General features: G+C 66.8%; 57 protein-coding genes (2 of these 57 running past the window's edge). 27 read left to right on the top strand and 30 right to left on the bottom strand.

Going from position 1 to position 53,657, the window contains the following annotated elements; translation table 11 throughout:
- Both leuA and AUL32_RS04150 read left to right on the top strand, forming a co-directional pair.
- Positions 1–546 carry the 3' portion of a 2-isopropylmalate synthase gene (leuA, locus tag AUL32_RS04145; protein ID WP_062111990.1) on the top strand. Its footprint begins 1,140 nt before the window's first position, so only the last 546 of its 1,686 coding nucleotides appear in the window; its start codon lies off the left edge, out of view; it ends in the stop codon at positions 544–546.
- A 97-nt stretch (positions 547–643) separates the two neighbouring features.
- The gene (locus AUL32_RS04150; RefSeq protein WP_244497636.1) at positions 644–1,312 is read left to right on the top strand and encodes a hypothetical protein; all 669 of its coding nucleotides are present in this window, start codon (positions 644–646) and stop codon (positions 1,310–1,312) included.
- 44 nt (positions 1,313–1,356) lie between these two features.
- Here the strand turns inward: AUL32_RS04150 and AUL32_RS04155 are convergent, their stop codons facing one another.
- Together AUL32_RS04155 and AUL32_RS04160 are read right to left on the bottom strand one after the other, a co-directional pair.
- Positions 1,357–2,508 carry a benzoate/H(+) symporter BenE family transporter gene (locus AUL32_RS04155; RefSeq protein WP_062111995.1) on the bottom strand — a complete coding sequence of 384 codons (1,152 nt, stop codon included), beginning with the start codon at positions 2,506–2,508 and terminating at the stop codon, positions 1,357–1,359.
- A gap of 155 nt (positions 2,509–2,663) precedes the next feature.
- Positions 2,664–3,653 (bottom strand): metallophosphoesterase family protein, encoded by a 990-nt coding sequence (locus AUL32_RS04160; RefSeq protein WP_062111996.1) that lies wholly within the window; start codon positions 3,651–3,653, stop codon positions 2,664–2,666.
- A gap of 45 nt (positions 3,654–3,698) precedes the next feature.
- On the opposite strand from AUL32_RS04160, the gene AUL32_RS04165 reads away from it, so the two are divergent.
- On the top strand, positions 3,699–4,166 hold the full coding sequence (locus AUL32_RS04165; RefSeq protein WP_062111998.1) for an NUDIX domain-containing protein: 468 nt from the start codon (positions 3,699–3,701) through the stop codon (positions 4,164–4,166).
- A gap of 3 nt (positions 4,167–4,169) precedes the next feature.
- Here the strand turns inward: AUL32_RS04165 and AUL32_RS04170 are convergent, their stop codons facing one another.
- Positions 4,170–5,156 carry a glutathione S-transferase family protein gene (locus AUL32_RS04170; RefSeq protein WP_062112000.1) on the bottom strand — a complete coding sequence of 329 codons (987 nt, stop codon included), beginning with the start codon at positions 5,154–5,156 and terminating at the stop codon, positions 4,170–4,172.
- 307 nt (positions 5,157–5,463) lie between these two features.
- Between AUL32_RS04170 and AUL32_RS04175 the strand changes: the two genes are divergently transcribed.
- Positions 5,464–5,976, top strand: coding sequence for a GNAT family N-acetyltransferase (locus AUL32_RS04175; RefSeq protein ID WP_062112116.1), 513 nt, complete (start codon positions 5,464–5,466; stop codon positions 5,974–5,976).
- Between the two features lie 33 nt (positions 5,977–6,009).
- Here the strand turns inward: AUL32_RS04175 and AUL32_RS04180 are convergent, their stop codons facing one another.
- From AUL32_RS04180 to AUL32_RS04200, 5 genes are all read right to left on the bottom strand, one after another.
- Complete coding sequence (locus AUL32_RS04180; protein WP_082659257.1) at positions 6,010–7,026, bottom strand: patatin-like phospholipase family protein; 1,017 nt, start codon at positions 7,024–7,026, stop codon at positions 6,010–6,012.
- A gap of 95 nt (positions 7,027–7,121) precedes the next feature.
- Positions 7,122–9,197, bottom strand: a complete 2,076-nt coding sequence (locus AUL32_RS04185; RefSeq protein ID WP_062112005.1) for a hypothetical protein — start codon at positions 9,195–9,197, stop codon at positions 7,122–7,124.
- 3 nt (positions 9,198–9,200) lie between these two features.
- Positions 9,201–12,065, bottom strand: a complete 2,865-nt coding sequence (locus AUL32_RS04190; RefSeq protein ID WP_062112007.1) for a DUF4159 domain-containing protein — start codon at positions 12,063–12,065, stop codon at positions 9,201–9,203.
- Complete coding sequence (locus AUL32_RS04195) at positions 12,065–12,982, bottom strand: DUF58 domain-containing protein (RefSeq protein WP_062112008.1); 918 nt, start codon at positions 12,980–12,982, stop codon at positions 12,065–12,067. The genes AUL32_RS04190 and AUL32_RS04195 overlap by 1 nt, the downstream gene beginning before the upstream one ends.
- 4 nt (positions 12,983–12,986) lie before the next feature.
- Positions 12,987–13,997: an AAA family ATPase gene (locus tag AUL32_RS04200; protein WP_062112010.1), complete on the bottom strand. Its 1,011-nt coding sequence runs from the start codon at positions 13,995–13,997 to the stop codon at positions 12,987–12,989.
- A gap of 202 nt (positions 13,998–14,199) precedes the next feature.
- Here AUL32_RS04200 and AUL32_RS04205 point away from each other — a divergent pair, with 202 nt between their 5' ends.
- The 3 genes from AUL32_RS04205 to AUL32_RS04215 are packed head-to-tail and all read left to right on the top strand — an operon-like array spanning position 14,200 to position 16,629.
- Positions 14,200–14,763, top strand: coding sequence for a DUF1285 domain-containing protein (locus tag AUL32_RS04205; RefSeq protein WP_062112012.1), 564 nt, complete (start codon positions 14,200–14,202; stop codon positions 14,761–14,763).
- Complete coding sequence (locus tag AUL32_RS04210) at positions 14,756–15,388, top strand: CoA pyrophosphatase (RefSeq protein ID WP_062112014.1); 633 nt, start codon at positions 14,756–14,758, stop codon at positions 15,386–15,388. Before AUL32_RS04205 ends, AUL32_RS04210 begins: the two co-directional genes overlap by 8 nt.
- Complete coding sequence (locus AUL32_RS04215; protein WP_062112016.1) at positions 15,385–16,629, top strand: CCA tRNA nucleotidyltransferase; 1,245 nt, start codon at positions 15,385–15,387, stop codon at positions 16,627–16,629. Before AUL32_RS04210 ends, AUL32_RS04215 begins: the two co-directional genes overlap by 4 nt.
- A gap of 71 nt (positions 16,630–16,700) precedes the next feature.
- Here the strand turns inward: AUL32_RS04215 and AUL32_RS24425 are convergent, their stop codons facing one another.
- Together AUL32_RS24425 and hemF are read right to left on the bottom strand one after the other, a co-directional pair.
- Positions 16,701–16,877 (bottom strand): DUF1059 domain-containing protein, encoded by a 177-nt coding sequence (locus AUL32_RS24425; protein ID WP_082639238.1) that lies wholly within the window; start codon positions 16,875–16,877, stop codon positions 16,701–16,703.
- A gap of 309 nt (positions 16,878–17,186) precedes the next feature.
- A complete protein-coding gene (hemF, locus tag AUL32_RS04220; RefSeq protein WP_061975210.1) occupies positions 17,187–18,095 on the bottom strand; it encodes an oxygen-dependent coproporphyrinogen oxidase in 909 nt (302 codons plus the stop codon).
- Positions 18,096–18,358: 263 nt separating this feature from the next.
- Between hemF and AUL32_RS04225 the strand changes: the two genes are divergently transcribed.
- Entirely contained in the window at positions 18,359–18,622 is a 264-nt protein-coding gene (locus AUL32_RS04225; RefSeq protein WP_061975212.1) for a hypothetical protein, read from the top strand.
- A 6-nt stretch (positions 18,623–18,628) separates the two neighbouring features.
- On the opposite strand, the gene AUL32_RS04230 is transcribed toward AUL32_RS04225, so the two are convergent.
- Entirely contained in the window at positions 18,629–19,084 is a 456-nt protein-coding gene (locus AUL32_RS04230; RefSeq protein WP_062112019.1) for a tRNA (cytidine(34)-2'-O)-methyltransferase, read from the bottom strand.
- Between the two features lie 161 nt (positions 19,085–19,245).
- On the opposite strand from AUL32_RS04230, the gene AUL32_RS04235 reads away from it, so the two are divergent.
- The 6 genes from AUL32_RS04235 (at position 19,246) to AUL32_RS04260 (ending at position 28,074) form a co-directional block, all read left to right on the top strand.
- Positions 19,246–21,129: an ABC transporter ATP-binding protein gene (locus tag AUL32_RS04235; RefSeq protein WP_062112118.1), complete on the top strand. Its 1,884-nt coding sequence runs from the start codon at positions 19,246–19,248 to the stop codon at positions 21,127–21,129.
- Positions 21,126–23,009, top strand: coding sequence for an ABC transporter ATP-binding protein (locus AUL32_RS04240; protein WP_062112021.1), 1,884 nt, complete (start codon positions 21,126–21,128; stop codon positions 23,007–23,009). The genes AUL32_RS04235 and AUL32_RS04240 overlap by 4 nt, the downstream gene beginning before the upstream one ends.
- A gap of 253 nt (positions 23,010–23,262) precedes the next feature.
- Complete coding sequence (gene petA / locus AUL32_RS04245; protein ID WP_061975218.1) at positions 23,263–23,823, top strand: ubiquinol-cytochrome c reductase iron-sulfur subunit; 561 nt, start codon at positions 23,263–23,265, stop codon at positions 23,821–23,823.
- Positions 23,824–23,840: 17 nt separating this feature from the next.
- A complete protein-coding gene (locus tag AUL32_RS04250) occupies positions 23,841–25,139 on the top strand; it encodes a cytochrome b (protein WP_062112023.1) in 1,299 nt (432 codons plus the stop codon).
- Between the two features lie 23 nt (positions 25,140–25,162).
- A complete protein-coding gene (locus AUL32_RS04255; protein ID WP_062112024.1) occupies positions 25,163–26,116 on the top strand; it encodes a cytochrome c1 in 954 nt (317 codons plus the stop codon).
- A gap of 143 nt (positions 26,117–26,259) precedes the next feature.
- Positions 26,260–28,074: a GGDEF domain-containing protein gene (locus AUL32_RS04260; protein WP_062112025.1), complete on the top strand. Its 1,815-nt coding sequence runs from the start codon at positions 26,260–26,262 to the stop codon at positions 28,072–28,074.
- Here the strand turns inward: AUL32_RS04260 and AUL32_RS04265 are convergent.
- The 5 genes from AUL32_RS04265 to AUL32_RS04285 all read right to left on the bottom strand — a co-directional run bounded on the left by AUL32_RS04265 (position 28,061) and on the right by AUL32_RS04285 (position 31,657).
- Positions 28,061–28,477: a hypothetical protein gene (locus AUL32_RS04265; RefSeq protein WP_062112026.1), complete on the bottom strand. Its 417-nt coding sequence runs from the start codon at positions 28,475–28,477 to the stop codon at positions 28,061–28,063. The genes AUL32_RS04260 and AUL32_RS04265 overlap by 14 nt on opposite strands.
- Positions 28,474–28,929 carry a MaoC family dehydratase gene (locus AUL32_RS04270; protein ID WP_062112027.1) on the bottom strand — a complete coding sequence of 152 codons (456 nt, stop codon included), beginning with the start codon at positions 28,927–28,929 and terminating at the stop codon, positions 28,474–28,476. Before AUL32_RS04270 ends, AUL32_RS04265 begins: the two co-directional genes overlap by 4 nt.
- Before the next feature lie 99 nt (positions 28,930–29,028).
- On the bottom strand, positions 29,029–30,132 hold the full coding sequence (gene ychF, locus AUL32_RS04275) for a redox-regulated ATPase YchF (protein WP_062112028.1): 1,104 nt from the start codon (positions 30,130–30,132) through the stop codon (positions 29,029–29,031).
- Positions 30,133–30,207: 75 nt separating this feature from the next.
- Positions 30,208–30,936 carry an aminoacyl-tRNA hydrolase gene (gene pth / locus AUL32_RS04280; RefSeq protein ID WP_062112029.1) on the bottom strand — a complete coding sequence of 243 codons (729 nt, stop codon included), beginning with the start codon at positions 30,934–30,936 and terminating at the stop codon, positions 30,208–30,210.
- Positions 30,937–31,027: 91 nt separating this feature from the next.
- Positions 31,028–31,657: a 50S ribosomal protein L25/general stress protein Ctc gene (locus AUL32_RS04285; protein WP_062112120.1), complete on the bottom strand. Its 630-nt coding sequence runs from the start codon at positions 31,655–31,657 to the stop codon at positions 31,028–31,030.
- A gap of 232 nt (positions 31,658–31,889) precedes the next feature.
- On the opposite strand from AUL32_RS04285, the gene AUL32_RS04290 reads away from it, so the two are divergent.
- A complete protein-coding gene (locus tag AUL32_RS04290; protein WP_062112031.1) occupies positions 31,890–32,591 on the top strand; it encodes an HAD family hydrolase in 702 nt (233 codons plus the stop codon).
- Between the two features lie 8 nt (positions 32,592–32,599).
- Here AUL32_RS04290 and AUL32_RS04295 read toward each other — a convergent pair whose 3' ends face one another.
- The 5 genes from AUL32_RS04295 to lgt form a co-directional block, all read right to left on the bottom strand.
- The gene (locus AUL32_RS04295; protein WP_061975236.1) at positions 32,600–33,532 is read right to left on the bottom strand and encodes a ribose-phosphate pyrophosphokinase; all 933 of its coding nucleotides are present in this window, start codon (positions 33,530–33,532) and stop codon (positions 32,600–32,602) included.
- A 172-nt stretch (positions 33,533–33,704) separates the two neighbouring features.
- Entirely contained in the window at positions 33,705–34,856 is a 1,152-nt protein-coding gene (locus AUL32_RS04300) for a M24 family metallopeptidase (RefSeq protein ID WP_062112033.1), read from the bottom strand.
- Positions 34,857–34,883: 27 nt separating this feature from the next.
- The gene (gene pgeF / locus AUL32_RS04305; RefSeq protein WP_244497638.1) at positions 34,884–35,726 is read right to left on the bottom strand and encodes a peptidoglycan editing factor PgeF; all 843 of its coding nucleotides are present in this window, start codon (positions 35,724–35,726) and stop codon (positions 34,884–34,886) included.
- Positions 35,723–36,844, bottom strand: coding sequence for a class I SAM-dependent methyltransferase (locus AUL32_RS04310; protein WP_062112035.1), 1,122 nt, complete (start codon positions 36,842–36,844; stop codon positions 35,723–35,725). Before AUL32_RS04310 ends, pgeF begins: the two co-directional genes overlap by 4 nt.
- On the bottom strand, positions 36,841–37,710 hold the full coding sequence (gene lgt / locus AUL32_RS04315) for a prolipoprotein diacylglyceryl transferase (RefSeq protein ID WP_062112037.1): 870 nt from the start codon (positions 37,708–37,710) through the stop codon (positions 36,841–36,843). Before lgt ends, AUL32_RS04310 begins: the two co-directional genes overlap by 4 nt.
- A 150-nt stretch (positions 37,711–37,860) precedes the next feature.
- On the opposite strand from lgt, the gene AUL32_RS04320 reads away from it, so the two are divergent.
- The 4 genes from AUL32_RS04320 to AUL32_RS04335 all read left to right on the top strand — a co-directional run bounded on the left by AUL32_RS04320 (position 37,861) and on the right by AUL32_RS04335 (position 40,265).
- A complete protein-coding gene (locus AUL32_RS04320) occupies positions 37,861–38,148 on the top strand; it encodes an accessory factor UbiK family protein (protein WP_062112039.1) in 288 nt (95 codons plus the stop codon).
- A gap of 431 nt (positions 38,149–38,579) precedes the next feature.
- Entirely contained in the window at positions 38,580–39,080 is a 501-nt protein-coding gene (locus AUL32_RS04325) for a YbjN domain-containing protein (RefSeq protein WP_061975246.1), read from the top strand.
- Position 39,081: 1 nt separating this feature from the next.
- A complete protein-coding gene (proC, locus tag AUL32_RS04330) occupies positions 39,082–39,909 on the top strand; it encodes a pyrroline-5-carboxylate reductase (protein ID WP_062112041.1) in 828 nt (275 codons plus the stop codon).
- The gene (locus tag AUL32_RS04335; RefSeq protein ID WP_062112043.1) at positions 39,906–40,265 is read left to right on the top strand and encodes a tRNA-binding protein; all 360 of its coding nucleotides are present in this window, start codon (positions 39,906–39,908) and stop codon (positions 40,263–40,265) included. The genes proC and AUL32_RS04335 overlap by 4 nt, the downstream gene beginning before the upstream one ends.
- A gap of 19 nt (positions 40,266–40,284) precedes the next feature.
- On the opposite strand, the gene AUL32_RS04340 is transcribed toward AUL32_RS04335, so the two are convergent.
- Genes AUL32_RS04340 through AUL32_RS04350 form a run of 3 tightly spaced genes read right to left on the bottom strand, consistent with a single transcriptional unit; the run spans position 40,285 to position 42,989 of the window.
- Positions 40,285–41,703, bottom strand: coding sequence for an ATP-binding protein (locus AUL32_RS04340; protein ID WP_082659259.1), 1,419 nt, complete (start codon positions 41,701–41,703; stop codon positions 40,285–40,287).
- 25 nt (positions 41,704–41,728) lie between these two features.
- Complete coding sequence (locus AUL32_RS04345; RefSeq protein WP_082639241.1) at positions 41,729–42,442, bottom strand: response regulator; 714 nt, start codon at positions 42,440–42,442, stop codon at positions 41,729–41,731.
- 10 nt (positions 42,443–42,452) lie between these two features.
- On the bottom strand, positions 42,453–42,989 hold the full coding sequence (locus AUL32_RS04350; protein WP_061975253.1) for a MarR family winged helix-turn-helix transcriptional regulator: 537 nt from the start codon (positions 42,987–42,989) through the stop codon (positions 42,453–42,455).
- A 274-nt stretch (positions 42,990–43,263) separates the two neighbouring features.
- Between AUL32_RS04350 and AUL32_RS04355 the strand changes: the two genes are divergently transcribed.
- Both AUL32_RS04355 and AUL32_RS04360 read left to right on the top strand, forming a co-directional pair.
- Positions 43,264–44,154, top strand: a complete 891-nt coding sequence (locus AUL32_RS04355) for a branched-chain amino acid aminotransferase (RefSeq protein ID WP_062112044.1) — start codon at positions 43,264–43,266, stop codon at positions 44,152–44,154.
- Positions 44,155–44,285: 131 nt separating this feature from the next.
- The gene (locus tag AUL32_RS04360) at positions 44,286–44,927 is read left to right on the top strand and encodes an MBL fold metallo-hydrolase (protein ID WP_062112125.1); all 642 of its coding nucleotides are present in this window, start codon (positions 44,286–44,288) and stop codon (positions 44,925–44,927) included.
- A gap of 37 nt (positions 44,928–44,964) precedes the next feature.
- Here AUL32_RS04360 and AUL32_RS04365 read toward each other — a convergent pair whose 3' ends face one another.
- Both AUL32_RS04365 and AUL32_RS04370 read right to left on the bottom strand, forming a co-directional pair.
- Entirely contained in the window at positions 44,965–45,834 is an 870-nt protein-coding gene (locus tag AUL32_RS04365; RefSeq protein WP_062112046.1) for a BA14K family protein, read from the bottom strand.
- Between the two features lie 313 nt (positions 45,835–46,147).
- Positions 46,148–46,360 (bottom strand): cold-shock protein, encoded by a 213-nt coding sequence (locus tag AUL32_RS04370; RefSeq protein WP_061975258.1) that lies wholly within the window; start codon positions 46,358–46,360, stop codon positions 46,148–46,150.
- A gap of 515 nt (positions 46,361–46,875) precedes the next feature.
- Between AUL32_RS04370 and AUL32_RS04375 the strand changes: the two genes are divergently transcribed.
- The 6 genes from AUL32_RS04375 (at position 46,876) to AUL32_RS04400 (ending at position 51,141) form a co-directional block, all read left to right on the top strand.
- Positions 46,876–47,238 carry a hypothetical protein gene (locus AUL32_RS04375; RefSeq protein WP_061975260.1) on the top strand — a complete coding sequence of 121 codons (363 nt, stop codon included), beginning with the start codon at positions 46,876–46,878 and terminating at the stop codon, positions 47,236–47,238.
- A 127-nt stretch (positions 47,239–47,365) separates the two neighbouring features.
- Positions 47,366–47,731, top strand: a complete 366-nt coding sequence (locus tag AUL32_RS04380) for a hypothetical protein (protein ID WP_062112049.1) — start codon at positions 47,366–47,368, stop codon at positions 47,729–47,731.
- Positions 47,732–47,966: 235 nt separating this feature from the next.
- A complete protein-coding gene (locus tag AUL32_RS04385) occupies positions 47,967–48,278 on the top strand; it encodes a hypothetical protein (RefSeq protein ID WP_061975264.1) in 312 nt (103 codons plus the stop codon).
- Positions 48,279–48,491: 213 nt separating this feature from the next.
- A complete protein-coding gene (locus AUL32_RS04390; RefSeq protein WP_062112127.1) occupies positions 48,492–49,325 on the top strand; it encodes a MetQ/NlpA family ABC transporter substrate-binding protein in 834 nt (277 codons plus the stop codon).
- Positions 49,326–49,427: 102 nt separating this feature from the next.
- Entirely contained in the window at positions 49,428–50,504 is a 1,077-nt protein-coding gene (locus AUL32_RS04395) for a methionine ABC transporter ATP-binding protein (RefSeq protein WP_062112050.1), read from the top strand.
- Positions 50,485–51,141 (top strand): methionine ABC transporter permease, encoded by a 657-nt coding sequence (locus AUL32_RS04400; RefSeq protein ID WP_061975268.1) that lies wholly within the window; start codon positions 50,485–50,487, stop codon positions 51,139–51,141. Before AUL32_RS04395 ends, AUL32_RS04400 begins: the two co-directional genes overlap by 20 nt.
- A 68-nt stretch (positions 51,142–51,209) precedes the next feature.
- Here AUL32_RS04400 and AUL32_RS04405 read toward each other — a convergent pair whose 3' ends face one another.
- The 4 genes in view from AUL32_RS04405 to AUL32_RS04420 are tightly spaced (at most 58 nt apart) and all read right to left on the bottom strand, a layout consistent with a single transcriptional unit that may run on beyond the window.
- Positions 51,210–51,929 carry a Bax inhibitor-1/YccA family protein gene (locus AUL32_RS04405; protein WP_062112051.1) on the bottom strand — a complete coding sequence of 240 codons (720 nt, stop codon included), beginning with the start codon at positions 51,927–51,929 and terminating at the stop codon, positions 51,210–51,212.
- 50 nt (positions 51,930–51,979) lie between these two features.
- Positions 51,980–52,750 (bottom strand): anti-sigma factor family protein, encoded by a 771-nt coding sequence (locus AUL32_RS04410; protein ID WP_082659263.1) that lies wholly within the window; start codon positions 52,748–52,750, stop codon positions 51,980–51,982.
- Entirely contained in the window at positions 52,740–53,291 is a 552-nt protein-coding gene (locus AUL32_RS04415; RefSeq protein ID WP_061975274.1) for a sigma-70 family RNA polymerase sigma factor, read from the bottom strand. The genes AUL32_RS04410 and AUL32_RS04415 overlap by 11 nt, the downstream gene beginning before the upstream one ends.
- 58 nt (positions 53,292–53,349) lie before the next feature.
- Positions 53,350–53,657, bottom strand: the 3' end of a protein-coding gene (locus tag AUL32_RS04420; protein WP_062112056.1) for a hypothetical protein. Its footprint extends 358 nt past the window's final position; only the last 308 of its 666 coding nucleotides appear in the window; its start codon lies off the right edge, out of view; it ends in the stop codon at positions 53,350–53,352.

Here is a 53,657-nt window from a genome sequence, read left to right on the forward strand (position 1 = left end):
ATCATCCGCATCAACTCGCAGTCGGGCAAGGGCGGCATCGCCTATGTCCTGCAGGCCGACTACGGCTTGAACCTGCCGCGCAACCTGCAGATCGAGTTCCGCGAGGACATTCAGCGGATCACCGACGAGGAAGGGCGCGAGCTGCCGGTCAAGCGCATCTACGATCGCTTCATCGAGCGCTATGTCGAGCAGCCGGGCATGCGCCTGCGCTATGTCGATCATTTCACGCGGGTGGAGGGCGAGCGCACGAGCCGTGTGGTGGAGGCGACCATCCTCGACGGCGGCAAGGAGATCCGCATCGAAGGTCGGGGCACCGGCGCCATCGACGGGTTCATCGATGCGTTGAACCGCCATCTCGGTCTCGATCTGAGCGTCGCGGACTATTCCGAACATTCGCTGCAGCGCGGCTCGAACGCGAGCGCGATTGCCTATATGGAGATCGAGCACGAAAACGGCCGGGTCTTCGGCGCCGGGATCGACCAGAACGCCACGACCGCCTCGCTGAAGGCGATCGTATCGGCGGCCAATCGCGTCCTCGCGCCCTGATGCCTGCGGGCCGGGCCTGCCTTCGGGCGGGCCCGGCTCGGGACAGGTTTCACGAAAGCCTGCTCGGCTAGGGGTGGTGGGTCGTGTGAGGCGGACCATGAAGGTCCGTCGCCCGATCAGTCGAGGTGGCAAGATGGCCGAGGCCAAATCCGCTGTGGCGGTGACGAACGGAACGAAGCGACTGGCGGACGCCGTGCGCGCCGCCAAGATCGCCGCCGCTCAGCGCACCGACATCGTGGTGGACATTCGCGAGGCCGATCGCGCTCGCCTGGAAATGTTCGTGGACGAACTCCAGCCCATCGTCGACGCCGTGCCGAGCGACGACGACCTGTTCGACTTCACCTTGAGCAGCGGCAACCAGCCGCGTTTCTGGATCGACGCGACGGCCCATGTGATGATGGGTCGGGACCGGCGCACCTATCGCTTCGTGCGCGAAACCCGCCTCGGCCGGCTAACGCTCGCCGAATCCCCCGAGCTGCGCTTCATCGTCGATCGGGTGACGGACTACATTGCAGAGCGGATCGTGGAGCGGGACAAGGCGCTCGCCGCCTTCGACGGGCTGGGCACACGCCTCGCGCAGCCCGAGCGCCCGCAGCCGACGTTGACCGCGCCGGTGAGCATCTCCTCCGACGATCCGCTGCGACTGCCGGCCCGCCCGCCGTCCACGGATTTCGTGATCGCCTTGTCCTGGCTGATGATCGGTATTGTGGTGGGCGTCGGCCTTCTCATGGCCATCGCCGCATCGCGCGGTTCGCCGCTCTTCTAATCGTTGATTGTCACGGCCTGATCGATGGCCGTGGCATACCCGTGTCAGGCCCGCAGCCGCGTCGCCAGAAGCGCGATGCCTCCGACCGTCAAGCCCCAGAATGGGGCGCTGATGCCGAAGAAGGCGGTGCCCGACGCCGTCACCAGGAAGCAGAGGATGGCGGCTTCGCGATCTCGTGCCTCCGCGATCGTTCCTGCCAGCGCGCCGGTGAAGGCGCCGACCAGCGCCAGCCCTGCCATAGCCTGGATCAGGACGGGCGCCTGTGCTGCGAAGGCCGTGGCCCAGCCCGCCGCCAGTCCGAAGACGATATAGGCGAGCCCCGAGACGATGCCGGCCCACCAGCGCCGGGCGCGATCCGGCCCGGCTTCGTCGCCCGCGCAGATCGCCGCCGTGATCGCCGCCAGATTGACCGCATGCCCGCCGAAGGGCGCGCAGAACAGGCTGAAGACGCCCGTCGCGGTGAAGAGCGGGCCGGGCTCGGGCGCGTATCCGTTGACCTTCAGCACCGCAAGCCCCGGAATGTTTTGCGAGGCCATGGTGATGAGGAACAGCGGCAGACCGAGACCCACGATGGCCGAGAGCGACCAATGGGGCATGACGAGGATCGGATCGGGCACGATCGGCGCACCGCCGCTCGGCCCAGCATGAAGGAGATAGATCAGAAGAAACGTGGCGACTGCCGCCGATGGCACGGCAAGGACACGGTTCCACCGCCCGACCAGGAACCACACGGCGGCGATGGCGAGACCCTCCAGCGGCGCCGCGGCGACGGCCTTCACGGGCGCGAGGCAGAGAGGCAGGAGGATGCCGGCCAGCATGGCGTTGGCGAGCGAGAGGGGAATGGCCGCAATGGTCCGGCCGATCGGCTTGACGAGGCCCGCCAGGATCACCAGCGCCGCCGCGAAAAGAAAGGCGCCGATCGCTGAGGCGAAACCGCCCTCCGGCAACCCGGCGCCGGCCAGAAGCGCCGCGCCCGGCGTCGACCAGGCGATGGAGATCGGCATGCGCGTTCGCAGCGACACCAGCAGCCCGCATACGCCCATGCCCACCGACAGCGCCATGATGCCGGACGCCGCCTGTTCCGCCGTCGCGCCGACGCCGACCAGCCCTTGCAGCACAACGGAGAAGGAACTGGCGAAACCCACGAAGGCGGCGAGAAGGCCGGCCGAAAGAGCGGCAAGAGGAGGCAGGCGCATATCAGGCTTTCGCGAGAGAGGCGGGCAGGGCGCCAGCGCGGCTTACGACCCTTCCGCCGCCCGCTGCAAGGCCATTGTCGCCGAGACGCTTTGACTCCCAGTTTCGCCGACTCGTTCAGATGCGAAGCGACTTCGCCTCAATCCTCCGAGGTGCTTCAGCCCGACAGGTGACCGGTCTCGTCCAGCGACGCCTCGCCGGCAGGTTTGGCGTCCTCGCGCGGATGCGCATTCACCGCCGTGCCGTCGGAAAGGAGCTGGCGCTCGCGAATCCAGTCGATCCCCGATCCGTCGAGTTTCAGGCCGCGCTCGCGCTGCGTCAGCGACCAATGGCCGGGTCCGCCTTCGATCTCGAAGAGATTGTATCGCGAGGGCGGCTTGTCGCTTCCCGCGTTCTGGCTGGCCGACGGCACGCCGACCACCGGCACCTTCTCGCCGTCCGGCCCGGTCAGCCAGTAGATCGTGTCGAGATGCGTGTGCCCGTGCAGAACCAGTTCCGCGCCGGCATCGTGGATGACCTTAGAAAAGAACTGCTTGCCGATGAGGCGTTTCGACCAGGCGGCCGCGCCGGAGATCGGCGGATGGTGGATCATCACGACGCGGAACAGGCCGCGCGCCTTGGCCTCGGCGAGCAGCTTGGCCGTGCGCAGCGCCTGGCCCCGCTTGAACGAGCCGGTGGCGAAGAACGGTGCCGTTGCCTCGGCGCTGGATGTGCCGATGATCGCCACCTGACCGCGAACGCGCAGATAGGGAAAGTGCTTGGCCTCCGCCCCGAGCCCATGGTCGCCCAGCATGTAGGGATGCCATTCGCGATAGGCGCGCTTGAGGGCGCCGGGCACATAGGCGTCGTGATTGCCGGGAACGACCGAAACGAAGTCCGGCTTTCCCAGATCCTCCAGCCAGAGGCGCGCGCCGATGATTTCCTGCTTGGAGGCGAGGTTGACGAGGTCGCCCGTCACCGCGACGTGGTCCGGTCGCTGCGCCTTCATGTCGGCGACGAGACGCAGGAGCGTGTCGCCGAACATCGCCCGTTTCCGGTTGCGCTGCCAATTGATATAGCCCGTGATCCGCTTCGACGCGAGCTCCCGGTAGGAAAGCTCGGGCAGGGGACCCAGGTGGATGTCGGAGAGATGGGCGAGTCGAAACATGGGTCTGGAAGTAGCCGCTCCGGCTGGAATGGAAAGGGGCTCCCCATGAAGGCGCTGGCGCAACGCCTGCTCGGCAGGGGGCTCCGCCGCTGGGCGCTCCTGTCCCGGCCGATGACACTTGGCGTGCGGCTGCACGCGACCGACGAGGCGGGCCGGGTCTTCCTCGTGCGCCATGCCTATCGCGAGGGCTGGTATCTGCCCGGCGGCGCGGTGGACCCCGGCGAGTCCGCGCTGACGGCGGTGTGCCGCGAGGCGGAGGAGGAGGGCCATCTCGTCTGCGAGACCGCGCCCCGGCTCGCCGCCGCCTTCTATAACCGGCGCGAGGGCCGGGACCATGTTCTGCTCTATCGCTGCGACCGTGTCCGCCAGACCAGGCCGCGCTTGCCGGATCGTGAGATCGCCGAGACCGGCTTCTTCGCGCCGGACGCCCTGCCCGAAGGCACGACGCCCGCGACGCGCCGACGCATTGAGGAGGACTTGCAGCCCGGCACCACTCGGCCGGAAGACTGGTAGGCCTTAGGCCGCCGGCAAGCGAGCTCGGTCGTGCGGCTGGTCGAGGTCCTGCTCCGGCCCCAGCGGTACGATGCCGGTCGGATTGATCGTCCCGTGGCTCTCGTAATAGTGATGCTTGATATGGTAAAAGTCGACCGTCTCGGAGACGCCCGGCCACTGGTAAAGTTCCAGCATGTACTGGAACAGATTGGGGTAGTCCGCGATCCGGCGCTTGTTGCACTTGAAATGCCCGACATAGACCGGGTCGAAGCGGATCAGCGTGGTGAAGAGGCGCCAGTCGGCTTCGGTGATGCGGGGGCCGGTCAGATAGCGCTGGCGGCCGAGCCGCGCTTCCAACTCGTCCAGCGTGTCGAACAGCGCATCGAAGGCATCCTCATAGGCGTCCTGCGCGGTTGCGAAACCGCATTTATAGACGCCGTTGTTCACCTTGTCGTAGACGAGGGCATTGATCGCCTCGATCTCGGGCATCAGATCCGCCGGGCAGACATCGACGCTGCGGTCGCCGAACGCGTCGAAGCTCGAATTGAACATGCGAAGGATTTCGGCCGACTCGTTGTTGACGATCGTGCCGTCCCGCTTGTCCCACAAAACCGGAACGGTGACGCGGCCGGTGTAATGCGGGTCGGCCTGGAGATAGACCTCGTAGAGCCGCTTGGCGCCGTTCACGCTGTCGGGGATCGCGCCCCGGCGATCGGAGAAGATCCAGCCTTCTTCCGCCATGTGCCAGTCCACCACGGAAACGGAGATCACGTCCTCCAGCCTCTTCAGCTTGCGAAGGATCAACGTGCGATGCGCCCAAGGGCAGGCGAGCGAGACATAGAGATGGTAACGCCCGGCCTCGGCGGGAACGGCGTCCTGACCGTCCGGCCCCGGCGCGCCATCGGGCGTGACCCAGCGTCGGAAGCTCGTCGTCGTGCGCTGGAAGCGCCCACCGGTCGCCTTGGTGTCGTACCACTTGTCCTGCCACTGGCCGTCCACCAGAAGTCCCATCGTCTCGCTCCGTCTCGTTGTCGCCCGCCAGCATAAACGAAGGAAGTGACGCCCGTTCCCTCGAAAGGCGGCAACAGAGCGTCACGCCCGGCATGGGATGCGACGGAAAAAAGGGGAATGGATTTTCTCTTCGCGCGGTGCTAGGAAGCCCGGCCGAGCGACAGGGCTCGGCCACGAGGAATGGGTTCGATGCAACTGCGACGACGACGAGACGAAGCGGCCTGTGCCGCTGCCTTCGACGCCGCCGCCTGACCTTTCTCCAAGGTCCGGGCGCGGGCGAATTTGCCCCCCATTGTCGGACCTTGCCATGCTGTCCCTTCTTCAGGATCTCGACCTCGCCTTCGAGGCGGAGCAGTTCGCGCACGCGAACACGATCGAAGCCATCAACGCCGAAGCCTTCGGCCCCGGCCGGTTCACCCGGGCGGCAGAGCGGGTGCGCGAGCACAGTTCGCACGATCTCGCGCTGTCGCGCGTCGCCGTCCTGCGAGGCGAGGTTGTTGGGTCGGTGCGGCTGACGCCGGTGCGCATCGGCGAGTGCCCGGTCCTCATGCTGGGGCCGCTCGCAGTGCGGCCCGCCTTCAAGAAGCGGGGCATCGGCCGGATGCTGCTGGCGCTGAGCGTCGATGCGGCGCGCGCGGCCGGGGAGCAGGCGATCTTTCTCGTGGGCGACCGCGCCTATTACATGCCGCTCGGCTATCAGCCGCTGCCGGTCGGCTCGGTGACCATGCCCGGCCCGGTGGACGAGACACGACTTCTGGGTCTGGAACTCGTGTCCGGCGCGCTGGATGGGGTGAGCGGTTTGGTTCTGCCCCGTCGCTGACAGGGCCGTTTTCCCGGCCCCATCGCCAGGCCATCATACCGTCAGAATGCCGAACTCACCCTTGAGGGTCGAGCGCCGACCGACATCGGCTCCGTTCTCGGAGAGCCAGGCGTCGGCGGCTTCGCGGCCGAGGTCGCGCAGGTCCGTGAGTTCGGACCAGCGCGTGTCCATCTTGCCAGCGCTTCCCCGGCGCGACATGGCCTCGCCCGCCTCGATCATGTGAAGGCGCAGGCCCGCGATCCGCTGCATCACCGGGTTTTCGAGATCCGCGCCCTTCACCAGCCGCTGCACCTCGGTGAGCATGCGCAGGTCGCGGATCAGCGAGGTGTTGAAGGTGATTTCCTGCACCCGGCCCATGATGTCGCCCGGCGTTTCCGGAGAGCCGGCGCGGTGGAAGGGCGTCACCTGGATGATGAGAATGTCGCAGGCGCCGCGATCCTCCGCGAAGAAGGGCGTCAGCATCGGATTGCCGACATAGCCGCCGTCCCAATAGGGACGCCCGTCGATCTCCACCGCACGAAAGACGTCCGGCAGGCAGGCCGAGGCCAGAAGCGCGTCGACCGTCAACTCCTCCCCGGAGAAGACCCGCACATTGCCGCTTTCCACATCTGTGGCAGAGACGAAGGTCGGCACGACGCGCTCGCTTTGCAGCAGGGGGAAGTCGATCACCGCTTCCAAGACCGGGCGCAGCGCGTTGTCGGCCGGCAGGCCGAAACTGTAGGGCGAAACGAGCTGCCCGAAGAGCTTCATGCGCTCGATCGCGTCATGCACCATGGAGCGGCTGAACGGAAAGAAGGGGAGGCGGTTTTCGGCCGCGCCCAGTGGTGAGCGGCGCGAAACCTCCTGCCATAGCGCCTCGAGCGTCTGGCGCGCCGCGTCGGGGCCCTCACTCACTCCGGTCGCCAGGGCGGCGGCGTTCAACGCGCCGGCGCTCGTGCCGCTGATCGCCGCCGGCTGAAAGCGGCCGTCCTCCAGAAGCCGGTCGAGCACGCCCCATGTGAAGGCGCCGTGCGCGCCGCCTCCTTGCAGGGCAAGACAAACTGCTGTCATACCGGCATGCTCTCCGCTTCACCGTCGCGTCTATCCGTGGGAAGCGAGACGTTCGCAGATGCGAAATGGTTCCCCATGGGGGTCGCGAGAGCGCCTCAGCGCCCTTCGCGGTACCACGTGGCCGAAAGTGCCAGAAGCAGGACGGCAAGGCCGAGGAAACCGGCGAAGAGTGGCGTGCGATCGACGCCTCGCAGAACCGTCTCCTGCGTGGTGCGAAGGCCAATCCAGTCCCGCCCTTCGGCATCCGCGCGCCCTGCCATGGGCACGATGCGGGGAACGGTGATGCCGCCTTGCGCCTCCGCCAGCCGCCGGACGCTACCGCGCGTTTCGGACGCGATCGGCTGAAGCTTGGCGGTGGTGGAGATCGCCTCGCGATACTCGCGCGGGTTCACCGGACCGAGATTGGCAAGCGCCCGCAAGTCGCCGTTGGCGACCTGATAGAGACCAAGCTCGCCGGTCTGCAACCGCCCCTGCCATTCGCCGTTGCCGCCATCGGTCAGCGCGACCTGAAGCGCCTGACCGGTGGGCGTCACCACCGTCGCCGGGCCTGGATCGCCGCCGATCGTGTGGCGGGTGATGAGAAGATCGGAGCCGGAGCCTTCCGCGTCCAGCGCCTCTTCCTCCAACTCCGGTTCCTTCATTAGCCAGTGCGCTAGCCGCCGGAACAGGGCGACATGCGGGCCGCCGCCCTCGTAGCCGCGCGACCAGAGCCAGCCCTGATCCGACAGAAGCAGCGCGACGCGGCCCTGGCCGGCGCGGTTCAGCACCAGGAGCGGCTTGTTGTCGGGGCCGGTCATGACCGTCTCGCCCTTGGTCTCGCCCACGTCGATCGTGCGGAACCAGGGGCTCCAGTTCGGCGGCGAAACCTCCGAACCCGGCAGGCCACGCGTCACGGGATGCTTGCGGCCAAGCTCCGAAAGAACCGGGCGATAGGCGCGCAGGTCCACCTGACCGGTCGGCAGGGCCGGGAGGATGGAGGCGAGCGGCGAATTGGCGACCGAGTCCGGGCCGGCATATTCCGGGCCGGAGGCGATCAGCATGGCGCCGCCGTTTTCGACATATTGGGCGATGTAGTCGTAGTAGAGCGTCGGCAGCACGCCGCGTCGCTGGTATCGGTCGAAGATGATGAGATCGAAATCCTCGATCTTCTCGACGAAGAGTTCACGGGTCGGGAAGGCGATAAGCGACAATTCGTTGATCGGCGTGCCGTCCTGCTTTTCGGGCGGGCGCAGAATGGTGAAGTGGACGAGATCCACGGCCGCGTCCGACTTAAGAAGGTTGCGCCACGTGCGCTCGCCCGCATGCGGCTCGCCCGAGACGAGGAGAACGCGCAGGTTCTCGCGAATGCCGTCGATGACGGCGATCGCTCGGTTGTTAACGGCGGTGATCTCCTGCGGATCGCGCGCCGCCGAAAGCTCCACGATGTTCTTGCCCGCGCGCGGCAAGGTGATCTGCACCGAGGTCGGCTCGCCCGGCACAGCGCTTTGCCGCTGAACGAGATCGCCGTTCAGGAAGACCTGCACCTCGACCGGATTGCGCGAGGCGCGCGGCCCTTCTTCCACGACGCGATAGGTCAGGGTCTGCGGCTGCTCCACGAGGCCGAAGCGGGGCGCGGTGACGAGATCGATCCGGCGGTCGAACTCGTCGGGACGGCCCGTCACCAGCGCGTGGAGCGGCGCGTCGAAGCCGAGCGCGCCGGCATTGGCGGGTATGTCGTGAACCTGCCCGTCGGTCACCATGATGGCGCCGCCGACCCGGCCGGGCGAAACGTCGCTGAGCGCCGAACGCAGCGCTCCGAAGAGCGCGGTGGTCGCGTCGCCGGTCCCTTCCGAGCGGGCATCGACCGTGCGGACCTCGAATTCCGGGAACGCCTCCAGCCACTGGCGCAACGCGGCCACCGCCTCGTCTGTCTGCGCCGTGCGCTCGCCGATCGACTGGCTCTGCGAGCGGTCCACTATGAGCGCGACGACGCTTTTCAGGGGATCGCGCTGCTCGCGCAGGACCACGGGGTTGAGGAGCGCCAGGAGCAGCGCCGCGATGGCGAGAACGCGCAGCACCGCGCCGCGAAGGCCGGCGAAGACCAGCGCGGCGGCGAGAAACAGCGCGGGCACGCAAAGGAGGGCGAGAACCGTCCAGGAGAAGAAGGGCGCGAAGGTGATCGACCAGCTCATGCGCTACTGCCCCAACCGTTCGAGAAGCGCGGGCACATGAACCTGATCGGCCTTGTAGTTGCCGGTCAGCACATACATCACGATGTTGACCCCCGCCCGGTAGGCATAGTCGCGCTGAGCCGGGTCGGCGGAGTCGGTCGGGCGCACGAAGAGGCCGCTGTCGTCCACCGCCCAGGCGCTGGCGAAATCGTTCGACGTGATCATGATCGAGGACACGCCGTCTCCGGCGCTCGCCGGACGGGCCTGCGCGTCAGGGTTTCGCGTCAGCGACTCCACCCACAGGTCCGAGCCGGTGTGCCGGCCGGGAAAGCTGTCCAGGATGTAGAAGGCCTTGGTCAGCACGTGATCGGCCGGGACGGGCTCGAGCGGCGGCACGTCGAGATCGGCCAGGATGTCGCGCAGGCGGCGCTGACCGGGCGAAACGGCGGCGCCGGACAGATCGCCCGCCGCGTCGCCCTCCACGTCGAACAGAACCGTGCCGCCTTGCTTCATATAGGCATCGACGCGGCTGATCGCGGCCTGCGTCGGCATGGGTGCGTTGGCGTGGACGGGCCAGTAGAGAATGGGAAAGAAGGAAAGCTCGTCCCGTTCGATGTCCACTGCCTCCGGCGCGCCGGGCTCCAGCGCCGTCTTGGACGCCACGAACTGGGACAGGCCCGAGAGGCCCTGACGGGAGATACGGTCGGTCTCGACGTCGCCGGTCTGGACATAGGCGAGATGGGTGGTTTCCGTCGCCTCGATCGCCTTCTGCGCATCGATCCCGTCCAACCCTTGCGTCGCTTCGTTGGGCGCGCGCGTCTGCGCGCGGGCCGGATCGGCCGGCCAGGCGAGAAGCGCGGTACCCAGCAGCAGCAAGGGCAGGGCGGAGGAGGGGCGGCGCGCGCCGGGCAAGCGGCGGCCGAGGCGGGACAGGCCCCCGTTCAGCCAGAGCAGCGCGAAGGCGTCGAGCGCGAAAAGCGCCAGCGCGCCGGCAAAGAGCCAGGGGGTCAAGTCGGTGGCATCCTCCGTGCCATAGGCGCGCGTGGTGAGCGGTGCGCCGAGATCGAGTTCGGGCAAAGCGGCTAGCCGCGCATCGGCCTGCAGAAGGTTGAGCGCGCGGTAGCCTTCCGAGGTGCCGTAGAGGCCAGGCGGATGGTCGGCCGAGGGAACGGGCGCTTCGCCGGCGCGAACGGTGAGCGGCCGAACGTCCGGCCCCGGCTGCACGAGGCGGCCTTCGCCGTTCATGACGCGATAGGGCGGCAGGACCTGCGCCCCGCTTTCGCCGCCCGCGGCGCTGGTGCCGCGCGACAGGGTTACGACGCGGCGAAGCACGTCCACGAAGGCGCCGGAGATCGGCAGATTCGACCAGGTCGCTTCCGCCGTCGTGTGAACGAGGATAATGCTGCCGGCACCGCGCGCGCTGGCGGTGATGATCGGCGTGCCATCGGCAAGACTTGCCCAGGTGCGCCCGGCCAGCTCAGCCGAAGGCTCGGCCAGGATCTGGCGCGACACGGTCACATCATCAGGGATCAAGATGCCGGCAAGCGGGCTCTCGGGCGGAATGGGCGCCAAGCGCTGTGGCTCGGACCAGGACAGGGCGCCGCCGAGCTGCCGCTCGCCACCGCGCAGGCGCACCGGCACGAGATCGTCCTCGGCGGTGGAGGCGGCGAGACGCGGCCCAGCGAAGCGCAGAAGCACGCCGCCCTTGTCGACGAAGCCCGTCAGGGCCTCGCGCGCCGGCTCAGGCAAGACGCCGATGTCGGCGAGCACGATGATCGAGGGGTTCTGGCTCACCAGCGCGGGAACGGCCGTCCCGAGATCGGCGCTTTCGGCGCGCACGAGGTCGGCGAAGGGTTCCAGAGCCCGCGTGATGTAATAGAGCGGGGACAGAAGCGGCTGGGCGAGATCGGCCGCTTCGCCGGTCACGAGCCCGACCTTGCGGCGCTGGAAACTGTCGTCCACCAGGCGAACGGCTGCGGCGTCGCCTGCGCCCTCGCGTTCGATCCTTGCGATGTCGTTGCGCAGTTCCACGGGCACTTCGAAGCGCGCCTCGCCCGTGGCCGAACCGGCGGCGAAGGCAAGCGGGGCACGGCCGATCTCGCGCTCCTGCGCGTCCAGCGCGCGTAAGGTCACCTCGGCGGGCGCCGCGCTTTCGCCATCGGGGCGAAGGCCCGCGACGCGTAGCGCCTCGGTGGCATTGTCGGCCGCCGTCAGGCCGACTAGGCCGGCGAGCGAGGGGCGATAGACCAGGGACTGAACGGGTGCGAGCGCGCGCAAAGCATCGGCCGCCTCGACGGTGCCCGGCGCGTCGAGCCCGTCGGTCAGAAGCGCAAGGCTGATCCCGCCCTGGCCGTTCAGCACGCCAGCAAGCCGCGCGGCGGCCGCCCGGCGATCGACGGGAATGGGGCGGGGCTCGGCGGCCCCGAGACGCTCCAGCGCCGTCGCGGCTTCCACGGGCGCCACGTCGTTGGACGGGCCCTCGGCGGTCAGCGCCAGCGACACCGGCCGCCCCGCTTCGCCCGCCTCGCGGATCAGCGCCTCGGCGGCCGAGCGGCGCGTGTCCCAGTCGCGCGCGCTGGCCCAGCCGTTGTCGAGAAGCACCACGACCGGCCCTTCGCCGGTCAGCGCGCTCTGGCGAGGATTGAGGATGGGCGCGGCGAGTGCCAGGATCACGAAAGCGGCGAGCGCAAGGCGCAGCAGCGTCAGCCACCACGGGCTCTTCGAAGGCGTCTCCTCGCGCTTGGCGACGCGCTCCAGAATGCGCAGCGGCGGAAAGGCTTCGGTCTGCGGCCGGGGCGGGGTGAGGCGCAGCAGCCACCAGATTACGGGAAGTGCGAGAAGCCCGGCCAGCACCAGCGGCGCGCCGAAGGACAGCGACAGACCCCCCATCAGGCGCGCTGCCCGCTCGGCTGCTGGAACTGTCCGCTCAAGCGGCCATGCAGGGCCAGAAGCGGCTCGGAGGCAAGACGGTCGGTCAGGTGGAAGACATGGCTCCAGCCGATATGCCGGCAGTGCTCGGCCAGATGCGTTCTGCGCGCGTCGAACAGGGTGCGATACTCCTCGCGCAGGGTTTCGGCCCGGCCGGCCGTCAGCCTGGCGCCGGTCTCGGGGTCGCGGAACTCGGTGCGCCCGCTATAGGGAAAGGCGACTTCGGCGGGATCGGCGATCTGCACGAGATGCCCGCGCACGCCGCGCCGCGACAAGAGGTCGATCCGCGCCACCAATTCGTCCATCGGGTCGAGAAAATCGCTGACGAGCACGACCTCGCTGAAGCGCTTGAAGCGCTCGCCGGCGGGAAAGCCCGTATCGGGCCGGTGGCTTACGAGAGCGCCGGCGATGCGCTCGGCGGCGTTGCGCGCGGAGATCGGGTCCAGCACGTCGGGAAAGCCGATCCGCTCGCCCGAGCGCGACAGAAGTTCGGCCAAGGCGAGAACCAGCACCAGCGCCCGGCTTTCCTTGGACACGAGGCCGGCCTGCGATTGATAGAGCATGGAGGGCGAGGGGTCGGCCCAAAGCCAGACCGTCTGCGCCGCCTCCCATTCGCGGTCGCGCAGGTAGACATTGTCGTCGCGCGCCGAGCGTCGCCAGTCGATCCGCGACACGGGCTCGCCGTCGACGAAGGGTCGGAACTGCCAGAAGTTCTCGCCCGTGCCGCGCCGCCGGCGCCCATGCCAGCCGCTCGTCACCGTGGCGACGACGCGGCGCGCCTCCACCAGGAGGTCCGGCAGCAGCGCGGCGCGCTGGCGGGCGCGAAGCAACGCCTCGCCGCCCTGTGTCGCCTCGGTGATTCGCCCGATCGACGCCATAAGGTCAGCCGAGCCCGCGCACGAGGACCCTCACCACATCGCGCACGCCCATGCCCTCGGCACGCGCCGCGAAGTTCAGCGCCATGCGGTGCTGCAGGATCGGCTCGGCCAGCGCCCGCACGTCGTCGATCGACGGGGCGAGGCGGCCCTCGTAGAGCGCGCGGGCACGAACGCAGGTCATGAGCGACTGCGAGGCGCGCGGGCCGGGGCCCCAGGCGATATGCGCGTCGGCTTCCGTCGAGCCGTGGCCGGGGCGGGCCGAGCGCACGAGGTTGAGGATCGCGTCCACCACCGTGTCGGGCACCGGCATGCGGCGCACCAGGGCCTGGATCTCGCGCAGCCGCTCGGCGGTCATCACCGCGCTGGCGCGCTCCTCCTCGACGCCGGTCGTCGCCATCAGGATGCGCCGCTCGGCGTCGAGCGAGGGATAATGAACGTCGATCTGGCAGAGGAAGCGGTCGAGCTGCGCTTCGGGCAAGGGATAGGTGCCCTCCTGCTCCAGCGGGTTCTGCGTGGCGAGGACGTGGAACGGGGCGGGCAGGTCGTGCCGCTCGCCGGCCACCGTCACGTGATATTCCTGCATCGCCTGCAGAAGGGCGGACTGGGTGCGCGGGCTGGCGCGGTTGATCTCGTCGGCCATCAGAAGCTGCGCGAAGACAGGGCCGCGCACGAAGCGGAAGGAGCGCCGGCCGGTCTCGTCCTGGTCCATCACCTCCGTGCCGACGATGTCGGAGGGCATGAGGTCGGGCGTGAACTGGACGCGCCGCGCGTCGAGGCCGAGCACGGTGCCGAGCGTTTCCACGAGCTTGGTCTTCGCAAGACCCGGCACGCCGACCAGCAGCGCGTGGCCGCCAGCTAGAATCGCCGTCAGCGTCTGTTCCACCACGCTTTCCTGGCCGAAGATGACGCGCCCCACCGCCTCGCGCGCCCGCGCGATATCGGCCAGCGCGGCTTCGGCTTGGCTAACCATGGCCTTGGGATCGAGAGCGGCGCTCTCCGGTGCAAGGATCGTCATGATGGTGGGGGTCCCTTCTCGCTCGTCGACCGGGGCCGAGGCGCCTTTCCCTCAGACTTAAGGAATGGCGCGATCGTGCGCTGGCAAGCACCTGGCGCGCAACTATTTCGTGACGGGGAAGCCCGACCAAAATAAGACCGGTCCCGCGGATGTGATCCGGGCGCGAACCCGAGACGTCCAGCGGCATAGGACAGGGGACAGCATGTCGCAAGCGAGTGAGATCAGTCTGGAGGCCCTGGCCGCGCGTGCCGAGCGTGCCGGCCTCTCCGAGCCGCCGGTGGAGCAATGGAATCCGCCCGATTGCGGTTCGATGGACCTGCGCATCCGGCAGGACGGAACCTGGGTTCACGAGGGGCAACCCATCCATCGCGACGCGCTGGTGCGCCTTTTCGCCACCATCCTGCGCCGGGAGGCGGACGGGCGCTTCGTGCTCGTCACGCCTGTGGAGAAGCTGACGATCGAGGTCGAGGACGCGCCTTTCCTCGCCGTCGAGATGAGCGCCGAGAGCCGCGACGGCGCGGGGCACCTCGCCTTCCGCACCAATGTCGGGGATCTCGTGGAAGCGGGCGCGGATCACCCGCTTCGCTTCGTGTCGGATGCGGACGGGTTCCGGCCCTATCTTCTCGTGCGTGGCGGCCTCGAAGCGCGGCTGACGCGCTCGCTCGCCTTCGACCTCGCGGGGCTGGCCGAGGAGCGGGGCGGCCAATGGGGCATCGCCTCGGGCGGGGCCTTCTTTCCGCTGCCGGACATGCCGGACCATGTCTGAAACGGCGCAAAACTGGAGCGCAGAGGATGTGCGGCGCCGCGTCCTGGCGCGGGGCACGGCCGATCTTGAACATGACAGCGGCGACCACGTGCTGAACCCGGATCTCGAACAATTGGTGGAGCGCGCTGCGGCGCGCGAGGCGGCTGTTCTGGTTCCCATCGTGGACCGGCCGGAGGGCGCCAGCGTGATCCTGACGACGCGCGCCACCGGGCTTCGCAAGCATTCCGGCCAGATCGCCTTTCCCGGCGGTTCGGTGGACCCGGAGGACGCGAGCGTCGAAGCCGCCGCCTTGCGAGAGGCGCGCGAGGAGATCGCGCTGGAGGAGAGCTTCGTCGAGACGCTCGGCCGCCTGCCGCGCTATCGCACCACGACGGGCTTTCGCATCACGCCGGTTCTGGCCATCGTGCGGCCGGGCTTCGCGCTGCGGCCTGACCCGGCCGAGGTCGCCGACATCTTCGAAGTGCCGCTGCGCTTTCTCATGGACGAGGCCAACCATCGGCGTGACAGCCGGGAATGGGCGGGCCATATGAGGTTTTTCTACTCCATGCCCTTCGGGGACCGGATGATCTGGGGCGTGACGGCGGGCATCCTGCGCACGCTCTACGAAAGGCTCTACAGACCATGACACGCATCGACGCCGAATGGCTCCGCGACGAGACGCTCCAGCGGCTTCTGGCCTGCCTATCGGTCGAGGGGGACGAGGCGCGGGTGGTCGGCGGCGCGGTGCGCAACGAGCTGATGGGCCGCGACATCACCGATATCGACATCGCGACGACCAGCGAGCCGGCCGAGACGGTGCGCCGCATCGAGGCGGCGGGTTTCAAGGCGGTGCCGACCGGCATCGAGCACGGCACGGTGACGGCCGTGGCGCAGGGGCGCCCCTTCGAGGTGACGACGCTTCGCCAGGACGTCGAGACCGATGGGCGGCGCGCCAAGGTCCGCTTCGGAAAGGACTGGCGCAGCGATGCCGAACGGCGCGACTTCACCATCAACGCTCTTTACGCACGGGCGGACGGCGAGGTGGTGGACCTCATCGGCGGGGTCGCCGATCTCGGGTCCGGCACGCTGCGCTTCATCGGCGACGCCGGGCAGCGGATCGAGGAGGATTATCTCCGCATCCTGCGCTTCTACCGCTTCTTCGCCTGGTACGGGCAGGGGCGGCCGGACGCCGACGGCATCCGCGCCTCCACGCGGCTGAAGGACGGGCTCGACCAACTCTCTGCCGAGCGGGTCTGGGCCGAGCTGCGCAAGCTTTTGGGCGCCCCCGACCCCGGTCGCGCGCTGCTCTGGATGCGCCAGTCGGGCGTGCTCAGCCGGGTTTTGCCCGAAAGCGAGAAATGGGGCATCGATGCGCTGCCGGCGCTGGCCGAGACCGAACGTGCGCTCGGCTGGGCGCCAGACGCGCTGCGCCGGCTGCAGGCCATCGTGCCGCCCGACCCTGAGCGCATGGCCGCGCTCGCCAAGCGCCTGCGCCTGTCGAATATCGATCGTGACCGGATGACCGCCTGGGCCATGGCGGAAGAGCCGCGCGCCGACGAGTCCGACGGCGCGTTTCGCGCTCGTCTCCTGTTCGGCAACCGTGCGGTGATCGTGGACCGGCTGCGCCTGCGTCTTGCCAGCGCGCGGGCCAAGGCGGGATCGGACAGTTCGGGGCTGGAGGTCTTGGCGCGCCTGTCGACGCGGCTGGCCGAGGCCGAACGGTTCGATCCGCCGGAATTTCCCGTGTCGGGCCATGATCTGGCGGAGCGCGGCATCCGGCCCGGCCCCGAGCTCGGCCGCCATCTCGACGCGCTGAAGCGGCGTTGGGCGGAAAGCGGCTTCACGCTGAAGCGCGAGGCGCTTCTGGCGTCTGTCTCGCCGGATTAGATATGACACGCGGCAACAAAAAAAGCGGGCCGCTTGCGGCCCGCCGACATGTGGCTAACGAGAGTGTCGCCTCAATGGGCGGTTTCGTGAAGGCCTTGGCGGAACGCGTCCATCATTCGGGGCGTGATGGTGGGAACGCCGAGCTGCTTGGCCTGCTCCACCGCGCGGCGGATGACTTCCGCCTGGGACTCCGCACGAATGACACGATCGCAGCCTGGAATGACACCGGAACAATTGAGTTCGAACATGCGAAGCCTCCCTGGTCGGAATGGTCAGGCAGGACCGATGAAAGGTCGCGCTGACGGTTTGACGAGTCGGCTCGGGATCGGCTCGACGCACGGAATATCCCAGAAGCCGCACGCACTGCCCACAGGTTGTCCTGGGTAAACTGATGTTAACAGGCTTCGACGAATTGTGAACCACCCCATCGAGCAGAAGCGGGCATTGTCCATCAATTTTTTCTTAACTGGCTCTCGGTCCAAACCGGAAAGACTGAATTACTCGTACAATATCTTGGTCGAGAGAGCGTCCGTTATAATCGTTCCAAGACTAGTCGCTTACGGCCATTTCACTAGGGGCGGCAAAGAGGAGAGGATCGAGTTGACGTTTCCGCCCGTGCGCAGGCCGAACAGCGTGCCCCGGTCGTACAGGAGGTTGTACTCGACATAGCGCCCACGGCGCACCAACTGCTCGTCGCGGTCCGCCTCGGTAAAGGGCTTGGTCACGTTCTGCCGCACGAGATGGGGGTAGACCACGAGAAAGGCCTTGCCGACATCCTTGGTGAAGGCGAAGTCCGCTTCCCAGCCGCCCTTTTCCTCCGGCGCATGCAGCCAGTCGTAGAAGATGCCGCCGACGCCGCGCGCTTCGTTGCGATGCGGAAGAAAGAAGTACTCGTCGCACCAGTCCTTGAACCGGCCATAGTCCGCTACGTCGGAATGCCGCTCGCAGACGAAGCGAAGCGCCTTGTGGAAAGCCTGCGTGTCCGGGTCTTCCTGCGTGCGGCGCCGGTCCAGCGTCGGCGTCAGATCGGCCCCGCCGCCGAACCACTGGCTGGTCGTGACCACCATGCGCGTGTTCATGTGCACCGCCGGCACGTTGGGGTTGCGCATATGCGCGATCAGCGAGATGCCCGAGGCCCAGAAGCTACGGTCGCTGGTGGCACCGGGAATCTGCTTGGAAAAATCCTCCGACAATTCGCCGAACACCGTGGACGTGTGCACGCCGACCTTCTCGAAGACGCGGCCATGCATCATCGACATGACACCGCCGCCGCCTTCCTTATCGCGGTTCCAGGGCGTGCGTTCGAAACGGCCGGCGGGCAGGCCCGTCTCCTCGCCGAACTCGTCCTCGAGCTGCTCGAAACTCTGGCAGATCCGGTCCCGAAGGGCCTCGAACCAGACGCGGGCCAGTTCCTTCTTCTGGTCGATTTCGGCGGGAAGGCCTTGGGGCAGTTCGGGGCGATCCATCCTGCGCGTCTTTCCTTTGCCTTCGCGACCCTTTGCCTTCGCGGTTGACCCGCGACGCTTTGGCTCTTTCTCAGATTTTGCCGCGTTATCCTTGGCAAGGCGTGGCCGCTTTGCCTGGAAATGCTCTAACAGCAAGTCCTGACATGGAAAAGCCGGGTTCTTCCGCACTGCCAGACGATCCACGGTTTCAAGGCTGGCCGACTCCTCAAGGCGCGCGCGCTCTCCATGTAAGGAGTGCGGTTAGACTGGGGCCAAGCCTGAACGTGACCTCTGGACGCCATCACAAGCCTCCCCTGGACGGTCTTCGGCGGCAGCTGCGCCGGGGCAGGGCGCCGCGCGCGGGGCAGCCGAGCGATCCGTTCCTGCGCGAGACGTTCACCCTGCCGCGCGAAGAAGCGCGAACCAAGGCGCGCGAATGGTTCGAGCGCTTTCCGAAGGCCGCTTATTGGACGCAGGTCGAGAGCTGGCGGCTCCTACCCGGCGGCGAGGTGGAGTTCACCATGCGCCGGCTGCCGACCGCCGACTAAATTCCCTCACACCCTAAGCTGCCGCAGCGCCTCGCCCGCCACCATGGCGGCGCTGACCGCCAAATTCAGCGAACGGGCGCCGGGCTGCATGGGGATTGTCGCGCGAATGTCGGCCAGGGCATGCACGGTCTCGGGCACGCCCGCGCTTTCCCGCCCGAAGAGCAGGATATCGTCGCTGGTGAAGGCCACGTCGCGATAGTCCGTCGCGCCGCGCGTCGTGGAGAGCACGAGCCGGCGGCCGGATTGCTGCCGCGCTTCCTCGAACGCCTCGAAATCCACATGCCGCACCAGCCGCGCCATTTCGAGATAGTCCATGCCCGCGCGTTTCAGATTGCGGTCCGACAGGTCGAACCCCGCCGGCTCGATAATCTCGATGTCGAGCCCGAGGCAGGCGCCGAGACGCAGCAGCGTGCCCGTGTTGCCGGCGATGTCGGGCTGATAAAGGGCGATCGAAAGGGGCATGGCGGCATCGTCTCATGGAGAAATCGGCGGGAAGTCGGCGCCCGGGCACGTGTCATTGTCATGAAAGCGCGGCGGGACTGCCTATATGAGCGTCGTGATCCTGTTTCGGAACCGCTCAGGCTCCGGCGTGGGCGCGTGCCTTGCTGTATCGGACCGGCCTCATGTTTTCCTATTTCGAACGCCTCGTCGACGCCTTTCCGCAGGAGCGGGCGAGCCCGCCTTCGACCCTCTTCGGCTTCATCTGGCACTATGCGCGTCCGATCTGGCCGCTGCTTCTGCTGTATGCCATCGGCACCGCGCTCGTCTCCGCGATCGAAGTCTCGCTTTTCGGCTTTCTCGGGCAGATCGTCGACTGGCTGTCTTCGACCCCGCGCGAGACCTTCCTGCAGACCGAGGGCTGGCGTCTGGCGCTGATCGGTGGCGTGGTGCTTCTCGCTCTGCCGCTTCTCACCTTCGCCTCATCGCTCATCTCGTTCCAGGCGATCTTCGCCAATTTCCCGATGCGCTTTCGCTGGAGCGTCCACAACTGGCTCCTCAACCAGTCGCTCGGCTTCTTCCAAGACGAGTTCGCCGGACGCATCTCCACCAAGCTGATGCAGACCGCGCTCGCCGTGCGCGAAACGGTGATGAAGTCGATCGGCGTGATGCTCTACGTCTTCGTCTACTTCACCGGCATTCTGGTGATGATCGCCTCGGCGGACTGGCGCCTCGTTCTGCCCTTCGTGGTCTGGCTCGGCTTCTATATCCTGCTCCTGCGCTTCTTCATTCCGCGTCTGATGCGCGTCGCCTCCGAACAGGCTGGCGCGCGCGCGGCGATGACGGGCCGGGTGGTCGACGCCTATTCCAACATCGGCACCGTGAAGCTCTTCGCCCATACCGAGCGCGAGGCGGTGCATGCCCGCCGCTCCATGGAAGGGTTCTTGGTCACGGTGCGGGGGCAGGCGCGGCTCATCAATCTCTTCTTCTCGACACTCTATTTCTTGAACTCGGTTCTGCTCTTCTCGGTCGGCACGGTCGGCATCGCGCTTTGGGTGAACGAGCTTCTCAGCGTCGGCGCCATTGCGGTCGGCCTCGGCCTCGTTCTGCGCCTCAACGGCATGAGCCAGTGGATCATGTGGGAGGTGTCCGAACTCTTCGAGAATATCGGTACGATCCGCGACGGCATCTCGACCTTCACACAGCCCGTCGCGCTGCTCGATGCGCCAGGCGCGAAGGCTCTGGCCGTGCGCGAGGGCGAGGTGCGGTTCGAGAAGGTCGGCTTCTCCTACCGCTCCGCCGTGTCGCATCGCGCCGCCGGCCCGGTTCTGCAGGATTTCACCCTGACGATCCGTCCAGGCGAGAAGATCGGCCTCGTCGGCCGGTCGGGCGCGGGCAAATCGACGCTGCTCAATCTTCTCCTGCGCTTCTATGACGTGGAGAGCGGGCGCATCCTGATCGACGGTCAGGATATTTCGAAGGTCACGCAGAACTCGCTGCGTTCGCAGATCGGCGTGGTCACGCAGGACACCTCGCTCCTCCACCGCACGATCGGCGACAATATTCTCTATGGGCGGCCGGACGCGACGCCGGACGATCTCGCCCGCGCCATCGAGCGCGCGGAGGCAGGTGAGTTCATCGCGGCTCTTTCCGACAATGACGGCCGAAAGGGGCTCGACGCGGAAGTGGGCGAGCGCGGCGTCAAGCTCTCGGGCGGTCAGCGCCAGCGGATCGCGATCGCCCGCGTCATGCTGAAGGACGCGCCGATCCTGCTTCTGGACGAGGCCACCTCGGCGCTCGATTCGGAGGTCGAGGCGGCGATCGCGGAAAACCTCTACCGTCTGATGGAAGGCAAGACCGTCATCGCCGTCGCCCATCGCCTGTCCACCATCGCCGCGCTCGACCGACTCGTCGTGCTCGACAAGGGGCGCATCGTGGAACAGGGGACCCATGCCGAGCTTCTGGAGCGCGGCGGCCTTTACGCTTCGCTCTGGCGCCGCCAAGTCGGCGGATTCCTGGATGCGGACGACGAAGGAGAAGACCTCGATCGGACGCGAGCCGCCGAATGATGGAACGGGTTCTCAAGCGTTTCGAGCGCGTCATCGACCCTTATGGCGAAGGTGGCGCGGAAGGGGCGGGCGCGCGCCGCGTCGGCGCCCTGCCGCCGCTGCCGAGCGAGACCAACCGCTTCATCTGGCACTTCGCGCGCGAGGCGAAAGGGCCGTTCCTGGCGCTTCTCGTTACAGGTGGGCTCACCGGCGGCGTCGATGCGCTGCTTTATGCCGCCGTCGGCTGGGTGGTGGACGCGCTGGGCTCCTCGTCTCCGGCCACGCTGATCGTCGACCATTTCGGCCTGCTCGTCGGTCTGGCGCTGCTGACGCTGGTGTTTCGCACGGTGATCCTGTTCGCAGCTTCGGTGCTCGAGCAGCAGATCGTGGTGCCCTCGCTCTACAATCGCATTCGCTGGCAGGCCTATCGCCGGCTGATGGACCAGTCCTACACGTTCTATCAGAACGACTTCGCCGGCCGCATCGCGCAGAAGGTGCAGCAGGTCGGCGAAGCGACGGGCGATTTCATCGTCACCACGCTCCAGACCTTCTGGAGCTTCATCACCTTCGCGGTGCTCGCTGTCGCCATCCTGGGCGCCATGGACTGGCGCATGGGCGTCGTGCTCCTGGTCTGGGCGGTGGGCTATGGCTGGATCGTGCGCCATCTTCTGCCGCGCATCCGCCGCTCCGGGCGCGAAACGGCCGACGCGCGCTCCGTCATGTCCGGCCGGATCGTCGACAGTTTCACCAATATCCTCGCCGTGAAGCTCTTCGACACGTCGCGCCGGCAGGACGCCTTCGTGCTCGACGGGTTCCGCCGCTTCGTCGATTCGGTGCGCTCCATGACGCGCGCCATCACTGCCGTTCGAACGGCGGTGGCGCTGCTCAACGGCGCGATGATGACGGCGATCGGGGCGCTGGCGATCCAGTCCTGGACGGCGGGCGGCGCCAGCACAGGCGATGTCGCCGCCGCGCTCGGCCTCGTGCTGCGCCTCAACCAGATGAGCGGCTGGATGATGTTCAACATCAACGGCCTCGTGCGCAACTACGGCACGATTCAGGACGCGGTCGGCACGGTGACCCTCGCGCCGACGCTTCTGGATCGACCGGACGCCCCGGACCTCCAGCCCTCCGGCGGCGCCGTGGAGTTCCGCAATGTCACCTTCCATTATGGCAAGGGCGGCGGCATCATCGAAAACTTCAATCTGCGCGTGCGAGCCGGTGAGAAGATCGGTCTCGTCGGACGTTCGGGCGCCGGCAAGACGACGTTCGTCAATCTGCTCCTACGTCTCTACGACGTCGAGAAGGGGCAGATCCTCGTAGACGGGCAGGACATCGCGGACGTCGCTCAGGCTTCGCTGCGCGGCGCGGTCGGCGTGGTCACGCAGGACACCTCGCTCTTCCACCGATCGATTCGCGACAACATCGCCTACGGCCGGCCGGAGGCCTCGGAAGCCGAGGTGGAGACCGCCGCGCGCCAGGCCGACGCGCTGGACTTCATCCAGCGCGTGCGCGACCCGAACGGGCGCTCGGGCATGGAGGCCTATGTCGGCGAGCGCGGCGTCAAGCTCTCGGGGGGGCAGCGCCAGCGTATCGCCATCGCGCGCGTGTTTCTGAAGGACGCGCCGATCCTCGTTCTGGACGAGGCGACCTCGGCGCTCGATTCGGAGGTCGAGGCTGCCATCCAGGATAATTTGAGCGCGATGATGGAGGGAAAGACCGTGATCGCCATCGCGCATCGCCTTTCCACCATCGCCAGTCTCGACCGGCTCGTGGTGATCGACGGCGGGCGGATCGTGGAGGAGGGGAGCCATGCCGAGCTTGTTCGGCGCGGCGGCCTCTATGCCTCGCTCTGGCGGCGCCAGTCCGGCGGCTTCCTGGCCGAGGACGCGGCCGAATAGGCCGGCCGGACCTGCTCAAAGGTGTTTCCTGCCAAAACCTGTTGCCAGGCGCGCAAAGCTTTCGCGAGGGCAGCGACAGAGTGGCTTCTGTTGCCGTCTCAGTCTGGACAAGTTCCAATGCGCCGCATAGAAAAATGGCCGAAAACAGGGCTTCGCGCCCCGTTGGCCGGTTTGTCTTTTGGGGGGCTTGCCGGCAGTGACGATCGGATCGGGGCGCTCACGCCCTTGGTTCTCGAACTAGGGGGAGGGACCCGTGAGCGTCGACCACAGCAGTGAACCCACTCGACGGGATTTTCTCTTCATCGCCACGGGCGCGGCCGGTGTCGTGGGCGTTGCGTCCGCCGTCTGGCCTTTCATCGACCAAATGAATCCGGACGCCGCCGCCCTCGCGCTCGCGCAGGTCGATGTCGATGTGTCCCAGGTGGCCGAAGGGCAGTCCATCACCGCCAAATGGCGCGGCAAGCCGATCTTCATTCGCCAGCGCACGGCGAAGGAAGTCGAGGAGGCGCGCGCCGTCTCGCTTGGCGAGTTGAAGGACCCGATCGCCCGCAACGCCAACATCCCGGCCGATTCGCCGGCGACGGACGTGAACCGCACCGTGGTGGGCCGTGAAAACTGGCTCGTCATGGTGGGCGTGTGCACGCATCTCGGTTGCGTGCCCAATGGCAAGTCGGGCGACTACGACGGCTGGTTCTGCCCTTGCCACGGATCGCACTATGACACCGCCGGCCGCGTCCGTAAGGGACCGGCACCGGAGAACATGGCGATTCCGCTCTACCAGTTCACGACACCCACCACCATTCGCATCGGCTAAGGGAGAGGCAACCGATCATGAGCGGTCATTCGTCCTACGTGCCGTCGAGCGGCGTGATGCGCTGGCTTGATGCGCGCCTCCCGCTGCCGCGGCTTCTCTACGATTCCTTCGTGGCCTTTCCGGTGCCGCGAAACCTGAACTACGCCTATACGTTCGGCGGCATCTTGGCGCTGTTCCTGGGAATCCAGATCCTGACCGGCGTCGTCCTGGCGATGCATTACGCTGCCAATTCCGGCATCGCCTTCCAGTCCGTCGAAAGCATCATGCGCGACGTGAACTGGGGCTGGCTCCTGCGTTATCTCCACGCCAACGGCGCGTCCTTCTTCTTCATCGCCGTCTATCTCCACATCTTCCGTGGCCTCTACTACGGCTCCTACAAGGCGCCGCGCGAGGTACTCTGGATTCTCGGCGTCATCATCTTCCTTCTCATGATGGCAACCGCATTCATGGGCTACGTCCTGCCCTGGGGCCAGATGTCCTTCTGGGGCGCGACGGTCATCACCGGCTTCTTCACCGCCTTCCCGGGCGTCGGCCATGCGATCCAGACGCTTCTGCTTGGCGGCTTCGCCGTCGACAACGCGACGCTGAACCGCTTCTTCGCCCTGCATTATCTCCTGCCCTTCATGATCGCGGGTCTCGTTATCCTGCACATCTGGGCGCTGCACGTGACGGGCCAGACCAATCCGACCGGCGTCGACATCAAGTCGTCCAAGGACACGGTGCCCTTCACGCCGCATGCGACGATCAAGGACGGCCTCGCCATGGTCGTGTTCCTGGCCGTCTTCTCCTATTTCGTCTTCTACATCCCGAACTATCTCGGCCATCCCGACAATTACATCCCGGCCAACCCGCTGCAGACGCCGGCGCATATCGTGCCAGAATGGTACTTCCTGCCGTTCTACGCCATGCTGCGCGCCATCACCTTCAACGTCGGGCCGATCGATTCCAAGCTTGGCGGCGTGCTCGTGATGTTCGCCTCGATCATCATCCTGCTCTTCCTGCCTTGGCTGGATACGAGCCGGGTGCGCTCGACCAACTACCGGCCGATCTACAAGATCTTCTTCTGGATCTTCGCGGTGAACGCCGTGATCCTGGGCTGGCTCGGCTCGCGTCCCGCCGAGGGCATCTATCCCATCCTCGCGCTGATCGGCACGATCTACTATTTCGGCCACTTCCTGATCGTGCTGCCCGTGCTCGGCCTGATCGAAAAGCCGTACAAACTGCCGAACTCGATCACCGAAGCCGTGCTCGCCAAGAATGGCGGCAGCCGCTCCGTGCCCGCGGGCGCGACGGCGACGCCGGAAACCAAAGGCTGATGGCGCGGGGGGAAAGCACTGCCATGAAGAGACATCTTGCAGCCGCTCTCGCGGCCTGTCTCCTGGGCGTGGCCATGCCGGCCATGGCGCAGGACGCCGCAACTCCGCCGGCCAGTGCGCCGGAGGTCGGCCAGCCGCCGGGTGCGGCGCCCGAAGCCGGGAGCGGCACGGAAGCGGCCCACGCCGAGGGCGGTGCGGCCGAGCACGGTACGCCGCACTACCCTCTCAAGAAGCCTCAGCTGCTCAGCTGGAGCTTCGCGGGCCCGTTCGGCCATTGGGATATCGGGCAGCTCCAACGTGGCCTTAAGGTCTACAAGGAGGTCTGCTCGGCCTGCCACTCGATGAATCTGGTGTCGTTCCGCAACTTCACCGCCCTCGGCTATTCCGAAGCGCAGGTGCGGGCGCTGGCGGCGCAGTATCAGATCACCGACCCGGCGCCGAACGCCCAGGGCGAGATGTTCCAGCGGCCCGGCATCCCGGCCGACCGGTTGCCCGCGCCCTTCCCGAACCCAGAAGCCGCAGCGGCGGCGCTGGGCGGGGCCCATCCGCCGGATCTCTCGCTTATCGCCAAGGCTCGCGCGGTGGAGCGCGGCTTCCCGACCTTCGTGTTCGACATCTTCACGCAATATGCGGAAGGCGGCCCGAACTACGTCCATTCGCTGCTGACGGGTTATGGCGAGACGCCGCCCGAAGGCACGGTGGTTCAGCCGGGCACCTACTACAACCCGCACTTCATCTCCGGTCCGGCGCTCGCCATGGCCCCGCCCTTGAGCGACGGTCAGGTCGTCTATGACGATGGCGCTCCGCAGACCCTGGATCAGTATGCGCGGGACGTTTCGGCCTTCCTCATGTGGACGGCCGAGCCCCATCTCGTGGAGCGCAAGGCGACCGGTCTCGTGGTGATGATCTTCCTCATCGGCTTCGCGATCATGCTGCGGCTGGTCAAGAAGCGGGTTTGGGCCGGCACGGCCCACTGACGCATCGTCGCCTCCGCCACGGAAACTGCGATAAGGGGGCTTCGGTCCCCTTATTTATTGGTATACGCGACTAAATCGTTTCGTATTTGCACGCTTCCTTCAGACTTGGTGGCCATCCTCGCTTCGTTCGTTCGGAGGACTGAATGCGCCGTCCTAATGCCCTGGAGGTGTTTCAAGCCGGCATGATCGTGCTGTTGATGGCGTCCGCCGTCCTCGGCATCATGACGCTGTCCTCCGCGATGGCGATGAAGTCCCGTGCCAGCGCCAGCCTGGAAGAGTTGCAGACCTTCGAACTCGCCTTTCATGCGGCCAATGCGATCGTAGAGGAACGTGCTCCGCTGGAAGCGGATCTGGCCTATACCGAAAGCGAGGATCGCGGACGCCGCGAGCTTTTGGTGCAATTGCGGCGACACACGGATGAAGCGCTGGACCGCTTCGAGCAGCGGGCCGAACAGACTGGTCTTGGCTCCACCTTGAACTTCGCCTTCCTCAAGGCCCAGTTGAAGAGCACGCGGGCGCGGGGCGACGGTCTCCTGGATATTGCGTCGACCTCCTACGCCGTCGGCGTTCGGACCTCGGTCATCCGCGACATGATCTCCTCTTCGGAGACGATCGCGCCGATGCTCGCCATCGTCTGCCGTCGCATCGAGACGGCCGATCCCGGGCTCGGCGGAAAGGTCGGGATGGTTCGCCTCCTCGCCTCGCTGCATGAGTCCGCCCTGCGGTTGCCCTCCGTGATGCTGCCCTACGTCGCCGCCGGAACGGCGCTGCCGCGTGACGCACAGATGGAAGCGCTGCGGATCACCCAGCGCATTCATGCCCTCTGGGATGTCGGTGCGTCCCAGCTCGTGTTCGGCGAGGACGCAGGCGAACTCCCTGCGGCTCTGGAGCGCTTACGCTCCGACTATCTCGGCAAGGGCTTGCCGTTCCTTAGCCGGCAGATCGAGCGCGCCGCGATCGGCAATTTTCGCACGATGCCCTCGGCCGATCGCATCCTCGAAGTCTATCGACCCACGACGGAGCCGATCGCCCAGTTGCGCGATCTCTATCTCGGCCGCATGACCATGGAGGCCAAGGACTTCTCCGCGCTGGCGACCATCCGCATGGTGGCCAGCCTCGTGCTGACGAGCGTCATCCTGTCGATCCTGCCGCTTCTGGCCTGGAACACATACCGTCAGGTGCTGCGCCCCCTTTTGGATTTCCGAGACCAGATCCTTTCGATCAGCGAACGGCGAACGATCACGACCTTGCCCTATACTGGCTCCGTGCCGCAGGTGCGCAGCCTGTTTGGCGCGCTCCAGACGCTGCAGGATCGCGAGCGCGAGCGGATCGCGCTCGATAGCGAGCGCGCGGCGCTGGCGGAGCGGCTGCGACTTCTGTCGGTGACCGACGAACTGACAGGTCTTCTCAATCGTCGCGGCTTCGATGCGACGCGCCATAGCGGGCCGCCGCCGAGCCTTTCGCTGTCCGGCGACATCGCGCTCCTGACGTTGGATATCGATCACTTCAAGGCGGTGAACGACACCTATGGCCACAAGGCAGGGGACATCGTGCTGCAGGCCATCTCCCGTGTGCTCGACACGGAAGTGGGGCTGACGGGCGTCGTCGGGCGTTATGGCGGGGAGGAGTTCGCCATCCTTCTATGGGACGGGGATCTCGTCCAGACGCAGATGCTGGCGGAACGGCTGCGGGCGCGGATCGAGGCGACGGCCGTTCCCATCGGCGAAGGGCTGAAGCCGCTGCGTGTGACCGCCAGCTTCGGCATCGCTTTCGGTGCGCATCAGGGCGCGGACTGGACCGCCCTGCACGAATACGCCGACGAGGCGCTCTATGCCGCTAAGATGGCGGGGCGGAACCGCGTGCGCATCACCAACCGGATCGTCGCCAACTGGGCCGACGTCAAGTTCGGGCCCCCTGCCGCCCCATCCAAAGGGATGAAGGCCGTCAGTCGGTCCTGACCAGAACACGGCCCGTCATCGAGAAGACGAGATCGCCAGTTTCGTCATGCGCCTCGATATGGGTCGTCAGCAGCCCCCAACCGGCAAGCCGGGCCGTGCGACGCTTGCCCGTCACGGTCTGCGTGTAGCGAAGCGTCTCACCCGCCAGAACTGCCCGATGCCAGACGAGATCGGACACGCCGGGGGAGGGGCCGAAGGCGAACTCCGCGCCCTTGCGATGGAATTCGACATTGAGCCGCATGAAGGCCGCCGCGACATGCCATGGAGAGACATGGCCGCCCGGTGGCTCGCGCGCGGCGAGCGGATCGAAATGCCGGAGGAAAGCCTCCACCTCGCTCGGCTCGAAGCAATAGGTGCCGAGATCGTCACGGCGCCCGATCTCGATCCGCTCGTAGGCGCTCATGGCGAGTCGGCAGGACGACTTTGGAGAAAGACGGCATAGTCGCACAGGAGCAGAGTCTCGCCCGAGCCCTGCTCGCGCAGCGCGTTGCGCATCTGACAGATGCCGAAGCCGGGGCGAGACTGCGAGAGGCGGCCTTCCAGCACCTCCGCCTCGCCGATCAGGACATAGCCCGGACGAACGGGGCGTAGCCACTTGATCTCCGACACGCCGGGCGAGCCATGCGAGGCGCAGTCGAGCAGGAAACTGTCGCACATCATGCGCATCATCATCGCCGTCGTGTGCCAGCCCGAGGCCGAGAGGCCGCCCAACAGCGATCGGTTCGCCGCGTCCTCGTCGAGATGGAAGGGCTGAGGATCGAAGGATCGGGCGAAGTCCAGAACCGCCTCGCGCTCGACCGTATAGGGGCCGAGCGAGAATTGCGTGCCCGGTGTGAAGTCTTCGAAATAACGCAACAAGGCCTCCCCAAACGCTGCTCGGGGGCAGGATAAGGGAAGCCGGGAACGGGCGCCAGACGGGCCGGACTTGCATCCGGCCCGGCGCCTTCACTCGGATCAGACGTTGAACTTGAACATCATGATGTCGCCGTCCTGAACGACATATTCCTTGCCTTCGTCGCGCGCCTTGCCGGCTTCCTTGGCCGCGACTTCGCCGCCCAGCGTGACGAAATCGTCGTAGCCGATGGTCTGGGCGCGGATGAAGCCTTTCTCGAAATCGGTGTGGATCACGCCGGCGGCCTGCGGCGCCTTCGCGCCCCGCTTCACCGTCCAGGCACGCGTCTCCTTCGGGCCCACCGTGAAATAGGTGATGAGGTCGAGAAGCCCGTAGCCCTCGGCGATCAGCCGGTCGAGGCCGGGCTCGGCAAGACCCATCGCGTCGAGATATTCGCCGACCTCCTCTTCGCCGAGCTGAGCGATCTCGGCCTCGATCGCGGCGGAGATGACGACCGAGCGCGCGCCCTGGCGCTGGGCCATCTCGTCTACGACGCGGCTGTGCTCGTTGCCGGTGGCCGCATCGCCTTCGGCGACGTTGCAGACATAGAGAACCGGCTTGGAGGTCAGGAGATTGAGATTGCGCAGCTCGCGCCGGTCGTCGGCGTCGAAGCCGGCCAGAAGCACGCGCGCGGGCTCGCCGTTCTGGAGGCGGGCGAGCGTCGCTTCCATAACGGGAAGCTGCGCCATGGCCTCCTTGTCCTTGCCCTGCGCCTTCTTGCGGGTGCCGGTGATGCGGCGCTCCAGGCTTTCGAGGTCGGAGAGCATGAGCTCGGTCTCGACCGTCTCGGCGTCCGCCACCGGGTTGATGCGGCCCTCGACATGCGTGATGTCGTCGTCCTCGAAGCAGCGCAGCACATGGACGATGGCGTCCACTTCGCGGATATTGGCGAGGAACTGATTGCCGAGACCTTCGCCCTTCGAGGCGCCGCGCACCAGGCCGGCAATGTCCACGAAGGTGATGCGGGTGGGAATGATCTGTGCCGACTTGCCGATCTTGGCGATGGCGCCCATGCGCTTGTCCGGCACGCCGACGTCGCCCGTGTTCGGCTCGATCGTGCAGAACGGATAGTTCGCGGCCTGCGCCGCCGCCGTCTTGGTCAGCGCGTTGAAGAGGGTCGACTTGCCGACGTTCGGAAGCCCCACGATACCGCAGCGAAAGCCCATGCTCGTTCCTCGATCTCAAGGGCGCGTCAGACGCCCGGCGCCGCGCCGCGAGGGCGGGCGATGGTGAAGTGAAACTCAGTCGCCGCCGAACAGCTTCTTGAGCATTCCGGCCATCGGGCCGGTGGCGGGAAGGGCAGGCTTGCCGCCCGCGCGGGCCTGCCGGATATGGCTCTGGCCTTTCGGCGGAGCGGCGGCGGATTTGGGCGCCGCGCCCTTGGCGCCCGCCGGTTCCTGCGAGCCGCCGGTGGCAAGCGAAAGTCGGTTCATGAAGACCGCGTCCTCGCCCTTGACCAGCGCGCCGGCATGGCGGGCGATCTCGCCGAGCAGCATCTCCAGCCATTCGCGATCCACTTTCGCGAAGTCGCCCAGCACATGCGGGTTGACCCGCTCCTTAGAGCCGGGATGGCCGATGCCGAGCCGCACGCGGCGATAGTCCTTGCCCAAATGGGCGTCGATCGAGCGCAGTCCGTTGTGGCCGCCATGGCCGCCGCCGGTCTTCACCCGCACCTTGCCGGGCGGCAGGTCCAACTCGTCATGGAAGACGACGAGGTCGGCAAGCGCGATCTTGTAGAAGCTGACGGCGGCCTGCACCGAGCGCCCGCTGTCGTTCATGAAGGTGAGCGGCTTCAGGAGAAGAACCTTCTCGCCCTCGATCGAACCTTCCGCGATCTCGCCTTGAAACTTGCGGGTCCAGGGGCCGAACCGGAAGGCGCGGGCGATCTCGTCCACCGCCATGAAACCGATATTGTGCCGGTTGCCCTCGTATTGCGGGCCAGGATTGCCCAATCCGACCATCAGCAGCATGTCGCGGGATCCTTCGTGCCGTCTCTCGCGCATTGAAGAGGGCGCGGGCGAGGAAGCCTCGCCCGCGCCAGCAGGAGCAGCCGCGTGCGGCTTACTTGTCTTCGGCCTCGCCGGCGACGGCGGTCTCGGCGCCTTCGACTTCGTCCGCCTCTTCGCCCATCGGCGGAACGACGGTGGCGATCACGAAGTCTTCCTCGGTCGACAGCGAAACGCCCTTCGGCAGCTTCAGGTCGGAGGCGTGGAGCGCGTCACCGATGTCGAGCTGGCCCGCGTCGAGCGTGAAGCCCTCGGGGATCGACTCGGCCGAGCAATGCACTTCGATGTCGTGGTGGACGACGTTGAGCGTGCCGTTCTTGCCCTTGATGCCGGGCGCCGCGTCTTCGTTCTCGAAGTGCACGGGGATGCGGACGGTCACGACCGTGCGCGCCGACACGCGGAGATAGTCGACATGGGTCAAGGTGTCCTTGACGACGTCGAGCTGGTAGTCCTTCGGCAGGACGCGGATCGACTGGCCGCCAACCTCGATCGTCGCGACGGTGGTCAGGAAGCCGCCGGCGTGAAGCTTGAGGAAGGTTTCCTTATAGGGGACGGCGATCGGCAGGGCGTCCTGCTTGTCGCCATAGATGACGGCCGGAACCATGTTGTTGCGGCGCAGATACCTGGCGGCCCCCTTGCCGACCTTCTCGCGCAGCTCGGCCTTGACCGTGTAGCTCTCGCTCATGATGAATTCCTTTTGGGTTCGTTCAGAGGTTGTCGAGGCGGTATCCGCCAGCGGCGGACCGGAACGACGAAAAGCGGCCATGGCAGGCCGCTTTTCGTCCGCGCTGCCTCCAAGGGTGTCCGCGCGGACGGGGTGCCTATAGCGCGGGGGCGCGTTTTCCGCAAGAAGAGCGCGCCGATTGCGGCCCCGGGGCGTCGGGGCTAGGATTCTCGCGGCTTAGGAAAGCAGGCGCATGTCCACCCTCACCACGATCGGCTTCGATGCCGACGACACGCTCTGGCAGAACGAAACCTTCTTTCGGTTGACGGAGCAGCGCTTCGTAGACCTTCTCGCCGAACATGGCGACGCGGCGGTGATCGGCCGACGCCTTCTCGACACGGAAAAGCGCAATCTCGAATTCTACGGGTTCGGCATCAAGGGCTTCACCCTGTCGATGATCGAGACCGCGATCCAGCTGACCGAGGGGAGGGCCCCGGCGCGCCTCGTCGAGGAGATCCTCGGATACGGCCGCGAGATGCTGCGCCATCCCGTCGAGACGCTGCCCGATGCGCGTGAGACGCTGAAGAGCCTGTCGGGCGAGTACCGCCTCGTGCTCATCACCAAGGGCGATCTGTTCGACCAGGAGCGCAAGCTCGCGGCCTCGAGGCTCGGCGATCTCTTCCATGCCGTGGAGATCGTCTCGGACAAGACCGAGGCGACCTACGCCCGGATCTTCGCCCGGCATGGCGACGGGCCGGAGCGGGCCATGATGGTGGGCAACTCGCTGCGCTCGGACGTTCTACCCGCGCTCGCCGCCGGAAGCTGGGGCGTCCACATGCCCCATGAACTGACCTGGGAATACGAACACGCCGAGGCACCGCTGGAAGCGCCGCGTTTTCGGCGCATCGATGGGCTGGCAGACCTTCCCGCCCTGATCCGGTCGATCGGCGGATAAGAGGAGGATCAGTCGAAGAGCGAGGAGACCGACTGCTCGGTCGTGGTGCGCGAGATGGCTTCGCCCAGCAGCGTCGCGGTGGTGACGACCCGGATGTTGCGGGCTTCGCGGATCGCCTTGGTGGGCTCGATCGAATCGGTGATGACCAGCTCTTCGATGCTGGAGGCGGCGATGCGCGCCACCGCCCCGCCGGACAGCACGCCGTGCGTGATATAGGCGCGGACGCCCTTGGCGCCGGCTGCCATCAGCGCGTCCGCCGCGTTGCAGAGCGTGCCGCCGGAATCGATGATGTCGTCGATCAGGATGCAGTGTCGCCCCTTCACGTCGCCGATGATGTTCATCACCTCCGACTCGCCCGGCTTTTCGCGGCGCTTGTCGACGATGGCCAACGGCGCGTCGAGACGCTTGGCGAGCGAGCGGGCGCGCACCACGCCGCCGACATCGGGCGAGACGACCATGACATGGTCGGTCTCCAGATGTTCCTTGATGTCGCGCGCCAGGAGGGGAACCGCGAAGAGATTGTCGGTCGGAATGTCGAAGAAGCCCTGGATCTGCCCGGCATGGAGATCCATCGTCATCACGCGGTCGGCCCCGGCCTCGGTGATGATGTTGGCCACGAGCTTGGCCGAGATCGGGGTGCGGCCGCCAGCCTTCCGATCCTGCCGCGCATAGCCGAAATAGGGCAGGACGGCGGTGATGCGCCGCGCCGAGGCGCGCCGCAGCGCGTCGATCATGATGAGCAGTTCCATCAGATGATCGTTGGCGGGATAGGAGGTGGACTGGATGACGAAACAGTCCTCGCCGCGCACGTTCTCCTGGATTTCGACGAAGATTTCCTGGTCCGCGAAACGCTTTACCGATGCGAGGCCGAGAGGCAGCTCCAGATACTTGCCGATGGCTTCGGCGAGGCTGCGATTGGAGTTGCCGACAAAGAGTTTCATCGTGTCCCGCACCAGTGCATGAGGATTCGCGTCGCGCCGCTGAGCGAATTTGGAGAGGCCGTCAAGCCGTCCGCCGTTGCGGCGCTCATAACAAGATCATGGAAAGATTCAAGCTTGCCGCCCATAAATCCGGTGGGAATGGCAAACGCCGCGTGGCATGGCGCCGACACCCTCATCCGACGAAGGGAAGGTCGAGCGGCAGGCGCGAGAGCGATTCCGGCGCCCCGTCCGTCGTGAGGTAGGTCTGGCCAAGCGACATGGCTGTCTCGCTGTCGGAATCCATCAGGATCATATGCGCGAACAGCGTCATGCCCGGCCGGATCGGCTCGGCATTGCCCGACACGAACATCTGCGGCTCGATCCAGGACGGGGCGAAGCGGGCGCCGACCGAGTAGCCGCAGGCCGACAGGCGATGGCGCACCATGTCATGCTCCTCAACCACGCGGGCATGAGCGTCGAACACGTCGCCAAACGTATGGCCCGGGCGCATCACGGCCTCGATCGCCGCCATTCCCTGCCGGGCCGCCTCGAACAGTTCCCCGTGCCGCATCAGGGGGCGCCCGACGATCACGGTGCGCATCGCGGGCGCGTGGTAATTGGCCCGCACGCCGGCCCATTCCACGGTCAGCTGGTCCTGCGCCGCCAGCGCGCGGCGACCCGAGCGGTAGCGGCAGAGCAGCGCGTCCGCGCCCGAGCCGAGGATGAAGGGATTGGCGGGATAGTCGCCGCCGGCGCGAAGGATCGAGCCCTGCAGCGCATGGAGCAGTTCGGACTCGTCCGCGCCCTCGCGCACCAGCGGCATCATGGCTTCGAAGGCGTCGTCGCCCATCCGGGCGGCGTCCCGGACATAGGCGATCTCCGCTTCGCTCTTCACCAGCCGCAGCGTCGGCATGAGGTCGGAGGCGTCGAGCAGCGTGGCGAAGGAGCCTAGCTTCTCCTCGACCAAGCGGCCGTTGGCGGCGGTCAGCCCCTGCGTCGCCCATTCCACGCCGACCCGAGCGCCGAGCAGGCCCATGTCGTCCATCACGTCGCGCAACTCGATGGCGGGGTTCGCGCCGCCCCGATCGCGCCAGAGAACGATCGTCTCGATATTGGACGTGTGGCGCGCCTGCCGGAGGTCGGCGGAGCGCGTCACGAGGCGCATCTCGCCGTCGGCCTTGACCACCAGACACTGGAAGAAGTGGAAGCCGAACGTGTCGTAACCGGTCAGCCAGTACATGGAGTCCTGGGCGAAGACGAGCAGCGCGTCCAACTTGCGCTCGCTCATCTCGGCCTGGAGGCGGGCGCGACGGGTCGCGAATTCGTCCGATGAAAAATGCAGCATGGGTCTCGCTCCGGCTGGAGGCGGCGGTCAGAGCAGAACGATGGCCGAAAGCTGACGGCCATAGTCCGGCTCGCCGCGATGGGTCGTGCGGCGAAACGAGTAGAAGCGCGCTTCGTCGGCATAGGTGCAGGTGTCGACGAAGGAGGCGTCTGTGCCGAGCCGCGCGAGCTTGGCGACGATATAGGCCGGCAGATCGAACTGTCGCTTCCCCTCGCTTCGGCCGGGCGCGAAGAAGCGGGCGTTGTCGCCATCCTCGGCCAGGAAGGGCTCCATCATCCCCGCGTCCACCTCGTAGTTCGGCTGGGTGATGGTGGGGCCGAGAACGGCCGTGATGCGCTCGCGCCGCGCGCCGAGGCCTTCCATCGCCTCCACCGTCCGGTCGAGAACCCCGCCGAGCGCCCCGCGCCAGCCGGCATGGGCGGTGCCGATCACGCCGGCCTCCGCGTCGTTGAACAGGACCGGTCCGCAATCGGCTGTCACCACCCCGATAGGCAAGCCGCGCACTCGCGTCACCACGCCATCGGCCTTGGGTCGTTCCGCGCCGAAGGGCGCGTCCACCACAGCGACATCAGGCGAATGAATTTGCCAAGGCGTGGCAAGTGCGCCGTCCGCCCGGCCGAGAAAGCGCGCCGCGCGCGCCCGGTTCTCCGCAACGTCCGCCGCCACGTCGCTGGACCCGGCGCCGACATTGAGGCTGCGATAAAGCCCTGCGGACACGCCGCCGGAGCGCGTGAAGAAGGCGTGTTCCACTCGGCCGGTGCGCCGCAGCGCCTCGACCTGCAGGACGTCGTCGGGCCGCAGGTCGGGGGAGGAAGCCGGGTTTCGATCGGGCATGAGCGGGATGGTGGGGGACGCGGCGTCGGGAGTCAACGAAACTCTCCTTCGGACAAGAAAGGCGGCAGCTCGAGCGGAAGGGTAGAGAGCGCGGCGACCTTGAACAGCTCGCCCATGTCGCTCGGCCCGTTTCCGGCGAGGCGATGCACGGCCTGCGTCACGGCCGCGCGCCCGGCCTCGTCCAGCGGCGCGCCCAGCGCGCCGGCCCGCTCCAACAGGCCTAGCGCCAGGAGAAAGGCGCCCTGCGTCGATGCGGCGGTGTGCGGCACGCCGGTGCCGCGCGCGACCTCCAGCACCCGCGCGAAATCCACATGGCTGGTGATATCGGCTTCCCCGACCCACTCCAGAACGGAAGCGACGCGATGGCGGCGCAGGGCCTGGAGCGTGTCGCCGAAGCCGGTCGCGGCATGACCATAGTCGATCAGAACAGCGGCTCCGCCATGCGCCACGAGATGCCGCGACAGGTCCGCCACCAAACGATCGCGCTCCGGCGAAAATTCGAAGACCGCGCCTTCAGATGGAGCCCCGAGCCGCGCCAGCGCCGCCGGGACGGCAGGCAGCGGGGGACCCTCTCTAAGTTCGAGCGCGCCCTCATCGTTCAACGCAACCTCCCTCTCGCGCAAGGCACCGCCGGAAAAACGGATCTGACGGATGGCGATCGCGTCGAGAAGCTCGTTGCCGACGAGAAGAAGCGGCAGCGGCTCCAGTTCGCCAAGGCGCCGATGGCGCCCTATGGGCAGGTCGAAGCGCGACAGGCGCTCGATCTGCCGGGCGGCCAGCCGGTCGCTGGTTTCCACGAGGCGCACGCGCGCGGCGCGCAACATGTCGCGGTCGAGTTGCCCCACACTGCGCAGGATGTCGGCCATCAGCGTGCCGCGACCAGGGCCGATCTCGCACAGGAGAAAAGGCGAGGGTCGGCCCATTCCGCGCCACGCCGCCACCAACCAAGCGCCGAGGAGTTCGCCGAACATCTGGCTGATCTCGGGCGCGGTGGTGAAGTCGCCCACCTCCCCGAACGGATCGCGGCTGGTGTAGTAGCCGTGGTCGCGGTCGAACAGGGCGATGTTCCAGAAGCGGTCGAGCCGCATCGGGCCCTCCGCCCTGATCGTCTCGCGCAAGCGCCGGTCGAGCGGCGTCGGCTCTCCGGCGCTCAAGCTTGGCTGGGCTCCGCCGGGGCGGGAGCGGGATAGGCACGTGGCTTGGCGGTGAGGACGGCCCAGACGCCGACGAGCAGCATGGGCACCGAAAGGATCATGCCCATCGTCACCCAGCCGGTGCCGAGGAGATAGCCGAGCTGCGCGTCCGGCATTCGGAAGAACTCCACGAAGATGCGGGCGCAGCCGTAGAGGAAGATGAAGACGCCAGCCGTCAGGCGCGGGCGGCCCAGGGCCTTCAGCCCATGCGTCATGAAGCGAAGCGCCAGAAACAGGACGATGCCTTCCAGCGCCGCCTCGTAGAGCTGGCTGGGATGGCGCGGTTCCGGCCCGCCGTGCGGGAAGACCATGGCCCAGGCGACGTTGCTCGGCGCGCCCCAAAGCTCGCCATTGATGAAATTGGCGATACGCCCGAAGAACAGGCCGAACGGTACTGAGGCAGCCACGACGTCCACCAGCGAGAAGAAGGGCACTTTCTGCGTCCGGCAGAACAGGAGCATGGCGATCGTCACGCCGATCAGTCCGCCATGGAAGGACATGCCGCCTTCCCAGATGCGAAACGCCGAAAGCGGGTCGGCGGCGATCCGGTCGAAATCGTAGAAGAAGATCGAACCGAGCCGCCCGCCCGCCACGATGCCGATCGTGATCCAGACGATGAAATCGTCGATCTGCGTCTTCGTGATGGGCGAAACGCCGTTCGGCCAAAGGCGGGGGGTGGAGACGAGATGGCGCCCGTACATCCAGCCGCAGAGAATGCCCGCGACATAGGCGAGGCCATACCAGCGCAGCGCGATCGGGCCGATCTGGAGAAACACGGGATCGATCTGGGGATAGGTGAGGATGCCCAGGGCGGCTTGCGTCAGCATAGGCTCGAGATCTCTCTGGCTTCGGGGCGTGGCGCCGGCCCGGACCGTTTGCGACGGGTCGGCCTCGCGGTCAAGCCGCGCGGCGCTCCATTGCCAAGCGCCGCGCGACCGCCTACCTCCAGGGAACGTTGAAGCCATCGGAGCCCAGCCATGACCAACCGAGGACCGAACCGCATGTTGGACGAGTTCGCCCGCATGATGACCGACGCGGCCGGCGCGGCTCAGGGCGTGCGCCGCGAGATGGAAACCGTCTTCCGCACCCAGGGCGAGCGCTTCATCAACCAGATGGACCTCGTCCAGCGCGAGGAGTTTGAGGTCGTCCGCGAGATGGCGACCAAGGCGCGTCTGGAAAACGAGGCGCTGAAGAAGCGCATCGCCGAGCTGGAAGCGCGCCTGGGCGGCGAGACCAAGCCGGCCGACGTGCCCGAGGCGATGTAGTCGACTTCTCCCCCGCGAGAGGGAGCGCGGCGGTTCGGAGCCATCCGGGCCGCCTTTTTCGTGACCCGAAACGGGACGGTGCGACAGTCGGAATCCGGCCTGCAAAGCGGCCTGAATCTTATCCACAGCCTATGCACAGATTTGTGCGGGACTCGCCGGAATGCTTGCGAATCGGAAAAGCCTTTTCGGGGAGTCGCTTATCCCCGAAGGCTGGTTTCAACCCCAGCCGAAAACCCTTTGAAAACGATTAAAATCCCCGCTGCGCTCTGGCATCCGGAGTCCCGCTCTATACACTGATTCATAAGGTTGATTCGCCACGGCGGCGGTCGGCCCGGAGTGCGGAAGCGGGGCGTGCGAGGCACGCGCTCTGCGGACGGTGGGCAGCGTGCGGCGCCCGCTGGTCCCGTCTCAGGTGCGGCATGGGGATTGAGATGCAACTGGCAGAATGGGAACCGAGGCGTCACACCAATCCGGTGGACGTGATCGAGCGCGTCGCGTCGCGTCGCGAATGGGCCTTCGAGCGGTGCTGCGAGAACGAGATCGAAGTCGCCGTGGCGGGCGTCTGGTCGGACTATTCCGTCTCCTTCTGCTGGATGGAGGATGCGGAAGTCCTACACCTCGGATGTGCTTTTTCGATGAAGGTGCCGGCCCGGCGCGAGGGCGAGGTGCTGCGCCTTCTCGCCAAGATCAACGAGCAGCAGCTGCTCGGCCATTTCGACCTGTGGCCTTCGGAAGGGGCGGTGATGTTCCGGCACACGATGCTCCTGCCGGGCGGCCAGCAGCCTTCGGGCCAGCAGGCGGAGCGCCTGCTGGCGGCGGCCCTGGAGGCCTGCGAGCGCTATTATCAGGCCTTCCAGTTCGTGCTCTGGGCCGACCGGGATGCCGAAGGCGCCCTGGCCTGCGCGGTGTTCGACACGGTGGGGAACGCCTGACATGTCGGATGCATCGGGTTTTTCGGCGGGCAAGCTGACGCTTCTCGGCGGCGGCAACATGGGCGGGGCAATGCTGCGCGGCTGGATCGCCGCCGGGCTCGACCCATCGAGCGTCACTGTGGTCGATCCGCGCCCGTCCGATGCCATCGCGCCCTTGTTCGAACAGGGCGTGCGCCACGGCACCACGGCACCGGCCGAGCCGCAGGACGTGGTGGTCCTGGCCGTGAAGCCGCAGCTTCTGGACGAGGCGGCGGCGCCTCTGGCCTCTTCGCTCGTGGCCGGCACGCTGGTGATCTCGGTCGCGGCCGGGCGCACGATCGCATCGATCGAGCAGCTGCTCGGCGAGCATCCCGTCGTGCGGGCCATGCCGAACACGCCGGCCCTGATCGGGCGGGGCATCACCGGGGCTTTCGCCAATGCGCGGGTGGACGCGCATGCACGCGCCGTCGCCGACCGGCTCCTGTCGGCCAGCGGCCCGGTGGAATGGGTGAGGTCGGAAGCCGAGATCGACATGGTGACGGCCGTCTCAGGCAGCGGGCCGGCCTATGTCTTTTTTCTGGCCGAGGCGCTGGCCGAGGCGGGCGCGGCGGCCGGGCTCGACCCGGCGCTCGCCATGCGCCTTGCCCGGCACACGGTGGCCGGCGCCGGCGAATTGATGATCCGCGCCGAGGAGGAGCCGGCGCAGCTGCGCCGCAACGTCACCTCACCCAAGGGTACGACCGAGGCCGCGCTCAAGGTCCTGATGGCGGAGGAGGACGGGTTCGGCCCGCTTCTGCGCCGTGCCGTCTCGGCCGCCAAGACCCGAGCCGAGGAGCTGTCGAAGGGATGAGCGAAGTCAGCAGCCCCAGCGCCCAGATCGGTATCGAGGATTTCCTGAAGGTGGATGTGCGCATCGGCACGATCGTCGCGGCCGAACCGTTTCCTGAGGCGCGTAAGCCCGCCTTCAAGCTCGTGATCGATTTCGGACCCGAGATCGGCCAGAAGAAGTCGTCCGCGCAGATCACCGTGCGCCATGGTCTCGACGATCTCGTCGGGCGTCAGGTCATGGCCGTGGTGAACTTCCCGCCGCGCCAGATCGGCCCGATGCGCTCGGAAGTGCTGACGCTCGGCTTTCCCGACGAGGACGGCAACGTGGTTCTCGCAGCGCCGAGCCAGCGCGTTCCCGACGGCGGACGCCTCTTCTGAGGACATTCCGGCCCCTCGTTCAGACGGGGAGCCGCACCATCGCCTTCAGGCCGCCGAGCTTGGAGTCCGACAGGAGAATGTCGCCGCCATGGCTGCGCGCGATGTCGCGGGCGATGGCAAGGCCGAGCCCGGTGCCTCCGGCATCGATATTGCGTGCCTCGTCCAACCGCACGAAGGGTTTGAACACCTCCTCGCGCATATCGGCCGCGATGCCCGGCCCGTCGTCTTCCACCGAGATCGTCAGCCAGCGGTCGTCGTGCCGCGCGGAAATGCGGATCTGCGTTCCGTGGCGCAGCGCGTTGGCGACGAGATTGCCGACAAGGCGGGTGAAGGAGTCCGGCCGCACGGTGATCAGCGGGTCGCCCAGAATGTCGGTCGTGATCGCCCGGTCCTTAAGCGCGGCTTCGTTCTCGAAACGCGCGAACAGGCGGTCGAGATCGAGCTCGCCGACATCCTCCCCGGCCTCGCCCTTGGCGAAGGCGAGATAGCCCTCCAGCATCCGGCCCATCTCGTCGACGTCCTGCTCCAGCTCCTGCCGGTCCTCGTTGTCGTCCAACAGCGCGAGCTGAAGGCGAAAGCGGGTGAGCACGGTGCGCAGATCATGACTGACGCCGTTCAGCATCTGCGTGCGCTGCTCGATCTGCCGCTCGATGCGATCGCGCATCTGGATGAAGGCGACGGAAGCCCGGCGCACTTCCGACGCACCGCGCACGCGAAAATCCGGCGGCATGGGAAGCCCGCGTCCGAAGCCCTCCGCGGCTTGCGCCAGCTTCTGGATCGGGCGGATCTGGTTGCGAAGGAACGCGATGGCGATCAGCAGCAGCACCGCCGAGGTGCCGAACATCCAGACCAGGAAGATATGCGTGTTCGAGGCGTAGGCCGAGTTGCGCGGGGCGAAGACGCGCAGCAGGTGATGGGGCAGCTGGACGCGGATTTCCACGATGCGCGACTCGCCCACCGTGTCGATCCAGAAGGGCCGCCCGATCTGGCGCGTCAGCTCCTCCGACAGGATCCCGTCGAGAATGTTGAAGAAGGGCTTGGGCGCCGGCGGGGGCAGAGGCTCGGGGGGCAGCACCAGTACGTTGAGCCCCAGCCTCTCCCGGGCGATCCGGTTGATCGTCAGGAATTCGGGGTCCTGCGGATATTGGTCGATGATGTCGATCACCGCCGCGATGTCCTGCACCACGGCAGTCGAGAGACGCTGCGTCACGGTCTGCCAGTGCCGCTCCATGAACACGAAGGCGAGCACGGATTGCAGCAGCACCATCGGCGCGATGATGATGATGAGCGAGCGGGCATAAAGGCCCTTTGGCGTGCGGCGCGAGACGAAGCGCGGCACGTGTCGGAACGGCCCGCGCCAAAAACGCGGCTTCTTGACCGGGGGAAGACCGGGCAGGGAGGGGAAGCGGTCCGTCCGCCAGCGCTCGAACAGCGTCATCGCGCCGGGGCTCCTTCTGGTCCTGTCAATCGACGTTCAAGCGATAGCCGATGCCGCGCACCGTCTGCAGCCAGAGCGGGTTGGCCGGGTCGCTTTCGATCTTGCGGCGCAGACGGTTGATCTGCACGTCCACGGTCCGCTCGCCCACATCCGCCTCGCCGCCGAGCAGGTCCTGCCGGTGGATCGTGTCGCCGGCTTTCTGGGCGAACTGGACCATGATGTCCTGTTCGCGCTCCGTCAGGCGGATGATCTCGGTGCCGCGCTTCAGCTCGCGCCGCGACAAAGAGAAGGTGAAGGGCCCGAAGCGGACATGCTCGACCTTCTGGATCGGCGAGGTGTTGCCGCGCTTCAGGATGTTGTTGACGCGCAGAAGCAACTCGCGCGGGTCGAAGGGCTTGGAAAGATAGTCCTCCGCCCCGGCCTCGAGGCCCAGGATGCGATCGTCGGTTTCCGAGCGCGCCGTCAGCATGAGGATCGGGATGTCGCGGATGGCCGAGAGCGAGCGCGTGAGATCGAGCCCGCTTTCGCCCGGCATCATGACGTCCACGATCATCAGGTCGAAATCGAGCCCCACGAGAATGCGCCGCGCCTCGGCGGCGTCGGCCGCGACGGACACGCGAAAACCGCGTTCGCTGAGGAAGCGCGAGAGAAGGCTGCGGATGCGGCGATCGTCGTCGACGACGAGCAGATGCGGCGCGTCGTCGTCCAGCGCCTCCTGGCGCCCCAGGCCCTCGGACAATGTCACAGGCTCACGTCTCCCTTCCGATCCCTTGCCGGGCGAACCAGTCCCGCGCCGCCTTGCGGTCGATCCCCATTTCCAGAAGGAAATCGTTCACGGGGGCCGGATCGTCCAGCGCCGCCGCGCGGAAAGCGGCGTCGATGCGCCGAACCTGCGCGCGCGACAGTTCGAGCGTCAGAGTGCGGCCTTTTTCCGTCGGGAAGAGCCGGCGCTGGCGGCGATCATCGCTGCCGGGCACCTGCACCACGAATTCCTCGTCGATCAGCTGGCGCAGGACGCGCGACAGAGACTGCTTGGTGATCTGCAGGAGTTCCAGGAGATCGGCCACCGTCATGCCGGGCGCGCGGTTGACGAAATGCAGGATGCGGTGATGCGCGCGGCCGAACCCGTATTGCGTCAGAAGCGAGTCGGCGTCCGCCGTGAACTCGCGATAGGCGAAGAAGAACAGCTCGATCAGGCGAAAGTCGAGCTCGCCTCGCGTGGGCAGCGGGTCTTCCACGATGCGGGGGCCTGCGGGCCGGGCAGTCTCGGGCAATGCGGCATCCATCAAAATAGGTCAGCAATGTTGACGTATATTCCATCCATTGTTACACCCTTGCGCATGGGTTGGAACAGTCCGTCGCCCGCTGCCGATTTGCCTCGGCACCTTCGGTTATAGGGCGTCGTCTGTTCCGACCGTCGCCGATCCGCCGCATCCGGCTGCTTTCTCTTGAAGGTGCCAGCCGCCCGTGGCTGATTGCGAAGGGGAAGGGCGTGCGGCCAGAGGGCGGCGCGGCCGAACGATCAGGAAAGGGCGCCCGCGACCGGGCGTGACAATCATCATGAGCACCGTGGCATTCGATGCGCTCGACGGCGAAATCTGGTTCAACGGCGAATTCGTGCCTTGGCGGGATGCCAAGGTTCATGTTCTCACCCACGGTCTGCATTATGCCAGTTCCGTCTTCGAGGGCGAGCGCGCCTATGCCGGCGAGATCTTCAAGCTGCGCGAGCACACCGAGCGGCTGATCGAGTCCAGCCGCATCCTGGGCTTCACCGTGCCCTACTCGGCCGAGGAGATTGACGCGGCCTGCAGCGAGCTTCTGCGGCGGCAGGGCTTCCAGGACGCCTATGTTCGGCCGATCGCCTGGCGCGGTTCAGAGAGCATGGGCGTGTCGGCCCAGAAGAACCGCATCAATGTCGCGGTCGCGATCTGGCAATGGCCGAGCTATTTCGACCCCGAGCAGCGCATGAAGGGCATTCGCCTCGACATCGCGGAATATTGCCGGCCCGACCCGCGCACCGCGCCCTCGCGCGCCAAGGCCGCCGGCCTCTACATGATCTGTACCCTTTCGAAACATGCCGCCGAGGCCAAGGGCTATGCCGACGCCCTGATGCTGGACTGGCGCGGTCTGGTGGCCGAGGCCACCGGCGCCAACGTCTTCTTCGTTCAGGACGGCAAGATCCACACGCCGAACCCGGACTGTTTCCTCGACGGCATCACCCGCCGCACGGTGATCGATCTGGCGCGTCGTCGCGGCATCGAGGTCGTGGTGCGGGCCATCCGGCCGGAGGAAATGGAAGGCTTCACCGAATGCTTCCTCTGCGGCACGGCGGCGGAGGTGACGCCGGTCTCCGAGGTCGGCCCCTATCGCTTCCAGCCCGGCGAGATCACCCGCCACCTGGTCGAGGACTACATGGCCGAAGTCCAGCCCAAGCGTCTCGCGGCCGAATAGTCGTCAGGCCTCCTTCGATGCGAAGCCGGCTCCCGTTTTGGGGCCGGCTTTTTCGTCGGCGCAATGCGGTTCGAGCCCGCCCGGCGCCCTATCATAGGCCATGCCCCGTCGCGGATGTCGCAAGGATGACCATGAGCCGCCTGTCCATCGAGATCGTTCCCGTCACCCCGTTCCGGCAGAACTGCTGCATTCTCTTCGATACGGAGGAGAGGCGCGCCGTCGTGGTGGATCCCGGCGGCGACGTGCCGGCGATCTTGGAGGCGATCGACCGGCTCGGCGTCACCGTCGAGGCCATCTGGCTGACCCATGGCCATATCGACCATGCCGGCGGCGCGATGGACCTGAAGGACGCGACCGGCGCGGAGATCATCGGGCCGCATAAGGCGGACCAGTCGCTCCTGTCGCGTCTGGAAGACCAGGCCCGCATGTTCGGCCTTTCGGGCGGGGTGCGCAACGCCGCGCCCGACCGCTGGCTGGAGGAGGGCGAGACGCTGGAACTCGGGCCCCATCGCTTCGAGGTTCTGCACACGCCCGGCCATTCGCCCGGCCATGTCGTGTTCTTCGAGCGGGAATCGCGCTTTCTTCACGCGGGCGACGTGCTCTTCGCCGGCTCGATCGGCCGAACCGATCTTCCGGGCGGCGACCACGCGACGCTCCTGCGCTCGATCCACGAGAAGGTCCTGCCGCTGGGAGACGATGTCGGCTTCCTCTGCGGTCACGGGCCGGGAAGCCGCCTCGGCGTGGAACGACGCAGCAATCCGTTCCTGATCTGATACAGCGCGCCTGTTCCATAATGGAACGGCGAGCCGGTCAGCGAGCGGCGTCGCCCGTGCAGAAGCGCCGACGGCCGCCCTCGTCCGTATAGGTCCCGAGCGAGGCGTCGAAACTGGGGTAGCGGGACACGCAGTCGCGCAGCCAGTCTTCCGTCCACGGTTCGAAGCCGGCGGGAGCGGCTGCCGCCGGCGGGCTTGTCGGCGCCGGGGCTGCGGGCGCGACGACGGGAGTCTGCGCGGCAAGGCGCGCATCTTCCGGGGCCGGCATGGGCACGGGAATGCGCGCGACATCGGGCAGTGCGGCGGCCGGGGCGTGGGGCGCGGGCCCGTCCACCGGCTCGTCAGGGTCGGGATATACGGTCACCGCGCGTTCGGCCGGGCTGAGCTTGGCGAACTCGACCGCGCCTTCCGCCCGCCCGAGCTGGACATCGTCCTTGGTATCGGCCCGGCCCCGCTGAAAATCCGGGCTGATGCGAATGATCTTGGTGGTGCCGGCATAGACGATGTCCAGCCCGTTCGGGCCATAGGGACGCCGATCGAGGCGCGCGCTCTCGACATCGATGATCTTGGGACCTGTGGCCCCCGGCAGAACCTTGAAGCTCGCGGCACGCGACCCCGCGTCCACCGCGCGGTTGATCTGGATCACCGCGACGCTGTTGGCGCCGGTGCCGTAGGTTCCGTAGGGCGCGCCTTCCGAGCCCGGCCAGAGCGGCGCCGCATGGGAAACCGAGTGGCCCCGCGATCCCTCGTATCGGCCATAGCCCGAAGCGAGCCTCGTTCCGGAGAGCCCGTCGAAGTGGTGCGTGGAAGAGGCCACATCCTCGATGAGGCCGAAATCGCCGGCTCTCGCCGAACCGCTCGCAACGGCCAGCAGGGTCAGGGACAGGAGAAGGCTTCCAGCACGCATCTCGATGCTCTCGTTAACAACTCGTTAACAAGTCTATAGCAAGGTCCGTGCCAGGCCATCCGTTCCGAAATGAAACCGATCATCCTCAAGCAGGTGGGGGAGGGTTGCTGGCGCTGGGCGTCGGTCGATCGGGATGAGTACGACGGACCGAGTTATCCGCCTGGGTACCGCTGGCTCCAGTAAAAGATAGGCGGCCAAGTTGTCAGCCACCCAGCTGACGATACGTCAACCCAATACAAATGCGGCTCGTCCGACACCGCCGGACGAACCGCTGAAAAACGAGGGCACCCCAATGGGTGATTGGCCTGAAGACTTACGCCATCTCGAGATTGACGGCCTTCGGGCCCTTGCCGCGCTTGTCCGGCTCGGTGTCGTAGGAAACCTTCTGGTTCTCCACGAGGCCCGGAAGCCCGGAAGCCTGGACAGCCGAGATATGGACGAAGATGTCAGCGCCGCCATTGTCGGGCTTGATGAAACCGAAACCCTTTTCGGTATTGAAGAATTTGACAGTACCAGTCTGCGCCATGATCGAACCTTTTTCCTTAGTCTGTTCAGGTTTCCCTGAGGGCATTGCAGGCAAGTCTTGATGCGAGGAAAAGGAAACGATACATCGCGACCCGCTTTCGCGGACCACCCGGAGGATGCGCCTCCGATACGCAATTCGTCCATCACCCGAGTTCGCGAATTTGCCCGAACGTCAAACTTGTGAAGGCACTTTCTTGACTTTGCAAGCAAAAGTTTTTTGTCACCTCTTTCCTTTTGCTCAAAGCGAACAACGCGAGAATTTAGACCAGGCGGTTAGATTCGGTGTCATTTGTCCGATTTATGACACCAAGCCGAATTGTTGCCTGTGTTCTGCTGAAATTCAAGTAACTTGAATAGAAATCCGCCAACATGAGTTCCGAGATTGGATCGCCGCAATTTCCGTCGCGCGGATGTGATGGGAGACTGCATCGCAAGGGGAACTTATCGATTGGCGCAGGCTTCTACTTCTCGAAGTCTCGCACGGCGAGGCCAATTCGTTTGGAAGGTTTCTTTCCCATGAAGACCATTCTCGCAGCCGCCGCCATGATCGGCTTCGCCGCATTCCCCGCTCTCGCTCAGTCCACCGATGGCGCGTCCACGGCGGGAGCCCCGGTCGTCCCGCCCGCGACGCAGGCCTCGCCTGACAAGATGGGCAAAGCCGCAACCACGGGCGACACGAACGCGGCGCCGTCGACCGGGATGGGCACCGGCACCATGGCCCCGATGGGTGAAGATCGCACCAGCACTGGTTCCATCCAGCGTTCCGGCGAGCCGGATGGCACCAGCGTCCAGACCGAAGGCATGGACCCGAGTGCCGCGTCGGCCGCTCAGGACAACACCCCGTCGAACGGCATCGTCCCGGGCCAAAGCTCGAACTGAACCATACCGACGTCTCTAAGCGGGCCGCCTCATCGGGGCGGCCTTTTTCGTTCCGTCGCCCTCCGGCCTGCGGAACGCGGGCGAGCCCAGCCTCGTTGGGCTTCAAAGGTTTTGAAAGGCCATCCTCATGATCCGCACGCTCTTTGCCGCCACTCTCGGCCTCTCGGCCATGACCGCCTCAATTCCCGTTATGGCGCAGGACTCCGCTCCGATCCCACGCGGCGGGCGCGTGGTTCAGGTCGAGTCCGGGCGACCGCTTCAAACGCAGGCGACCGGTCTTCCCGGTGTCGGTCTCGACACGAGTTCATCCAGCCGGAACGACTCTCCGCGCGGGCCCGGCGGCCTGTCGAACGGGGTCGGCGCCTATGGGGTAATGGCGCCGGACGCGTCCGGCACGGCCGGCAACACGCTGACGCGCGTGCCCGGCGCCATTCCCGACACCAATGGCGGGATCGGCATCCCGCTCGGCTCTCCCGGCGCTCCGGTTCGCTGATCGTCGGCGATGAGGAAAAATCGAAGACGCTTCGCCGGACCTGTCATTCGTGGCGCTCTGCTGGCAGCCCTCGTGGTTTCGGCAGGGTGCACCACGGGGCGGCTGACCGACGCTGGAACGGACCGGACCCCGTCGGGCGGCCTCGTTCCCGGGCAGACCCCGCGATGATCGCGTCAGAGAGGGCGTCCGGCGAAAGCTTCACAAGCGTCGGAAACGGCGCACAGGAGATGAGACGATGAGTGGAAAGCGCTTTTGGATCGTTGGACTGGCCGTGCTCGGTGCGGTCATGGTGGTGGACAGCGCGATCGCTTCGGAAAACGAGGTGCTGCAATTGTCGCCGCGCGAGCGGGAACAGGTGGTCGGGCACTATGTGAGACCCGACGGACGAACCGTCCCACTGGTTGAAAATCAGGGCATCCCATTTCTCTACGGGCTGGGCGATGCTCGCGGAAAGGCCTCCAGCGTCCCGCTGGTGAACGGCCGGACTTCGACCATCGAAGCCTCGACCCCTTCCAACGGCATCGTCCCCGGTCAGGAACCGGAATAGGCGCAGCGACCCAAGCCGGTCGGTGACGCCGATGCATCCCTCGAATTGAACGACCAGCGGGTTCGCGATGAGCCCGGTGGTCGGATTTTGCGTCTGTCACGCAAAATTTGGCCATCCATTGTTGGAAAAGCGCAGGCGCATGGTTTCTTTTGAGGCAGCGCCGGTGTCAAAGCCGGAACCGCTGGTTCTCAACTCGATGCAATGGAATTCCTCATGCGTTCGCCTTCCACACCCTCTCTTTTCGGCGTGACCCGCCGCAACGCCCTCGGTCTGGTCGCGGCCTCCATGGCGTTGATGGCGATGGGTGGCGGCCATGCCTTCGCGGCCGAGAGCGTCAAGGTCGGCATCATGGCGGGCGAGGACGAGGAAGTCTGGAAGGTTGTCGCCGCCGAGGCGGCCAAGAACGGGCTCGAGGTCGAGCGCGTGGTCTTCTCCGACTACGTTCAGCCGAACGAAGCGCTGGCCAATGGCGAGATCCAGGCCAACGCTTTCCAGCATCAGCCCTATCTCGATGCGCAGGTTCAGCAGCACGGGTACAAGATCGTGCCTGTCGGATACACGCTGATCCAGCCGATCGGCCTCTACTCGCGCAAGCACAAGAGCGTTGCGGAAATCCCGGACGGTGGTTCGATCGGCATTCCGAACGATCCGTCGAACGCCGGCCGGGCGCTGAACCTTCTTCAAGCGCAGGGCCTGCTGAAGCTGCGGGACGGCGCCGGCATTCTCGCGACCGCCATCGATGTCGAGAGCAATCCGAAGAACATCCAGATCCGCGAACTCGATGCCGGCATCGTCGGCCGCTCGATCGACGATCTCGACGCGGGCGTCGTCAACACCGACTGGGCGCTGAAGAGCGGCATCGACCCGCAGAAGGAGCGGATCGCGCAGGAGCCGCTGGAGAACAATCCCTATCGCAACTTCATCGCCGTCAACGAGGGCGACAAGGATGCGCCCTGGGTCAAGACGCTCGTCGCCGCCTATCAGACCGACGCGGTGAAGGACGCTTTGGCGAAATGGTATAAGGGCACGACGCTCGCGGCCTGGTAAGAACCGAACCGATCTCTCGTCCGTTTTGAGAACGGGCGGCGGATGCTCCATCAGGAGCCCGCCGCCCGCTTCTCGTTTTGAAAGCTGAAAATACCCGCTATCATGAACCAGTCTCCCCATCCGACCGGAGCGCCGCCAAGCCCGGACGCTCCCATCCTGCGCCTGTCCGGCGTTTCCAAGCGCTTCGGTGCCCATCAGGCTCTTCGGTCCATCGACCTGTCCGTCCAGCGAGGCGAGATCGTCGGCGTCATCGGGCGCTCGGGTGCCGGCAAGTCGACGCTCATTCGCTGCATCAACGGGCTGGAACAGCCGGACGAGGGGCGTGTCGAGGTCGAAGGGCGTTCCATCGAGCGACTGGGCGAACGGGAGCTGCAGCCGCTGCGCCGCCGCGTCGGCATGGTGTTCCAGCATTTCAATCTTCTGGCCAATCGAACGGCGGCCGAAAACATCGCGCTTCCGCTGAAGATCGCCGGGATGGCCCGGGCGGAACGCGCCAAACGCGTCGCCGAACTCCTCGATCTCGTCGGCCTCGGCGGCCGGGGAGAGCGCTTCCCCGCGCAGATGTCGGGCGGGCAGAAGCAGCGCGTTGGCATCGCCCGCGCGCTCGCCGCCGACCCCGCGCTTCTCCTGTCGGACGAAGCGACCTCCGCCCTCGATCCCGAGACCACCGAACAGATCCTGGCGCTGCTGGCCGACATCAACCAGCGGCTAGGACTGACGATCGTTCTCATTACGCATGAGATGGAGGTCGTTCGCCGCATCGCGAACCGCGTCGTCGTGCTGGAAGGCGGCGTCGTCGCGGAGGAGGGGCCGACCTGGCGTGTCTTCGCCGAGCCGACGTCGCCGGTCACGCGCACGCTTCTCCAGACCATCACCGCCGAACTGCCGCAGCGCATTCTCGACGCCTTGTCGCCCGAGCCCTTGGGCGAAGCCGTGCTTCGTCTCGACTTCGGTGGCGAGAGGGCCGACGATCCCGTGATCTCGGATTTCACGCGCGCCTTCGGCCGCCCGGCGCGCATCGTCGGCGGTCATGTCGACGAGATCCAGGGCCGCCCTGTCGGGCGCCTCTTCATCGGCGTCGAACAAAGCGGCCCGGACGACCTGAAGGCCGTCATCGACTTCCTCGCCGCGCGAACCCTCAAGACGGAGTGCCTGGGCTATGTCCGCCGCGCTGTATGATCTTCTCTGGCGGTCCACCTGGGAAACGCTCCTGATGACGGGCGCCTCGGGCCTCGCCTCGCTCGTCTTCGGCCTGCCGATCGGCCTTCTCCTGGTGCTGACCGACCGGGGCGCGATCCTCCAGAACCTGTGGATCAACCGGGTGCTGGGCGGCGTCGTCAACGCCTTCCGCTCGGTGCCCTTCATCATCCTTCTCGTGGCGCTGATCCCCTTCACGCGCCTTGTCGTCGGCACCTCGATCGGCACGTTCGCGGCCATCGTGCCGCTCTCGGTCGCGGCCATTCCCTATTATGCGCGGATCGCCGAGGTCTCGCTGCGCGAGGTCGATCCCAATCTGGTGGAGGCGGCGCGCTCCATGGGCGCGGGGCGCTGGACGATCATCCGCGAGGTCCTGATCCCCGAGGCGCTGCCCGGCCTTGTCGCCGGCTTCGTCGTCACGCTGGTGACGCTGGTCGGTGCCACGGCGGTGGCGGGAGCCATCGGCGCCGGGGGCTTGGGGGATCTGGCGATCCGCTACGGCTACCAGCGCTTCGAGACCAGCGTCATGGTGGCGGTGGTGGCGATCCTGATCGTCATGGTCTGCCTTCTGCAATGGGGCGGAGACCGGCTGGTGGCGCGGCTCGACCATCGCAAATGAGACACGAAAAGGCCGCCGCGAGAGGATCGCGGCGGCCTTTTTCTTTGGCGTGACGAGGGGGAGAAGGGTTACTCGCGCTCGCCCGTAAAGTTCAGCAGCAGCTGGAAGATGTTGACGAAGTTGAGGTAGAGCGACAGCGCGCCGAACACGGCCATCTTCTGTTGCGACTCCGCCGAGAAATTCTCGGCATACTGCTCCTTGATCGACTGCGTGTCCCAGGCGGTGAGACCGACGAAGACGATGATGCCGATCACCGAAACGGCGAACTGCAGCGCCGTCGAGCCGATGAAGATGTTGGCGATCGAGGCGATCACCACGCCGATCAGGCCCATCATCAGGAGCGAGCCCATCTTGGTCAGGTCGCGCTTGGTGGTGTAGCCGTAGAGGCTCGTCGCGCCGAACATGGCGGCGGCGATGAAGAACGTGTTGGCGATGCTGGCGCCGGTGAAGACCAGGAAGACCGACGAGAGCGAGAGGCCCATGAGCGCGCAGAACGCCCAGAAGGACAGCTGCGCGGCGCCGGCCGACATGGCCTGCATGCGGAACGAGAAGAACAAGACGAAGGCGAGCGGCGCGAACATCACCACCCATTTCAGCGGGCTGGAGAAGATCGGCACGTAGAGTGCCGGCGTGTTGCCGACCGCGAAGGCGACGAGGCCGGTGACCACGAGGCCGAGACCCATATAGTTGAAGACGCGCAGCATGTGCTGGCGCAGGCCCTCGTCGAACAGGGCGTGGGAGGTGGCGGGCGCGGCGCGGGCGCCCCAGCCGGTGTGCGGTGTGTTCATCGGTCGAACTCCATGAAACGCGGGGGAAAGGGCTGAGCCGGCAGGGCGGCTCAGTAGAGGCTGCGGGCGAGCCGCTCGGCGGCATCGCCCAAGGCGTCGCGCTCGGCGGCGGGGCCGACCAGCGCGTAGGCGACCGGGCCCTGCTGCCAGAAGGCGGCGGCGAGCGGACCGGAAACGGTGGTCTGCGGCTTCGTCACCTCGAAACCGCCGGGGCGGATGCCGAAAAGCGAGTGCGAGGCGCCGGCCCGGTCCGCCAGCGCGATCTCGACGCTGGGGCCGAAGGGCGAGGGGAAGACCTGCACGTCGCGCACCCGCCAGCCGCGCGGCGCCTCGGGCATGGTGATGGCGGTGGCGGCGCGGATCTCGGCCGGGTCGTAGCGTGGGGTCTCCACCTGCGACTCCATGGTGGAGCGCACGAGGCTGGTCTGGTGCGCGGCCAGCGCGTCTCCGACAAAAGCCGGGGGGGCCGAGGAGGCGATGCTTTGGCGCACGGCGAGCGGCCCGGTGCCCTCATGCGCCAGCCAGCCCAGCGCCACGAAGACGCCGACCGCCGCGCAGCGGCGCAGGACGGCGAGCCGGCGACGACGGCCGAGGCCGCTCTGGAGGCGGCGCGCGAGCGTGGCGAGTTCGCGGCTGCCCGGCGCCTCGGACGCGACCAGGGCCAGGCGCAGCTCGTCGCGAAGGCGCAGGTCCGCCATAATGCGGGCGGCTTCGTCGGGGCGCGTGGCGAGATGCGCCTCGACCTCGATGCGGCGGAGCGGAGCGAGGCGATCGTCGACATAGGAGACGAGATCGGCTTCCAGGACGGGATCAACGGCCATCCGAACCTCCTGCTGACTTGAAGGGGACGACATTGCCCGGCGTCTGCGACCGGGCCGGACCGTTCTCGATCTCGCGCAGCCGAGCCCGGGCGCGGGACACGCGCGACACCAGCGTGCCGACGGGAATGCCGAGCGAGCAGGCGGCCTCCTCGTAGGAGAGACCCTCGATCGAGACGAGGTGCAGGGCGGCGCGCTGCTCTTCCGGCAGGGTGAGAAAGGCGCGGCGCACGTCGGCGAGGCGCAGGGCGTGATCCTGCGAAGGGCCGAGCTCGCTCGTGTCGGCAAAGCCGATCTCGGCATTGCGGCGGGCCTCGGCGCGGCGGGCACGCAGGCGGTCCACGAACCCGTTGTGCAGGATCGAGAGCAGCCAGGGCCGCAGCTTGAGGCCGGGCCGAAACTGGTGCTGCCGCTCGATGGCGCGCACCAGCGTGTCGTGAACGAGATCCTCGGCGTCGTCGCGGTCACGCGTCAGCGTGAGCGCGTAGCGCCTGAGGGCGCCGAGCTGGCCGAGAACATCCGGGGGCGAAGCTTTGTCTGTCATTCAACCCCGTGTACGGAGCCCGGCGGATTTCCATCCCGCCGGCGCCCCGAATTTTGCGTCACGCTTTCGTGAGGCCGGCGAGGTCGATGTCGCCCTTCTGGCTGGTGAAGCGGAGATTGCCGGGTGAGCCGCCGCTCTGGCTCTGCGAGACGCCCGAAATCTGATGGTCGCCCGTGTCGTAGAGCGTGACCTTGCCGTCCTGCTCGATCGCGAGGCGGCGCGAACTGGGGAAGGCGGCGTAGCGCACGCCGTTCTGCGCGCCGGAGGAAGAGGGCTGGCCGAGATCGCCGGGCCACCAGTTGCCCGAGCCGTTGGAATTGGCCGAGGCCGACGCGCCGCCAGGCCCTCCGCTCGACCCGCCGCCGG

Origin of the sequence: Aureimonas sp. AU40 (assembly GCF_001463785.1) — a bacterium.
Taxonomy (GTDB): domain Bacteria; phylum Pseudomonadota; class Alphaproteobacteria; order Rhizobiales; family Rhizobiaceae; genus Aureimonas.

Excerpts from the sequence above, each read along its gene's own strand:
- AUL32_RS04150 (WP_244497636.1), top strand. The coding sequence starts at position 644 with ATGAAGGTCCGTCGCCCGATCAGTCGAGGTGGCAAGATGGCCGAGGCC.
- AUL32_RS04155 (WP_062111995.1), bottom strand. The coding sequence starts at position 2,508 with ATGCGCCTGCCTCCTCTTGCCGCTCTTTCGGCCGGCCTTCTCGCCGCC.
- AUL32_RS04160 (WP_062111996.1), bottom strand. The coding sequence starts at position 3,653 with ATGTTTCGACTCGCCCATCTCTCCGACATCCACCTGGGTCCCCTGCCC.
- AUL32_RS04165 (WP_062111998.1), top strand. The coding sequence starts at position 3,699 with ATGAAGGCGCTGGCGCAACGCCTGCTCGGCAGGGGGCTCCGCCGCTGG.
- AUL32_RS04170 (WP_062112000.1), bottom strand. The coding sequence starts at position 5,156 with ATGGGACTTCTGGTGGACGGCCAGTGGCAGGACAAGTGGTACGACACC.
- AUL32_RS04175 (WP_062112116.1), top strand. The coding sequence starts at position 5,464 with ATGCTGTCCCTTCTTCAGGATCTCGACCTCGCCTTCGAGGCGGAGCAG.
- AUL32_RS04180 (WP_082659257.1), bottom strand. The coding sequence starts at position 7,026 with ATGACAGCAGTTTGTCTTGCCCTGCAAGGAGGCGGCGCGCACGGCGCC.
- AUL32_RS04185 (WP_062112005.1), bottom strand. The coding sequence starts at position 9,197 with ATGAGCTGGTCGATCACCTTCGCGCCCTTCTTCTCCTGGACGGTTCTC.
- AUL32_RS04190 (WP_062112007.1), bottom strand. The coding sequence starts at position 12,065 with ATGGGGGGTCTGTCGCTGTCCTTCGGCGCGCCGCTGGTGCTGGCCGGG.
- AUL32_RS04195 (WP_062112008.1), bottom strand. The coding sequence starts at position 12,982 with ATGGCGTCGATCGGGCGAATCACCGAGGCGACACAGGGCGGCGAGGCG.
- AUL32_RS04200 (WP_062112010.1), bottom strand. The coding sequence starts at position 13,997 with ATGACGATCCTTGCACCGGAGAGCGCCGCTCTCGATCCCAAGGCCATG.
- AUL32_RS04205 (WP_062112012.1), top strand. The coding sequence starts at position 14,200 with ATGTCGCAAGCGAGTGAGATCAGTCTGGAGGCCCTGGCCGCGCGTGCC.
- AUL32_RS04210 (WP_062112014.1), top strand. The coding sequence starts at position 14,756 with ATGTCTGAAACGGCGCAAAACTGGAGCGCAGAGGATGTGCGGCGCCGC.
- AUL32_RS04215 (WP_062112016.1), top strand. The coding sequence starts at position 15,385 with ATGACACGCATCGACGCCGAATGGCTCCGCGACGAGACGCTCCAGCGG.
- AUL32_RS24425 (WP_082639238.1), bottom strand. The coding sequence starts at position 16,877 with ATGTTCGAACTCAATTGTTCCGGTGTCATTCCAGGCTGCGATCGTGTC.
- hemF (WP_061975210.1), bottom strand. The coding sequence starts at position 18,095 with ATGGATCGCCCCGAACTGCCCCAAGGCCTTCCCGCCGAAATCGACCAG.
- AUL32_RS04230 (WP_062112019.1), bottom strand. The coding sequence starts at position 19,084 with ATGCCCCTTTCGATCGCCCTTTATCAGCCCGACATCGCCGGCAACACG.
- AUL32_RS04235 (WP_062112118.1), top strand. The coding sequence starts at position 19,246 with ATGTTTTCCTATTTCGAACGCCTCGTCGACGCCTTTCCGCAGGAGCGG.
- AUL32_RS04240 (WP_062112021.1), top strand. The coding sequence starts at position 21,126 with ATGATGGAACGGGTTCTCAAGCGTTTCGAGCGCGTCATCGACCCTTAT.
- AUL32_RS04250 (WP_062112023.1), top strand. The coding sequence starts at position 23,841 with ATGAGCGGTCATTCGTCCTACGTGCCGTCGAGCGGCGTGATGCGCTGG.
- AUL32_RS04255 (WP_062112024.1), top strand. The coding sequence starts at position 25,163 with ATGAAGAGACATCTTGCAGCCGCTCTCGCGGCCTGTCTCCTGGGCGTG.
- AUL32_RS04260 (WP_062112025.1), top strand. The coding sequence starts at position 26,260 with ATGCGCCGTCCTAATGCCCTGGAGGTGTTTCAAGCCGGCATGATCGTG.
- AUL32_RS04265 (WP_062112026.1), bottom strand. The coding sequence starts at position 28,477 with ATGAGCGCCTACGAGCGGATCGAGATCGGGCGCCGTGACGATCTCGGC.
- ychF (WP_062112028.1), bottom strand. The coding sequence starts at position 30,132 with ATGGGCTTTCGCTGCGGTATCGTGGGGCTTCCGAACGTCGGCAAGTCG.
- pth (WP_062112029.1), bottom strand. The coding sequence starts at position 30,936 with ATGCTGCTGATGGTCGGATTGGGCAATCCTGGCCCGCAATACGAGGGC.
- AUL32_RS04285 (WP_062112120.1), bottom strand. The coding sequence starts at position 31,657 with ATGAGCGAGAGCTACACGGTCAAGGCCGAGCTGCGCGAGAAGGTCGGC.
- AUL32_RS04290 (WP_062112031.1), top strand. The coding sequence starts at position 31,890 with ATGTCCACCCTCACCACGATCGGCTTCGATGCCGACGACACGCTCTGG.
- AUL32_RS04295 (WP_061975236.1), bottom strand. The coding sequence starts at position 33,532 with ATGAAACTCTTTGTCGGCAACTCCAATCGCAGCCTCGCCGAAGCCATC.
- AUL32_RS04300 (WP_062112033.1), bottom strand. The coding sequence starts at position 34,856 with ATGCTGCATTTTTCATCGGACGAATTCGCGACCCGTCGCGCCCGCCTC.
- lgt (WP_062112037.1), bottom strand. The coding sequence starts at position 37,710 with ATGCTGACGCAAGCCGCCCTGGGCATCCTCACCTATCCCCAGATCGAT.
- AUL32_RS04320 (WP_062112039.1), top strand. The coding sequence starts at position 37,861 with ATGACCAACCGAGGACCGAACCGCATGTTGGACGAGTTCGCCCGCATG.
- AUL32_RS04325 (WP_061975246.1), top strand. The coding sequence starts at position 38,580 with ATGCAACTGGCAGAATGGGAACCGAGGCGTCACACCAATCCGGTGGAC.
- proC (WP_062112041.1), top strand. The coding sequence starts at position 39,082 with ATGTCGGATGCATCGGGTTTTTCGGCGGGCAAGCTGACGCTTCTCGGC.
- AUL32_RS04335 (WP_062112043.1), top strand. The coding sequence starts at position 39,906 with ATGAGCGAAGTCAGCAGCCCCAGCGCCCAGATCGGTATCGAGGATTTC.
- AUL32_RS04340 (WP_082659259.1), bottom strand. The coding sequence starts at position 41,703 with ATGACGCTGTTCGAGCGCTGGCGGACGGACCGCTTCCCCTCCCTGCCC.
- AUL32_RS04350 (WP_061975253.1), bottom strand. The coding sequence starts at position 42,989 with ATGGATGCCGCATTGCCCGAGACTGCCCGGCCCGCAGGCCCCCGCATC.
- AUL32_RS04355 (WP_062112044.1), top strand. The coding sequence starts at position 43,264 with ATGAGCACCGTGGCATTCGATGCGCTCGACGGCGAAATCTGGTTCAAC.
- AUL32_RS04360 (WP_062112125.1), top strand. The coding sequence starts at position 44,286 with ATGAGCCGCCTGTCCATCGAGATCGTTCCCGTCACCCCGTTCCGGCAG.
- AUL32_RS04365 (WP_062112046.1), bottom strand. The coding sequence starts at position 45,834 with ATGCGTGCTGGAAGCCTTCTCCTGTCCCTGACCCTGCTGGCCGTTGCG.
- AUL32_RS04370 (WP_061975258.1), bottom strand. The coding sequence starts at position 46,360 with ATGGCGCAGACTGGTACTGTCAAATTCTTCAATACCGAAAAGGGTTTC.
- AUL32_RS04375 (WP_061975260.1), top strand. The coding sequence starts at position 46,876 with ATGAAGACCATTCTCGCAGCCGCCGCCATGATCGGCTTCGCCGCATTC.
- AUL32_RS04380 (WP_062112049.1), top strand. The coding sequence starts at position 47,366 with ATGATCCGCACGCTCTTTGCCGCCACTCTCGGCCTCTCGGCCATGACC.
- AUL32_RS04385 (WP_061975264.1), top strand. The coding sequence starts at position 47,967 with ATGAGTGGAAAGCGCTTTTGGATCGTTGGACTGGCCGTGCTCGGTGCG.
- AUL32_RS04390 (WP_062112127.1), top strand. The coding sequence starts at position 48,492 with ATGCGTTCGCCTTCCACACCCTCTCTTTTCGGCGTGACCCGCCGCAAC.
- AUL32_RS04395 (WP_062112050.1), top strand. The coding sequence starts at position 49,428 with ATGAACCAGTCTCCCCATCCGACCGGAGCGCCGCCAAGCCCGGACGCT.
- AUL32_RS04400 (WP_061975268.1), top strand. The coding sequence starts at position 50,485 with ATGTCCGCCGCGCTGTATGATCTTCTCTGGCGGTCCACCTGGGAAACG.
- AUL32_RS04405 (WP_062112051.1), bottom strand. The coding sequence starts at position 51,929 with ATGAACACACCGCACACCGGCTGGGGCGCCCGCGCCGCGCCCGCCACC.
- AUL32_RS04410 (WP_082659263.1), bottom strand. The coding sequence starts at position 52,750 with ATGGCCGTTGATCCCGTCCTGGAAGCCGATCTCGTCTCCTATGTCGAC.
- AUL32_RS04415 (WP_061975274.1), bottom strand. The coding sequence starts at position 53,291 with ATGACAGACAAAGCTTCGCCCCCGGATGTTCTCGGCCAGCTCGGCGCC.